At 53.3% G+C, this 57,671-nt stretch carries 51 protein-coding genes (1 of these 51 running past the window's edge); 37 read left to right on the top strand and 14 right to left on the bottom strand.

Going from position 1 to position 57,671, the window contains the following annotated elements:
• Together QEH52_RS06770 and QEH52_RS06765 are read left to right on the top strand one after the other, a co-directional pair.
• Positions 1-506, top strand: partial view of an RluA family pseudouridine synthase gene (locus QEH52_RS06770; protein ID WP_308949339.1) — the 3' portion only. Its footprint begins 424 nt before the window's first position; 506 of the gene's 930 nt are visible here — the last part of the coding sequence; the start codon falls outside the window, past its left edge; it ends in the stop codon at positions 504-506.
• Between the two features lie 75 nt (positions 507-581).
• Positions 582-1,151: a response regulator gene (locus QEH52_RS06765; RefSeq protein ID WP_308949338.1), complete on the top strand. Its 570-nt coding sequence runs from the start codon at positions 582-584 to the stop codon at positions 1,149-1,151.
• A gap of 8 nt (positions 1,152-1,159) precedes the next feature.
• Here QEH52_RS06765 and QEH52_RS06760 read toward each other — a convergent pair whose 3' ends face one another.
• Positions 1,160-1,432: a hypothetical protein gene (locus QEH52_RS06760; protein WP_308949337.1), complete on the bottom strand. Its 273-nt coding sequence runs from the start codon at positions 1,430-1,432 to the stop codon at positions 1,160-1,162.
• A 122-nt stretch (positions 1,433-1,554) separates the two neighbouring features.
• Here QEH52_RS06760 and QEH52_RS06755 point away from each other — a divergent pair, with 122 nt between their 5' ends.
• Both QEH52_RS06755 and QEH52_RS06750 read left to right on the top strand, forming a co-directional pair.
• Positions 1,555-2,556 carry an NAD(P)H-dependent glycerol-3-phosphate dehydrogenase gene (locus QEH52_RS06755; RefSeq protein ID WP_308949336.1) on the top strand — a complete coding sequence of 334 codons (1,002 nt, stop codon included), beginning with the start codon at positions 1,555-1,557 and terminating at the stop codon, positions 2,554-2,556.
• 100 nt (positions 2,557-2,656) lie between these two features.
• Complete coding sequence (locus QEH52_RS06750; protein ID WP_308949335.1) at positions 2,657-3,166, top strand: SET domain-containing protein; 510 nt, start codon at positions 2,657-2,659, stop codon at positions 3,164-3,166.
• 95 nt (positions 3,167-3,261) lie between these two features.
• Here QEH52_RS06750 and QEH52_RS06745 read toward each other — a convergent pair whose 3' ends face one another.
• From QEH52_RS06745 to cmk, 4 genes are all read right to left on the bottom strand, one after another.
• Positions 3,262-4,458, bottom strand: a complete 1,197-nt coding sequence (locus QEH52_RS06745) for an AIR synthase-related protein (protein WP_308949334.1) — start codon at positions 4,456-4,458, stop codon at positions 3,262-3,264.
• Between the two features lie 272 nt (positions 4,459-4,730).
• Positions 4,731-5,111, bottom strand: coding sequence for a GxxExxY protein (locus QEH52_RS06740; RefSeq protein WP_308949333.1), 381 nt, complete (start codon positions 5,109-5,111; stop codon positions 4,731-4,733).
• Between the two features lie 242 nt (positions 5,112-5,353).
• Positions 5,354-6,004 carry a lysophospholipid acyltransferase family protein gene (locus QEH52_RS06735; RefSeq protein WP_308949332.1) on the bottom strand — a complete coding sequence of 217 codons (651 nt, stop codon included), beginning with the start codon at positions 6,002-6,004 and terminating at the stop codon, positions 5,354-5,356.
• Between the two features lie 63 nt (positions 6,005-6,067).
• Positions 6,068-6,730, bottom strand: a complete 663-nt coding sequence (gene cmk, locus QEH52_RS06730; RefSeq protein ID WP_308949331.1) for a (d)CMP kinase — start codon at positions 6,728-6,730, stop codon at positions 6,068-6,070.
• A gap of 301 nt (positions 6,731-7,031) precedes the next feature.
• Here cmk and QEH52_RS06725 point away from each other — a divergent pair, with 301 nt between their 5' ends.
• The 4 genes from QEH52_RS06725 to QEH52_RS06710 all read left to right on the top strand — a co-directional run bounded on the left by QEH52_RS06725 (position 7,032) and on the right by QEH52_RS06710 (position 11,793).
• Positions 7,032-9,065, top strand: coding sequence for a TonB-dependent receptor domain-containing protein (locus QEH52_RS06725; protein WP_308949330.1), 2,034 nt, complete (start codon positions 7,032-7,034; stop codon positions 9,063-9,065).
• Positions 9,066-9,139: 74 nt separating this feature from the next.
• Positions 9,140-10,279, top strand: coding sequence for a PepSY-associated TM helix domain-containing protein (locus QEH52_RS06720; protein WP_308949329.1), 1,140 nt, complete (start codon positions 9,140-9,142; stop codon positions 10,277-10,279).
• 199 nt (positions 10,280-10,478) lie between these two features.
• Positions 10,479-11,378 carry a hypothetical protein gene (locus tag QEH52_RS06715; RefSeq protein ID WP_308949328.1) on the top strand — a complete coding sequence of 300 codons (900 nt, stop codon included), beginning with the start codon at positions 10,479-10,481 and terminating at the stop codon, positions 11,376-11,378.
• Positions 11,379-11,430: 52 nt separating this feature from the next.
• The gene (locus tag QEH52_RS06710; protein WP_308949327.1) at positions 11,431-11,793 is read left to right on the top strand and encodes a hypothetical protein; all 363 of its coding nucleotides are present in this window, start codon (positions 11,431-11,433) and stop codon (positions 11,791-11,793) included.
• Positions 11,794-11,843: 50 nt separating this feature from the next.
• Here QEH52_RS06710 and QEH52_RS06705 read toward each other — a convergent pair whose 3' ends face one another.
• Positions 11,844-12,515 (bottom strand): hypothetical protein, encoded by a 672-nt coding sequence (locus QEH52_RS06705; protein WP_308949326.1) that lies wholly within the window; start codon positions 12,513-12,515, stop codon positions 11,844-11,846.
• Between the two features lie 257 nt (positions 12,516-12,772).
• Between QEH52_RS06705 and QEH52_RS06700 the strand changes: the two genes are divergently transcribed.
• The 9 genes from QEH52_RS06700 (at position 12,773) to QEH52_RS06660 (ending at position 21,757) form a co-directional block, all read left to right on the top strand.
• A complete protein-coding gene (locus QEH52_RS06700) occupies positions 12,773-14,458 on the top strand; it encodes an SUMF1/EgtB/PvdO family nonheme iron enzyme (protein ID WP_308949325.1) in 1,686 nt (561 codons plus the stop codon).
• Between the two features lie 27 nt (positions 14,459-14,485).
• Positions 14,486-15,553, top strand: coding sequence for a PstS family phosphate ABC transporter substrate-binding protein (locus tag QEH52_RS06695; protein WP_308949324.1), 1,068 nt, complete (start codon positions 14,486-14,488; stop codon positions 15,551-15,553).
• Between the two features lie 199 nt (positions 15,554-15,752).
• On the top strand, positions 15,753-16,520 hold the full coding sequence (locus tag QEH52_RS06690; RefSeq protein ID WP_308949323.1) for a DUF3450 family protein: 768 nt from the start codon (positions 15,753-15,755) through the stop codon (positions 16,518-16,520).
• Complete coding sequence (locus QEH52_RS06685; RefSeq protein ID WP_308949322.1) at positions 16,517-17,947, top strand: MotA/TolQ/ExbB proton channel family protein; 1,431 nt, start codon at positions 16,517-16,519, stop codon at positions 17,945-17,947. Before QEH52_RS06690 ends, QEH52_RS06685 begins: the two co-directional genes overlap by 4 nt.
• 11 nt (positions 17,948-17,958) lie before the next feature.
• Positions 17,959-18,660, top strand: a complete 702-nt coding sequence (locus tag QEH52_RS06680) for a MotA/TolQ/ExbB proton channel family protein (protein ID WP_308949321.1) — start codon at positions 17,959-17,961, stop codon at positions 18,658-18,660.
• Positions 18,657-19,061, top strand: a complete 405-nt coding sequence (locus tag QEH52_RS06675; RefSeq protein ID WP_308949320.1) for an ExbD/TolR family protein — start codon at positions 18,657-18,659, stop codon at positions 19,059-19,061. The genes QEH52_RS06680 and QEH52_RS06675 overlap by 4 nt, the downstream gene beginning before the upstream one ends.
• Positions 19,062-19,089: 28 nt before the next feature.
• A complete protein-coding gene (locus QEH52_RS06670; protein ID WP_308949319.1) occupies positions 19,090-19,755 on the top strand; it encodes an energy transducer TonB in 666 nt (221 codons plus the stop codon).
• A 12-nt stretch (positions 19,756-19,767) separates the two neighbouring features.
• Positions 19,768-21,120 carry a tetratricopeptide repeat protein gene (locus QEH52_RS06665; RefSeq protein ID WP_308949318.1) on the top strand — a complete coding sequence of 451 codons (1,353 nt, stop codon included), beginning with the start codon at positions 19,768-19,770 and terminating at the stop codon, positions 21,118-21,120.
• Positions 21,121-21,298: 178 nt separating this feature from the next.
• Positions 21,299-21,757, top strand: a complete 459-nt coding sequence (locus QEH52_RS06660; RefSeq protein WP_308949317.1) for an OST-HTH/LOTUS domain-containing protein — start codon at positions 21,299-21,301, stop codon at positions 21,755-21,757.
• A 143-nt stretch (positions 21,758-21,900) separates the two neighbouring features.
• On the opposite strand, the gene aroA is transcribed toward QEH52_RS06660, so the two are convergent.
• A complete protein-coding gene (gene aroA, locus QEH52_RS06655; protein ID WP_308949316.1) occupies positions 21,901-23,262 on the bottom strand; it encodes a 3-phosphoshikimate 1-carboxyvinyltransferase in 1,362 nt (453 codons plus the stop codon).
• Between the two features lie 70 nt (positions 23,263-23,332).
• Positions 23,333-24,160, bottom strand: coding sequence for a prephenate dehydrogenase (locus QEH52_RS06650; protein WP_308949315.1), 828 nt, complete (start codon positions 24,158-24,160; stop codon positions 23,333-23,335).
• A gap of 131 nt (positions 24,161-24,291) precedes the next feature.
• Here QEH52_RS06650 and QEH52_RS06645 point away from each other — a divergent pair, with 131 nt between their 5' ends.
• From QEH52_RS06645 to QEH52_RS06630, 4 genes are all read left to right on the top strand, one after another.
• Positions 24,292-26,046 carry an SUMF1/EgtB/PvdO family nonheme iron enzyme gene (locus tag QEH52_RS06645; RefSeq protein ID WP_308949314.1) on the top strand — a complete coding sequence of 585 codons (1,755 nt, stop codon included), beginning with the start codon at positions 24,292-24,294 and terminating at the stop codon, positions 26,044-26,046.
• Positions 26,047-26,108: 62 nt separating this feature from the next.
• Entirely contained in the window at positions 26,109-26,261 is a 153-nt protein-coding gene (locus QEH52_RS06640; RefSeq protein ID WP_308949313.1) for a hypothetical protein, read from the top strand.
• Positions 26,262-26,276: 15 nt separating this feature from the next.
• On the top strand, positions 26,277-27,305 hold the full coding sequence (locus tag QEH52_RS06635; protein ID WP_308949312.1) for a PIN/TRAM domain-containing protein: 1,029 nt from the start codon (positions 26,277-26,279) through the stop codon (positions 27,303-27,305).
• Positions 27,306-27,474: 169 nt separating this feature from the next.
• Positions 27,475-27,819 (top strand): prepilin-type N-terminal cleavage/methylation domain-containing protein, encoded by a 345-nt coding sequence (locus QEH52_RS06630; RefSeq protein WP_308949311.1) that lies wholly within the window; start codon positions 27,475-27,477, stop codon positions 27,817-27,819.
• Positions 27,820-28,152: 333 nt separating this feature from the next.
• Here the strand turns inward: QEH52_RS06630 and QEH52_RS06625 are convergent, their stop codons facing one another.
• Complete coding sequence (locus QEH52_RS06625) at positions 28,153-29,982, bottom strand: glycosyltransferase family 39 protein (protein WP_308949310.1); 1,830 nt, start codon at positions 29,980-29,982, stop codon at positions 28,153-28,155.
• A 36-nt stretch (positions 29,983-30,018) separates the two neighbouring features.
• On the bottom strand, positions 30,019-30,846 hold the full coding sequence (locus tag QEH52_RS06620; RefSeq protein WP_345785450.1) for an FkbM family methyltransferase: 828 nt from the start codon (positions 30,844-30,846) through the stop codon (positions 30,019-30,021).
• Between the two features lie 204 nt (positions 30,847-31,050).
• Here QEH52_RS06620 and QEH52_RS06615 point away from each other — a divergent pair, with 204 nt between their 5' ends.
• Positions 31,051-32,490 carry a glycosyltransferase gene (locus QEH52_RS06615; protein ID WP_308949308.1) on the top strand — a complete coding sequence of 480 codons (1,440 nt, stop codon included), beginning with the start codon at positions 31,051-31,053 and terminating at the stop codon, positions 32,488-32,490.
• 27 nt (positions 32,491-32,517) lie between these two features.
• On the opposite strand, the gene QEH52_RS06610 is transcribed toward QEH52_RS06615, so the two are convergent.
• The gene (locus QEH52_RS06610; RefSeq protein ID WP_308949307.1) at positions 32,518-34,209 is read right to left on the bottom strand and encodes a GAF domain-containing protein; all 1,692 of its coding nucleotides are present in this window, start codon (positions 34,207-34,209) and stop codon (positions 32,518-32,520) included.
• Positions 34,210-34,222: 13 nt separating this feature from the next.
• Complete coding sequence (gene glnD / locus QEH52_RS06605) at positions 34,223-37,012, bottom strand: [protein-PII] uridylyltransferase (RefSeq protein ID WP_308949306.1); 2,790 nt, start codon at positions 37,010-37,012, stop codon at positions 34,223-34,225.
• A 174-nt stretch (positions 37,013-37,186) separates the two neighbouring features.
• Between glnD and slyD the strand changes: the two genes are divergently transcribed.
• Positions 37,187-37,774 carry a peptidylprolyl isomerase gene (slyD, locus tag QEH52_RS06600; RefSeq protein WP_308949305.1) on the top strand — a complete coding sequence of 196 codons (588 nt, stop codon included), beginning with the start codon at positions 37,187-37,189 and terminating at the stop codon, positions 37,772-37,774.
• Between the two features lie 63 nt (positions 37,775-37,837).
• On the opposite strand, the gene QEH52_RS06595 is transcribed toward slyD, so the two are convergent.
• Complete coding sequence (locus QEH52_RS06595; RefSeq protein WP_308949304.1) at positions 37,838-38,785, bottom strand: type I phosphomannose isomerase catalytic subunit; 948 nt, start codon at positions 38,783-38,785, stop codon at positions 37,838-37,840.
• A gap of 90 nt (positions 38,786-38,875) precedes the next feature.
• Between QEH52_RS06595 and QEH52_RS06590 the strand changes: the two genes are divergently transcribed.
• Positions 38,876-41,476 carry a DNA translocase FtsK gene (locus QEH52_RS06590; RefSeq protein ID WP_308949303.1) on the top strand — a complete coding sequence of 867 codons (2,601 nt, stop codon included), beginning with the start codon at positions 38,876-38,878 and terminating at the stop codon, positions 41,474-41,476.
• Positions 41,477-41,506: 30 nt separating this feature from the next.
• Here the strand turns inward: QEH52_RS06590 and pyrE are convergent, their stop codons facing one another.
• Complete coding sequence (gene pyrE, locus QEH52_RS06585; RefSeq protein ID WP_308949302.1) at positions 41,507-42,076, bottom strand: orotate phosphoribosyltransferase; 570 nt, start codon at positions 42,074-42,076, stop codon at positions 41,507-41,509.
• Between the two features lie 93 nt (positions 42,077-42,169).
• On the opposite strand from pyrE, the gene QEH52_RS06580 reads away from it, so the two are divergent.
• The 13 genes from QEH52_RS06580 to QEH52_RS06520 all read left to right on the top strand — a co-directional run.
• Entirely contained in the window at positions 42,170-43,318 is a 1,149-nt protein-coding gene (locus tag QEH52_RS06580; protein ID WP_308949301.1) for an LptF/LptG family permease, read from the top strand.
• 7 nt (positions 43,319-43,325) lie between these two features.
• A complete protein-coding gene (pabB, locus tag QEH52_RS06575; protein ID WP_308949300.1) occupies positions 43,326-44,738 on the top strand; it encodes an aminodeoxychorismate synthase component I in 1,413 nt (470 codons plus the stop codon).
• The gene (locus tag QEH52_RS06570; RefSeq protein ID WP_308949299.1) at positions 44,720-45,538 is read left to right on the top strand and encodes an aminotransferase class IV; all 819 of its coding nucleotides are present in this window, start codon (positions 44,720-44,722) and stop codon (positions 45,536-45,538) included. Before pabB ends, QEH52_RS06570 begins: the two co-directional genes overlap by 19 nt.
• A gap of 72 nt (positions 45,539-45,610) precedes the next feature.
• On the top strand, positions 45,611-45,706 hold the full coding sequence (locus QEH52_RS06565; protein ID WP_155417653.1) for an AURKAIP1/COX24 domain-containing protein: 96 nt from the start codon (positions 45,611-45,613) through the stop codon (positions 45,704-45,706).
• A 323-nt stretch (positions 45,707-46,029) separates the two neighbouring features.
• Positions 46,030-47,466: a DUF3375 family protein gene (locus tag QEH52_RS06560; RefSeq protein WP_308949298.1), complete on the top strand. Its 1,437-nt coding sequence runs from the start codon at positions 46,030-46,032 to the stop codon at positions 47,464-47,466.
• Complete coding sequence (locus QEH52_RS06555) at positions 47,463-48,131, top strand: DUF4194 domain-containing protein (protein WP_308949297.1); 669 nt, start codon at positions 47,463-47,465, stop codon at positions 48,129-48,131. Before QEH52_RS06560 ends, QEH52_RS06555 begins: the two co-directional genes overlap by 4 nt.
• Positions 48,132-48,133: 2 nt before the next feature.
• Positions 48,134-51,568: an ATP-binding protein gene (locus QEH52_RS06550; RefSeq protein ID WP_308949296.1), complete on the top strand. Its 3,435-nt coding sequence runs from the start codon at positions 48,134-48,136 to the stop codon at positions 51,566-51,568.
• Positions 51,569-51,662: 94 nt separating this feature from the next.
• A complete protein-coding gene (gene tyrS, locus QEH52_RS06545) occupies positions 51,663-52,844 on the top strand; it encodes a tyrosine--tRNA ligase (protein WP_308949295.1) in 1,182 nt (393 codons plus the stop codon).
• Between the two features lie 112 nt (positions 52,845-52,956).
• Positions 52,957-53,979 (top strand): rod shape-determining protein, encoded by a 1,023-nt coding sequence (locus QEH52_RS06540; RefSeq protein WP_308949294.1) that lies wholly within the window; start codon positions 52,957-52,959, stop codon positions 53,977-53,979.
• Positions 53,980-53,988: 9 nt separating this feature from the next.
• Positions 53,989-54,840, top strand: a complete 852-nt coding sequence (gene mreC, locus QEH52_RS06535) for a rod shape-determining protein MreC (protein ID WP_308949293.1) — start codon at positions 53,989-53,991, stop codon at positions 54,838-54,840.
• On the top strand, positions 54,830-55,360 hold the full coding sequence (gene mreD / locus QEH52_RS06530; protein WP_308949292.1) for a rod shape-determining protein MreD: 531 nt from the start codon (positions 54,830-54,832) through the stop codon (positions 55,358-55,360). Before mreC ends, mreD begins: the two co-directional genes overlap by 11 nt.
• Positions 55,357-57,309, top strand: coding sequence for a penicillin-binding protein 2 (gene mrdA / locus QEH52_RS06525; protein WP_308949291.1), 1,953 nt, complete (start codon positions 55,357-55,359; stop codon positions 57,307-57,309). Before mreD ends, mrdA begins: the two co-directional genes overlap by 4 nt.
• Positions 57,310-57,414: 105 nt before the next feature.
• Positions 57,415-57,671: transposase (locus tag QEH52_RS06520; RefSeq protein ID WP_308949290.1), on the top strand; the 257-nt coding region annotated here is incomplete at its 3' end.

Raw genomic sequence — 57,671 nt, 5'->3', positions numbered from 1 at the left:
ACAAAGAAACCAGCGGACTCATCATCATCGCGAAGAATGACACCGCGCACCATAAGTTGGCCGCTGAATTTAGTGAGCGTCGAACGTATAAACGTTATACTGCCTTAGTTTTCGGGCATCCAAAGGTGAGTCGTGGTACGATCCAAGAACCGATCGGACGGCATCGCGTGGTGCGCACTCGCATGGCAGTGGTGCATAGTGGTAAGCCCGCGCACACCGACTGGAAAGTGGAAGAGCGCTATAAGCAGAAAGCCTCGCGGATCAGTTGTGTGATTCATACGGGGCGCACCCACCAGATACGTGTGCATATGAGCGAAATTCGCTTTCCTTTACTGGGCGACACCACCTATGGCTTCAAGCCCGCCCGTTTGGTGGGCGTTACGGTGCCACGGGTCATGTTGCACTCCACTGAATTGCATATCCAGCATCCCGACCGCGACGAGTTGATGCAGTTTCAAGCGCCCCTGCCTGCGGATTTTGAGACGCTGATCGGGGAGCTGTCTTAACTCGGCGACTGCGTCGATCTTTGACTCTGCCATAATCTTGACCTCTATGGAGGCGCGACTAACGTCGCAGTTATCATGAAAATTCTAGTCGCCGAAGATGATCAAATATCACGCAAGTTATTGAGCACGACGCTCAAGCAGTTTGGTCATGAGGTGCTCGCTTTTGATAATGGTGCCGATGCATGGGACGCGTTTGATGCCTCGCCGGTGCGTGTGATTGTCAGCGACTGGCTGATGCCGAACTTGGATGGCCTTGATTTTTGCCGTAAGGTGCGTAAGCGCTCCGCAACGGAATACACTTATTTCATTTTGCTGACTGCCAATGTGCAGGGTAAGGATACCTATATGGAGGCGATGAATGCCGGCATCGACGACTTTCTGGCCAAGCCGCTTGACCGTGATCAAATTTGGATGCGACTACGAGTGGCTGAGCGTATTTTGAAGTATGCGACCGTGATTCAAGATTTGGAAAGTATGCTCCCGATTTGTTCCTACTGCAAGAAGGTGCGCGATGATAACAACTACTGGCAACAAGTGGAAACCTATCTGTCGAATCGCACCGGCACCAGTTTCAGTCATAGCGTCTGCCCTACCTGCTATACCAATAAGGTGAAGCCAGAGTTGGATAAGATGAAGAAGGGCTAAGCCGAGTATCAGTTTTTTAAGATGGTGAAGGCCGCAATGCTTTCGTAGACGATCCAGCCGAAGAGGCAGGCCAGCAGAATCACGATCAAGATCGCCAGGCCCTTGCGCCGTTTTCGAGGCAGATCGAAGCGATCAAAGGTGCGTCCACGCACCGAAGGTTGCGACATATAGCTACCCAAGTTGACACGACCATTCGAGTAGCCGTTGCGATCCAAGGGCACTTTAAAGGATCCGGCTTTCTGTGCGCGCCGGTAGCGCCAACGATAGATGTAGCGGAGCATGGGTTTCGGTGAAGACTAAGGGTTGTCAAACGAAGTCAAGCTATACAGATTCGACTTTCACGACGCATTTTCAATCGTTAATAAGCGTATTTGCACGTTAATTATTCACAACCCAAACTTGTATGAATTGTTGTATCTTAGGAGCTGGTGCCTGGGGCACTGCTATGGCACTGCACCTCGACCGTTGTGGTCACTCGGTGACACTGGTCCCGCGCCGTATTGAGCACGCGCTCGACATCGCATCGTCGCGAGAAAATGCTGATTATTTGCCCGGATATAAGCTGCCCCACACCGTACAGATTGGTTGCGAGCTAGGGCCCGTGCTGATGGAGGCCGAGGTGATCTTCCTCGCCTGCCCGTCCAAGGCGCTGCGCGCACTTTGTGCATCCATCAAGCCGCATTTGCAGGCGGCGTGGCAGCTCAAGCTTGCTCTAATTATGTGTAAGGGCTTGGAGTTGGACAGTCTGAAGACACCCGCTGAAATTGTCGCCGAAGAATTGCCAGGTCTCGCCTGTGGCGTGCTGTCCGGCCCTACCTTCGCGGGCGAGGTGGCCGCTGGCAAGCCCACCGCAGTGGTGCTGGCTGTGGGCAGCGACTGTGAGCAGCCCGAGCGCTACCAGGAAGCTTTTAGTAATACCGGCCTGCGCGCGTATCTTTCCGATGATGTGCGTGGCACCGAACTAGGCGGCACCTTGAAGAATGTCTATGCTATCGGCTCCGGTCTATGTGACGGCCTGCAAATGGGCGACAATGCTAAGGCAGCCTTACTCACCCGCAGCCTGAATGAAATGGTGCGGCTGGGCGTCGCGCTGGGGGGGCAAAAGGAAACCTACTTTGGACTCAGCGGCTTCGGCGACCTCGTCGCGACTTGCGCGGGGCAGTGGAGTCGAAACCGCACTTTTGGACAACGAGTCGGCGAGGGCGAAGCGCCGCAGGCGATTGTTGATGGTCAAAAATCGGTAGTCGAAGGCTACCTGGCGACCGAGTGTTTATATCGTATCTGTCAGGAGCAAAAAGTCGAAGCACCGATTCTTGCTGTGATTCATGCGATCCTTTACGAAGGCCTAGAGCCACTGACTGCGATGCAGCAGCTGATGACCCGGGATTTGAAATCTGAAAGCTAAGCGTTGGAGTCCCGCCTTTAGGCGGCTTTGGACGCTTTGCCGCCTGAAGGCGGGACTCCAACCCGCTCAATTGAAATTGTATTAAATCGTAGTTCCCAAAATGCCAAAATCACTTTGCAAAGTTAAATCATCCACCATCCACGGGCGCGGGCTGTATGCCACCGCCGACATTGAGGCGGGCACGGATATTATCCAATACATCGGAGAGAAAATCTCCAAGGAAGAGTCGACCAAGCGCGCCTTGGAGTGGGAAGAAAAGGCCCGCGAGACTGGCGAAGGCCTGGTGTATATCTTTGAGCTGGATGATGAGTATGACATCGACGGCCGGCTCGGGGATAACCCTGCGCGCTACATGAATCACTCCTGCGACGGGAATTGTGAAGCGATCAACTACGACGGCGAGATTTGGATCGTAGCGCTCAAGGACATCAAAAAGGGCGACGAGCTGGTCTATGATTACGGCTACGACATGGAGCACTTTCTCGATCACCCCTGCAAATGTGGCTCCGATAACTGCATCGGCTACATCGTGCGTGAAGATCAGCGCGCGAAGGTGAAGAAGCTACTGCGCGGTAAGAAAAAGAAGAAGAGCAAGAAAAGCAAAAAATAGGTGGCTTGGGTAGGGTCTTCAGGTCTTCACTTGTGAAGATTTGAAGTCATGTAGCTCGGTATTGGCGGTCTTCACAAGTGAAGACCCTACGATTTTTAGTGCTCCAGCTCGTAAGTCAGTGTCTTGCCTGCGTGCTTAATGGTAACGTGGTTCTCGCCGTCTGCGCGCTCGGTGGCTTCGGTGTGGCCGATGATTTGGGCGGGGATGCCGAAGGACTCGCTTTGGGCGATGATGGCTTCGGCGGCGTCGGGCTCGCAGAAGATTTCCATCCGGTGGCCCATGTTGTAGACGCGGAACATTTCCTCGTCGCTGGTGCCGCTGGCCTTCTGGATGGCCTTGAAGATTGGAGGAATGGGCAGGAAGTTGTCCTTGATGTGGTGCACCCCGGTGCCGAAGCGAATGCACTTGGTCTGGCCGCCGCCGGAGCAGTGCACCATGCCGTAGATGCTGTCGCGGTTTTCGGTGAGCAGCTTTTTAATGACGGGTGCGTAGGTGCGGGTGGGGCTGAGCAGGGCGTCGCCTACGGTCATGTCGGACTTGGGCAGCGGGTCGTCCATCTTGTAAGGGCCGCAGTAAAGATATTGCTTGTCGGTGGTGAGGTCGACGGTCTCCGGGTACTTCTCTAAATAGTAGGGGCTGAGCAAATCGTGGCGGGCGCTGGTCAGGCCGTTGCTGCCGATGCCGGAGTTTTCGAAAGTCTCGTAGTTGGCTTGGCCGGAAGAGGCGAGGCCGACGATCGCGAGGCCGGGCTTGATCTTGGCGTTGTCGATCACATCGGCACGGTCCATCACCACCACGGCGCAGGAGTCGACGGTGACGGTGCCGGTGAGGTCGCCCACGTCGGCGGTTTCGCCGCCGCCGCTGTGCACCCCGACTCCGTATTCGCGCAGAGTGGCGAGGAAGTCTTCGGTGCCGGAAATGAGTTGGCCCAGTGCTTCGCCGGGAATGGCGCGCGCGTTACGGTTGACGGTGCTGGAGATCAGGATGCCGTCGATCGCGCCCACACAGAGCAGGTCGTCGATGTTCATGACCAGGCTGTCTTGGGCGGTCTTGCGGAAGCCCTTGGGATCGCCGGTTTCCTTGTAGTGCAGGTAAGCGAGCGTGCTCTTGGTGCCGGAGCCGTCGGAGTGAATGATGTTACACTTGTCGGGGCTACCGGTCAGGATGTCGGCGCCGATTTTACAGAAAGCGCCCGGAAAGACGCCACGGTCCAGATTGTCGACCACTGCGTGGACTTCGGATTTCGAGGAAGAGACGCCGCGTTGGGCGTAGCGATCGGAGGATGTGCTCATGGGAATTGAATTTGGGACCGTGGATGGAGGACGTTGATTGGAACCGTTAATTTACGTTAATTGGCGTTAATTTTTATGACTTGGAAATACGTGAGCTGGAAATACGTGGGCTGGAAATGCGTTGGGCTGAAATGCGTGGGCTGGAATGCGTGGGCTGGAAATGCGTGGGCTGGAAATGCGTTGGGCTGAAATGCGTGGGCTGGAATGCGTGGGCTGGAAATGTGTGGGCTGGAAATGTGTGGGATGGGAAGGGGGGAACTGCAATGAGGTGCTTATGATGGGTTTAGAGTGACTTTTCGCCACTGTAAACTTGGATGCTTAAAATTTATGATGAGACCAGTGGTTTTTTGCGTGAATCGCAGATAGGTCAACATCTGTCCGAGTTCGTAGTCGCCGATGTTTTCAATTGTTTTGGTATCTACGATGACTGCGTCTTCGACTTCGAGGTCGGGGATGTATTCGTCGACTTTGACATCGCGGTAGATGACTGGGTAGCTGGATTGTTGACTATATTGAATGCCGAGGTGCTGGAGTTCGACGACTAGAGCGCGTTCGTAGGTCTTTTCTCGGAGGCCATATCCTATCTTCGAGTGAACCGTCATCGCCGCGCCGATGACTTTGTAAATCAGTTTCTCTATCTCGGCTTCGTCCATTTTACCCCTTTTTTTCTAAGGTCATCTCGATTTCACATAGATCCAAGTCACAGCTTGAGCAACCACGCATATTAAAGAGCAATATGAGCAGTCGCATCTATCCAAGTTACAGTGTGAGCAGCCACGCATGTTAAAGTGCAGTTTGATTAGTTACGTATTTCCAAGTCATAAAAATTAACGCCAATTAACGTAAATTAACGGTTCAAAAGCGTCTCCAGCACTGGTTACGGTCCATTCACGGTTCAAACGATAGGTGTGATCGGCGGTTGTAGGGCGGCGATGCGTTGCATGATGCGGCGACTGGCTTCCAGGTAGCGTTCGGGGTGCGCTTTGCCGGGGTCGATTTCGGCGGTGGTCATGGGCGTGCCGTAGGCGATGTGAATGTGGCCACCGAGTTTGGGGGCTTTGGCGTTGCGGCCGTAGGCTTCGTAGGTGCCGAAGAGGCGGGTGGGGATGACGGTTGCTTTGGATTTGCAGGCGATCATCCCAGCGCCGGGTTTGGGCTCAGCCAGTTGGCCGTCGGCGGAACGTGTGCCTTCTGGATAGATGGCGACGGCGCCTTGGGCTTTGAGCGACTTAAAGATCGCTTTGAGCGACTTGATCTCCGCGTTTTCGCGGGCGACGGGAATGGTGCCGATCTCGACCAGTGCCTTGCCGAAGAGGCCCTTAAATAGGGTGTCGCGTGCGAAGTAGTTGATGGCCCGATGGTGACAGGCACCAATGGCGGGTGGATCGTAGAAGCTTACGTGGTTGGCCGCAAAAATGACGGCGCCTTCTTGGGGCACGTTTTCAAGGCCACTTTGCGTGTAGTCGTAGCAAGTGTTGAAGAACCAGTCTGCGGTGACGCGGACGACTTCGTAGAGTTTTGGGTTGGGAATGGAGCTGGTGGACATCACTGGGTGAAGGTTGGAATCAATGTTTGAGAGCTTTAGGTCTTGGGCGGGTGGGCGCAGTGCCTATTTCTCGATTAAAGTGGCGATTTTGTCGATCACCTCCTCTAAGGTGTGCGGGCCGGTGTCGATTTGAGTGGCCCCGTCGGGGCAGACCAGTGGTGCGGTTTTGCGGGAGGAATCCATCTTGTCGCGGGCGGCGATGGAGTCGGTCTGGCCCTCTTTAGCGCGGCGTGCGCTGCGGGTGGCCTCGTCGGCATGGAGGAAAAAGCGGTGTTCGGCATCCGGGAAAATGACGGAGCCGATGTCGCGGCCTTCCATGATCAGGCCGGCATACTTGTGCTCGCGGGCGAGTTCGGCCAGTGAGCGCTGGTAATCGAAGAGCTTCTGGCGCACGGCGGGCACGGCGGCGAATTTGGAGACGTTGGCGTTGACCTCGGGGGAGCGAATTTCGGCATCCGCCGGCACTTGACCGTTGATGCCGAGGCGTGCGCTGCGGCCTTCGATTTCGGTGCTGAGGCGGAGTGTGTCCAGCACTTGCGGGATCGTTTCCGGCTGTCCGGCATCCGCGCCGGCGGCGAGTAGAGCGTAGGTGAGCGTGCGGTAGTGCGAGCCAGTGTCCACGTGCATAAGGCCCAGTCGCGTGGCGAGACCCTTAGATGTGGAGGACTTTCCGACGGCTGCGCCGCCGTCCATTGCGATGATTTTAAACTGTGTGGAAACTGACATCGTCTCCAAGAAAACCGATAGTGGCTAAAGCTAAAGGCTAAAAGCGGTGGATTTACCGTCCAGCTCATTGCAGCTTGGTTTTGTGGGCTTGCTGCTTGTGCTACTCGTTGCCTTGAGCAGACGTGTAGCAGAGCTGCTTAACCTTTTCACTGATGATGCTAACTGGAATTATTGTCGATACTGAGTCTCATTAGTGTTGACGGGTGAGTTGATCTTATTTTTCAAGATTAGTTTTACGCAGCTTCGATGGAACCAGGTATTTTCTGCGCTTGGAGATTATGTCGCTGTTTCGTACAAAATTATGAAAAATCAACACCTATACACTAACTTACCCACTCACCGCAGCTTAGCGAAGCGGGCGCTTGGGGCATCCTGTATCGCTGCATCGCTTTCAATCAGTACCCTGCAAGCCGCAGAAAAAGTGGAAGAGCAGCTGAATACAGAGGAGCCAGAGCATTCGTTTGTGATTCCAGCTTATACGCTCACATCTGATGAGACGCATAACACCTTGAATGTGACCGAGCGCGACCTGAACTTACGTCAAGCAAATGACTTGGAGGATACGCTCTCGATTGACCCTAGTGTAACAGTGGGTGGTTCGAATCCTAAGGCACAGAAGATCTATGTGCGCAACTTGGGCGAGGGTTTGCTGAATATTAAAGTCGATGGTGCGACACAGTCGGGCGCTCTTTTTCACCACACGGGCCGAATCGCCATTGAACCGGAGCTTCTCAAGCAGGTTGAAATTCAGCCTGGCGTCGGGAGTTCGACTCAGGGCCCTGGAGCGCTTGGGGGAAGTGTTAATTTCGTCACCAAAGACCCAGAAGATTTTCTTAGTCCAGACCAACAAGTCGGTGCATTGATCAAAAATAGCTATTTTAGCAACACGGATGGCTACAAGGGCAGTGCCACGGTTTTTGGTCGTATCAGCGAAAACTGGACCAGCCTAGTGAGCTATGTCTATTCCGATCAAGGCGACCTTGAAGACGCGGATGGTGATTCGATTGAAGGTTCAGAAACGAAGCAAGAAGTGATCTTAGGCAAAGTGGTGGGTTATTTTGGCAATGGGCATACGCTTCGTATGAGCTTTGAAAATCTCGACGAAGAGGGTATGAAAACACAGAAGCCTGAGTGGGCGCCTGGTCCAGGAAACAGTTTGTATCCGATGGAAAGCACGCGGCAAACTGCGAGCCTTAATCATGAATTTGAACCGATTGACCTAGAATGGTTACATTTGAAGACACACTTGAGCTATACTACGGCTGACATCACTCAAGATGGTCCTTGGGGCGCTTACATTGGTGAGATCGAAAGCTATCAGTTCGACATTCGTAATATTCAGGCGATCCAGGAGCACAGTCTAGAGTATGGCGTTGATTATCGTAAGGATGAGGTCTACTTGGGGCCCTCAAGTGATCCGCATCTCGACAGCGAAGACGCCAGTGTCACAGGTCTGTTCTTGCAGGGGGACTTTCAAGTTTCCGACCCATTGAGTGTGAGTGCGGGAGCTCGTGCTGATTTCTATCAGTTAGAAGATCGCTTGGGGCAAGAGTTCGACCATGAGGGTATCAGCCCGAATATCGGATTTACTTACGAGTTTACACCCGAGTGGAGTTTGAGCGCCAGTTATGCGACGGCTTATCGCGGTCCGGACATCAATGATGCCTTTAAGCTTGAAGGTGCTACCAACGCGGCCGACATCGAAGCAGAAAGTGCTGAAAACTATGAATTCCGCCTGAAATATGCAAAAGATGGATTTAGTGCAGAAGCCGGCGCTTACTGGCATCACGTCGATGATCTTATTTCAACGTCACCAGATCCTTGGTCGAAAACGTATGACAATGTCGGCGAGCTCAAAACAGAAGGTTTTTTCGCTCGTGTATCGTATGGCACCGAAAGTTACAATGTGAGCTTACAGTATAATCAAGCGGACACCACTATCGATGGTAATACAGCGACACGTTACCAATATGGTTCGATTGTATCCAGTATTGGTAATACTTGGGTGTTGGATGCCTTTTGGACTCCAATCGATCAACTCGATGTGGGCTGGAACATCCGTCTTGTGGAAGAGATTAATGACATCGATTATCCCATGGAACCCGGTGCTGATATCGATAAACCTGGTTATGTCACTAATGACTTCTACCTACGCTGGCGACCAGAGTTCCTCGAAAATGTAACTGTGAACTTCACGGTGAAGAATGTTTTCGACGAGGACTATGTCAGTCATGGCAGTATGGAGGACATGCGCAGCATTCCAGGTTACGGTGCCGTCTATAGTGCTTCCGAGCCTGGCCGTGACTTCCGCATCTCGGTCTCGATGCTATTTTAGCATAAACGATTGTTATTTTTTCTGGGCTGGCTCATCAAGGTGAGCCAGCCCTTTTTTTAGATAATTAGACGACAATGAAATTTAGACGTATCATTTTTTGGCTACACCTGATCGCTGGAATCTTCACCGGAGTTCTTGTCGCTATCATGTCCTTTACGGGCATTGCGATCGCCTTTGAGGAGGAGATTCTGCAATGGGTGGATCGTGATCTGATTGGGCACGAGAGCGACGTGAGTGAAGTGCTCGAATTGGAAAGCCTGATTCAAACCGCCAAGGAGGCGCATCCAGAATTGGCCATCGACTTGATCCAAATTCCCAGTGATCCGCACGCTAATTACCAAGCTTTTGTGCGGTGGGAGGGGCCACTCTATATTAATCCGCATACTGGCGAAACCTTTGAAACCAAAAGTCACACAGCGCACGAAATTCTTCATACTTTAGAGGCGCTTCATCGCTGGCTCGCCTTCAGCGGTGATTGGCTTCAGGGCGGGCGTGTGGTGATGGGCACGGCTAACATTATTTTCGTCTTTCTATGTGTGAGCGGACTGTATCTGTGGTTTCCGCGTAAATGGAATTGGCGACAGATCAAACCAAGACTCCTTTGGAAGCGCAGGCTGAAGGGGAAGGCTCGAGACTATCGTTGGCACAATGTGATCGGCTTCTGGAGTCTGCCAGTTCTGGTGCTGCTCGCTGTGACGGCGATCGCGATCTCTTTTCGTTGGGGGCACGATCTGGTTTTTCAACTGTATGGCGAAACACCGCCAGAAGCTCGAAACTTTGGCATGATGGCTGTCGAACCTGCCAGTTTCCCGGCTCCAGATACATCGGCAGATCGACTGCCTTTAGAGGCTTATGTCAACACATTGGCCGATGCTTATCCGAACTGGGAAGCGCTCGGCATTCATTTGCCGAGTGAGGAAGCGCTCGAATCCAGAGATGTTTCCCTGAAGACCTTTGTCATCTTTCCTGACTCTATGCCAAGCCGGGCTTACATGCCTGTGGAGCTCGATCCCTTTACTGGTAATATTCTTCAAGCAACGCATTTCAATGACCGTAGCGCAGGTTTGCGTGCGCGCATTTGGGTGCGTTTCTTGCACACTGGCGAAGCCTTTGGGCTCATCAGTAAAGTGATCGCCTCGATCGCATGTTTTGGGGCACTGCTTTTAGTCTACACCGGTTTCAGTCTCTCTTGGCGGCGATTCTTTAAGAATTAACTGGTTTCTCGGACTTAATATTCCTCAGTCTTTGAATGTACTTTGAACAGCTTAGAGCGTTTAGAATGTGTAAATAGAGAAGCATAGGCTTGCAATTGCGACTGGATCGCATTTGCTACTCATATTGTCAATATTGAGACTCAGTATCATGCATGACTGCGGTCAGCATTGGGTCACATCTGTCATCCCAAACGCTTCCATGGACGAATATAATCGAGCACAAACTTACAACAATCGCAGCGGGTTCACTTTCCCTGAGGCACCTTATTCGCGCTTACGGTATTGCTTTGAAACGACTCGCGAGGGCTACATTCCCTTGATGGATCATTGGGACTACGTTTTGAACTGCCTCAGTCGCCTGCCTGAGTTATTTGTGCAGTTGGATCAAGCCTGTGGACGTATGACTGTACGGCTGCAACGTGATGATTTACTCGCTTCGATCGCGGGGCAATTTTCTAGCAGTGCTTTGATTCCTGCGCCTGATTATGAGGGCTGGGAGCGTGCTACTGCGAAATTAGAGGCCTGTGCCTGCTGCGGTTCCCCAGGGGGCGTACAGCTTTTAAATGAATATGGGGCTCAATTTTTACAGCTGAGTGCCTCGAATGATTTGGCGCCGTCGGGCTGGGCGTCTGTGCTGGGGGACATCGCGCTGGATGCGCCCCTTCCGGAGCGCGGGGCGACGGTTCCGAGTCGCGACTGGGGGCGTCTGCTCTGTCCGGATGCGGCCATCGAGCAGAGCTACTGTGGGGGTAATTGCTTTCCGCCTCTGGCGGCGGCTAATAAAGTTGGTCTACCTTTAGAGGTAACAGCGCGGCGCTACGAAGTGAGCTTAGTGCACACTTACGTGTTCGAACGTTTTGAACGCGAAGGCTATTGGGCGCATTGCTATGGATCCTATGGAGGTTTCAGCTTAGACCTTTATGCAGTGAAGCGAACGGTTTTGCATGATGATGGTGGTCGTCTTGCTTGGCTTCTATTGGGCGATGGAGATGCTGTACTTTACGAATTGCGCGCAGCACGAGAAGTCGCTGCAGAAACTGCTTGGCAACAAATTATGCAGACTCGTTTGAAATCAGAAGGAGGGCAAAGTGAGAGCTAACTTAAGTATTTATCACAATTGCAATGAGGGTGAGGCGTGGGCATCGGCATTTATGCTTTATCGGCATGCTCAAGATTGTGGCGTGCAGGCAGAAATGTGCGAACTGTCGAGTCTGGGGGAGGAGCGCTTGAGAAATGGCGGCTATTCAGTGTTTATTTTGACACACTCGGGACTGCGTTCGCTGCAGAAGCGTATGCAGGCGGCCAATCTGTGGTTGGATCGACTAATCTATTCCATTCTCGTTTTAGGCGATCCCCTTGGTGCTCACTCCGCCGCTGGACTTGATGCCTGCCTTAGCGAAAAGGGTGCTGTATCTGTGTTGGATTCGCTGGAAGTGGATTTCTTTAAAGCACGAGTCATTGCGGATTGGGAAGACTGTGTGCTGCAATTGGCGACCGACCTGCAAGCGAGTTAAGCTGAGCGTTGTCTGAGGTCTGGCGCGTTTGTTAGGAGAGCAGCTGTTAATTAGCGGAGAGCACGCGTCGTGTCGGGAAGCTCTGGGGCACCCTTGTCTTTGGTCGCCAGGGCTAAGTGGCGTTCGCGTGCAAACATATCTTCTTCCCACTGCTCGAGTTCGGCTTCTTTTTGGATGAGTTGATTCATGCGATCCAACAGATCTTCTTCCATTTTGAGTAAATCAGCTTCGCGCATGTCGATTTGGTTCTGTAGGCTGGCTTGCTCGATTTGCTGCTGATCGAGCTGCCGCTTGAGTTGCTCTAAGGTCGTGCGGTCTGCCGTGACTATTTCGACTGTTTTGAGAGCTTGGTCGAGTTTGAGATGTAAGCGCTTTTTTTCCTTACGTAATTCGGAAATCAGACTTTCAAGTTGTTCAATCTGGCCCGCTGCGCGCGAGAGGAATCGCGGCCCTTTATTGAGCGTTCCTTTTTGAGTGCTCACGTAAGCGCTGGGTTCCAGATCATCGATTTTGAGCCCAAAGGTGGCAGTTAAATCGGGGTACTCTAAATTCGGTCCTACTGTGAGTAGATTTCGTCGTTTCCGATCCGGTGACTCCAGTAATACTACATAGTCTACATCGCGATCCGTAAATAGGGCTTCGACAGCTTTTCGCTTAGAGCGATCTACGCTCTTGAGCAAAGTTTCCCGGCTGATTTCTCTAATTGTATGATCTGTGCTCATTCGCTCTGCTTTCCATTCTGGCTAAAAGTCTACTGCAGTAGGGGAAGAGTTTGATAACATCAACCTCCGACCTGCTAAGAGTAGTTATTTAACGTATTTGACACTTAGTATTCGATATATGAATACGGTATGGGATGTGAAAAAGTTACGATTATGTCCGTTAGATGTCGATTGAGTGAAGTTTTTATTCACTCACCTATGTTCGCTCGACACCTTGATTTCTTTGAATCAGCAACTTGATGTCTAGGGAATATTAGATGAGTAATTCGAATAAAAAAAGCGTGCTGATGGATCTGTCTGATGCAGGTGGGTCAAATGAAAATCAGCGAACAATATCCGTTGTTTGGCTGTGCCTGGGCGCGTTGTTACTTTTTGCAGCCGGTTTGTATGCCTTTTTATCTATTTCAGGTCAGGGCGAGATTGCGGAGACTTCTTTGGAGCAGTCGAAGGGGGCGCAGCCTGTGGAGCCTGCTGTCTCTCTGGCGTCAGAGGTCGTTGCAGTCCCTCTGAGTGTTGAGACTGAGGTGGCGGAAGCTCAGGCAGAGTCGTCCGATTTGTCGGAGTCCCTCGAGTCGAAAAGTGTAAACGATGCCTCTGAGATGGTTCCTTTGATGCAAGTTGGCCAAGCCCATGAGCGGCATGTCGCAGAAGTGGATGCTGCAACACATTTGAGTGAGATCGAAGCGATCACAGAGCAAATTGCCGCGGAACTCGCGAGCACTACTAGCGATCATGCCATCGAGGCGCTTGCTTTTCAGTTGGAAGAAGCGCGTGCTTTGAATTCGGATCAGTCATCGATTCTTATGTTGGAGACGGCGTATGCTCAGGCTTTGTCAAAGCAAGGGATCGCGAGCATTCGTCGTGATTTTGCGCGGCTTGATAAGCTTGCTCAAGAGCAAGCTATGCAGAATTACGCGACTCTAGAGTGGCAGCAATACTTGGAACAAGTAGAACATGCTGAAGGCCTTGCGACTGAGGCAGGGCCCTACGCGATGCTTAAAGCATATCAGCAGGCCTATGAATCGGGAAAGCAATTTGAGCAGGTGAGCTTAAAGAATTTATCAGCTCTGGCTCAGCGTGCGATGAGCCAGTCGGAGCCTGCCCGTGCGGTGGAACTGTATCAGAAATTACGCTTACTGGATTCCGATAACGCCGAGGCGCTTTCGTATTTACACCAGCATGCTTATGCGGCTGGTGAGCGGGTGCATGTTGCCCCATTTGGAATTAGAATGCGAATGGTGCCGGCGGGGAACTATACGATCGGAACGCCTGAGTTGGAGTTTCAGCGTGATGCGGATGAGCACTTGCATTCGGTTACACTGACTCGCGCCTATTATATTGCCGAGACCGAACTGACTCAGGGGCAGTGGATGGCAGTCATGGGGGAGTTGCCACAACAAATGCGCAATGATGCTTCAGCTAGAGGTGATACGCTTCCTGTGCATTCAGTCACATGGACTGAAGCCGTCAATTTTTGTGAGCAGCTATCCGCGCATTCGGATTCGATGCAATACCGGCTTCCGAGCGAGGCGGAGTGGGAAATTGCCTGTCGTGCGAATCAACAAGCTGCCTACAATACTGGATCGAATCAATTGAGCTTGCAACAGGCGAACGTGTTTGATCCCAAGTCGCCTCGTAATCATGATCAAGCGCTCCCTGTCGCTAGTTATCAGCCGAACGATTGGGGCTTGTATGACATGCATGGCAATGTCTGGGAATGGTGTCATGATTGGCTCGCTGATTACTCCCAACTAGGTCCTGTCGATCCGATGAACGTTGAAGGTGGGAATGCGGCCGATGAAAATCTGCGCACCAAAGTCCTGCGCGGTGGTTCCTACTATGACGAGGCCCCACTCAGCCGTTCCGGGAACCGTTGGAGTTATGCGCCGAGTGTAGCCACCCAATACATCGGCTTCCGTATCGCATCTACGGCTCAGTTTTAATTTTTCAATTACTTACGTAAACTTGCTATGAAACATACCTACACAAGTCTGGGCTCCGCCTTTTTGCTGGCGATTGCACTTTTATCCGGATGCCAAGAAGGCAATCGAAAGCAGGCGGCCACTCCGCTGGGCCAATCAGCTACAAGCCGCCAATCGGTCGCAGTCACTGCAAGTCCCGCGGTGATGACGCCGCAGCCGGTGCCTGCGATCCACGCAGTGAGTGCTCCGTACCCTGCCTATTCGGTGCAGGTGCCATTGCAGGGGTATTTGAGGAGTATTGGCTCGGATACGATGGATGAACTGTTGGCGGAGTGGGAGGCCGAGTTAGGTCGATTTCAAACCGGGCTTCGTTTTCGACATGAGGGGAAGGGGTCTTCGACCGCGATCCCTGCTCTGTTGGAGCAGCGTTCCGACATTGGCCCGATGAGCCGTGTGATGAAGGGCGATGAGAGCGCACGCTTTGAGCAAGCTTTTGGTTACAAAGCAACACAGTTAGCAGTCGCAGTGGATACGCTGGCTGTGTATGTCCACCCAGATAATCCAATACTAGAGACGGGGCTATCGCTGGAGCAAATCGCGGCTATATTTAGCGAATCAGACTCTCCGATTCAGCGTTGGGGGCAACTTGGTTTAACAGGACCGTGGAGCAATGCGCCGATCCGACTCCATGGTCGCAATCCAGCCTCCGGTACCCACGCCTTCTTTAAGTCACATGCACTGAACGGAGGCACCTTTCGCGAGAGTTTAACAGAGCATGCGGGGAGTGCCGAGGTGGTGCGCCATGTGGGCATGGATCCTTATAGTATCGGGTATTCCGGGATTGCATATAAAACGGCAAACGTGGCGACGCTTCCCCTGCAGGCAGCGGATGGCAATTTTGTAAACGCCAATAAGCGCAATGCGGCTCGCGGTATTTATCCCCTGACACGTAGTTTATATGTGATTCTCAATATCAATCCTGAGCAAGGGCCTACCGATCTACAGAAAGAGTTCCTACGCTTCGTTTACAGTCGTGAAGGGCAGCAGATTGTAGAGCAAGTTGGCTACTTTCCCATTGATCCAGCCATTGCGCAGCAAGTATTGCAGCAGTATTAGTTTAGCTGGGCCCATGCATTCATGGGCACTGAAATGAGTCGTGCATTGCAATTCTCAATTGCAATGCTGGTAGTGAGACTCAGTATCATGCTTGACCTGTTTGAGGCGAGCTCGCATTTTGCGGGCGGATTATTCAAACGCAGGCCGTTTTTCGAGGAGCTCCCTCGAGGATCGCGATGCTGGAACCACTCACTTTATTATGAAACGACTAACACTTGCGCTGATGAGCGCATATATATCCGTAGCCAGTGCCTCGCCCGAGGCGCTCGACGACGTGCGTACGACGATCGGCGAGTGGGCCACTGCTGAGAAGGCGATCTCGCGCGAATCTCTGCAATGGCAGGAGGAACGAGTGTTACTGGAAGATCTTTTAATTGTCGCGGACAAGCGGGTGGCCAAATTGGAAGCCATCATTGAAGAGCACGAAGGCTTTGTTTCGACTGCAGATGCCAAGCGTCTGGAGCTCTTGGACCAAAGTGAGCGAGTCGCCGCGGATGTGCAGCAGATCGAAAGTTTTCTGGTTAAAATGGAGCGCGGGCTGCGCGAGTTGAAGCCGCGCTTGCCAGAGCCCTTGCAGGAAGAGTTGGAGCCGGTTTATCAGCGCCTCCCTCTGCAGGCGGACGAAACGACTCTCGGTTTGGGCGAGCGCATGCAGTCTGTGGTGAACCTGCTGGGCAAGATTCGTGAGTTTGACGCCAAGATTTCCTTGAGTGAAAGCATCCGCGCGCTGCCGGGCAGTGAGGTGGAAGTTTCCTTCCGCACGCTGTGGGTTGGTCTGGGGCAGGCTTACTACCTGGCGCCAAACGATGCGGGCTATGGCAAATTAGGCACGGCGGGCTGGGAGTGGCACTCGCAGCCGGAATTGGCCGCCAAGATTCAGGAGTGCATCGCACTGGTGGAAGGCCGCAGCACCGAGCCGAAGTTAATTGAGCTGCCAGTTGCACTGAAAGAAGGGGCTGTGAAATGAATGGGTCTATCAACACTTTTAAACGCGGGCTAAAGCACCGCGCTACTTTTCCGGTCATTGCGCTCGCACTCTTACTCGGCTCTTTGAGCGCGTCCGCGCAAACGCTGGAACAAATCACCCAGGCACGCGAAGCGAAGCTCGAGGCCTCTTTGCAAGAGTTGCACGCTTTACGCGAATCGATCCAAGCTGAGCGCTTGCCGCTGACGCGTGACTTGAATGCGACCCATGCCAAAGCGGATGAACTGGAGGACGAAGTCGCACGTGTGCGTCGCCTCAAGGACAGTCAAAGCGTGGAGCTGGAGACCCTGCGCGAGCGGGTGACCGGGCGTCAGCGCGAAGTCGACTATGTGACACGCACCTTGATGCCTAGCTATTTGGCCAATTACGAGGCCGCGCTCTCGGTAGGCGAGCTGGAGACGGTGGGCGAGAGCATCCGTGAGTATAATCTATATCTTGAAAATGCCGATGCCAGTGAGGCGGACAAGCTGGCCGCTGGTTTGACGCTGATGGCGGATTCGCTGCAGCAGCTGGAGTCACTGCTGGGCGGGCAAATCTATGCCGGTAATGCGCTCACGCCAGAGGGCACCTTGCTCGCTGGGGATTTCGTGCAGGTGGGCCCCTTGCTCTACTTTGGAGCCAGTGATCAATCCACCGCCGGCTTCGCACTCGCCTCACGCTCCGAGCGTGCAGATTTGCACCCTCTGGAGGACGAGGCGGCCGGAGAGATCTTTACCGTGCTGTCCTCCGGCTCTGGCCAGCTGCCGGTCGATCCCACCTTGGGCGACGCGCTCGCAGTCGAGCAAGCCAAGGACAGCATTCCCGAGCACCTGGTCAAGGGCGGTGTCTGGGTCTATCCAATCCTCGCCTTCGCCCTCGTGGCCACGGTCGTGTCGATTTTCAAAGCACTGCAAGTCTTCTCGGTGCGTCATCCGCAGCCACTGGTCATCCACGATATTATCAAGCACTTACGCGCAGGCGAGAAGCCAGCCGCCCTAGAGCTTGCGAAGGCGCAGCCGCAGCCCACGCGTGAAATGCTGGTCATGGCCGTCGAACATGCCGACGAATCGACCGAGATGGTCGAGGAGGTGATGTATGAGGCCATGCTCACCACACAGCCGAAGCTGGAGCGCTTTCTCAATGTGATCGCAGTCACCGCCGCGGCGGCACCCTTGCTGGGGCTGCTGGGCACAGTGACGGGGATTATTAAAACCTTCCGCCTGATGACCGTCTTCGGTGCGGGCGATCCCAAGCCCCTGATTTCTGGTATCTCGGAAGCGCTGATCACCACCGAGCTCGGTCTGATTCTCGCGATCCCTGCCTTGGTGATGCATGCGATGCTCTCACGCAAGGTGGCTGGTATCATGGCACGCCTGGAGAAGACGGCTGTGACTTTCGTCAATGGCCTCTCCCGCAGCAAGCCTGAGTAAGATTGTTCGCTATGTTTGGAATACTCGCAGTTCTCGAATCGAATGCACCGGAGAAAATTCCGGTGGATTTGCTCGATTACGCCCTCGGCATTTGGTCCAGCGGGGGCTGGCTGATGCTGCCGCTACTGCTCTTGACCATTTTTATCTATGCCACCGCGTTGAATCTATTTTGCCGCGTGCACTTTCACTTTCTGCTTAAGGGGCGTATTCATAACTTGGATGCGAGCACCCTTGCCCGCTCACAGGAAGAGTCGGTGGTCTTAGCGCGCAAGCTGGTCAACTACGGGGCGCTGAGTGCTGAGGAGGTGCGGCGTCATTTTGAAGCTGTGCGCAACGAGTATCTACCCTTCGTGGATCGCCGGATACGTTTTCTAGGCATCATTATCACAGCCGGTCCGCTACTGGGCCTGCTCGGCACGGTGACAGGTATGCTGTCGACCTTTGACGGTATGCTGGTGGTCGCGGGCAACCGCTTCGATAGCATTGTGACAGGTATTTCAGAGGCATTAATCACCACCCAGACCGGTCTCATTATCTCGATCCCCGCCATCGTCATCCTTTCGCTGATTGTGCAGCGCCGCAACGCCCTGGTGCTCGCGATCGCCCGCTTGGAGCGCTATAATACACGGCTGGCCCTGCGCGCCGACTGTCCCGTGCCGGCGCAACTCGAACGCTTTAAGGCCGCCATCGGAAAATCAAAAAGTAAATCATGAAACGTCGCCGCTTACTCTATGCTTCTGAAACGAAGAGTGAAGAGATCAATGTCTCTCCACTGATCGATATCGTTTTCATTTTGCTGATTTTCTTCATTGTGACGACCGTCTTCGTGGAAGAGACCGGCGTGGAGGTCAGCCGTCCGCAGGCCGCCTCGGCCAGCATGTTGGAAAAAAACTCAATCCTCATCGCCATCACATCCGAGGGCAACGTCGTATATGGCGGCCGCGAGATCGGGCTCAGTGGCGTGCGTGGCACGGTGCAGCGATTACTGAAAAGCGATGAGATGCCCGTGATCGTGCAAGTGGACAAGGCCGTCTCGATCGAGCTCTACACCAAGGTACACGATGCCGCGCTGCTAGCCGGTGCCAAGCGTATCAGCATGGCCACGACGCACTAAGACTGGAGCGCTGAAAACTGAATTTATAATGTCACAAGAATTTCCCAGGCAAAATTGGAAGTGGGCGCCCTATCTCGCGATCGGGGGCGCCTGTCTCTTGGCGGTGCTACTGTTCTTGTTGATCCCTCTTACGCAAATGTTGAATTCGCCCAAGCCACCACATCTGATGGTGCGCGAGATGCAGTTGAGCGCCCTGCCGCCGCCTCCAGCGACACCTCCACTACCCGAAGAAACACCTCCGCCCGAGCCACAACAGGTGGTGCAGGATATGCCGAGTGAGCCCACGCCGATTGATTTGCCCCTGTTGGATGTGGACTTGAGCCCCGGTAATGCCGATGCCATCGCAATGGGCGCGCCGATGCCCAGCTTGCAGATGCAGACCGATACCATTGCTGACATTCAAAAGATGTTCAGCTTCGACGACCTGCCCGAAGTGCCGCGCCTCGTCAATACACCCAACTTCCGTTTTCCTCCCAATTTGGCGCGTAGAGGTGTGGACAAGGGCAAGGTGATCGTCGAGATCGACATCCTACCCAACGGCTCCGCCAAGTTGCGGCGCATTGTGTCCTCGACTCATGTCGAGCTGGAGGAGGTTGCCAGAAAGATCATCGCCCGTGCCCGCTTTACCAAACCGATGGTCGGTGGCGTGCCGCAAACCGTGCGCGGCTTGTTCCCACTTGTGCTGCAAAATTAAGAATCAATCCTTATGAAACGCTTCTCTACATTATATCTTGTATCTTCGCTACTCACTCTGTCCTTGAGTCATGCGGCCGTCCCTTTTCAGCTGACCGATTCCAGTCCCGGCAGCGCCGAGTTTCGTGAGCGCTTTTTAGGCAATTACGGCATGCTCTCCGAGCTCGAGCCTAGCGTGAGCGTTCAGGACAAGCCGCTGTTTGTACGGGTGGAGCCCTTTCTACGCAATAACCCCCAGCAGGCGATTCAAGTGCTGGAGTCGGCCTTGAATAATGAGTCGAGCCCCGCCTTTCGCTTTCTGTTGGGCAGCTTGTATTACCAGACCAGCCGCTATGGACAGGCCGAGCAAAATTTGCGCATGGCAGTCAAAGCTTTTCCTGATTTTCGCCGTGCCTATCGCACGCTCGGCTTGATCTATGTGCAGAACAACCGCTACCCCGAAGCCATCACCGCTTGGCTGAAAGTCATCTCACTGGGCGGGGGCGATGCGCAGAGCTATGGTTTGTTAGGCTATGCTTACCTGACCGAAGGCAAATATCAGAGCGCGCTCAGTGCCTATCAAATGGCGCGTATGTTTAAGCCCGACAGCGTCGACTTCCGTCGCGGCGAAGCCCAATCGCTGCTTGAGACCGGGCAATATCGCCAAGCCGCCGCGCTCTTCGAAGAGTTGATCGCCGAGCAACCCACCGTGCCCGACACATGGTTACTGCAGGCCAATACCTTTTTACAATTAGAGCGCTACGACGAGGCGATTGCGAATCTCGAAGTCGTGCACAGCATGGGCGCCGGCTCCCGCGACAGTCGCTTTCTGCTCGGTAACTTGTATCTACGCGCGGAGAACTATCGGCCCGCGCTGCAGGCCTATCAGGCCGGCTTAGCTCAGCCCGGCGAGCTCAATGTCACCTCCGCGCTCAAGCCACTTGATTATTTGATCGGTCGCGGCCTCATCGCCGAGTCGCGGGTCTATTTGCAAGATTTGCAACAACGCTTGCCCGCGACACTCACGCCGGAGCAACAAGATCAGCTCGCCCTCGCCGAGGCGCAAATCGAGCGTCGCAGTGACGATTCCGCCGCAGCCATGGCCGTCTTAAAGCCATTGGTGGAACGCAACCCCTTACAAGGCGAGGCCTTATTGTTGATTGCCGAGCTCGAACTCGAAGCCGAGCATTACGAAGAAGCCGTATTTTATTTGCAGCGTGCCCAATCCTTGCCCGAGCACAAGGTCGATGCCTTAGTCGCCCTTGGTCGCCTCGAAGTGGCCCGCGACGACTTTGCCGCGGCGCTCAAGCATCTGCGCGCCGCGCAGGAAATAGAAGCCCGCACAGGCGTCGCCCGCTACATCCGCTCGATCGAGCAAGCGTTGTAAGGCATCGTGGACTTAGGCCTTCTTCTCGAATTGCTAGACTCTGGTTCTGTGGTATAGCCAGCGATCGCTGGCTTCGTGTTGCGCCGCCGTCAGGTATAAATAGTCTCGTTTTGGGGACGTTCGTGCCTCAATCTGCAGCCTATGGATACCCCACATAATTAGATTCACCCCGCTGGCCATGCGCTTGCGAGAAGAGAGCAAACAAGTCTTCGGCTTCGGCGGCAAGAACACGCCCGGGCCCTTTATTTCAAGCTGCACGAAGTTCTTCTATTTAGAAGAGGCTGAGGCGGGAGCCGCTCAAGCTCAACTGAAGGCGGACTCCGTTGAGCAATTGAAGCAGAATACCAAGCTTATGAATATTCTGCGTTCTGCGGTGAAGGCGGCTGAGAATGACGAGGGCTGGGCGCGCTTAGGACCGGTGGGCTCGTATATCACCAATCAAGGGCCCTTTGATCATAGAACCTATGGCTTTAAGAAGCTGAGCGATCTGTTTCGAGCAATCGACCTCTTTCAGGTGCGCGAGAATAAGACCGCGAATCAAGTCGTGGTCGAAGTCAAATTAGGCAAAGGCGCGCCTAAAAAGAAGGCGGCCAAGAAAAAGGTCGCGAAGAAATACGCGAAAAAGGCGGGTGCCTGATTGTTGAGTCTGCCTGCGAAGGCTCTGGGCCGTCAATAAGCGACGCATGGGTGAACACCGCGTCTGAGAAGTGGCTCGGCAGCTAGGTTCTATGCTCTATGAGCATAGGCATTGATGGAGAATGGCTGCTCTAGATTGTTCGTTTAACTGCTGGCTGCACGCATCGTCTCCAGGGCCTCGAAGAAATTGGGGAAGGTTTTACCGCAGCAGGCGGGATCGTTGATCGCCAGCCAGGGCTGGCCGTCTTCGAGTAGGTCGAAACTGCCGAGGATGCCGAAACTCATCGCGAAGCGGTGGTCCTCGTAGGTGTCTATGGTCAGCAGTTTGCCCTCGTTGCGGGCCTTGAGTGCGCGGGCGCGTAGTTCGTTGGGCTTGATCGATACGGTGAGGGCCTCGGGCTCTTCTTTGACGAGTTGCCCCAGCTTGGAGAGCTCCGCAGCCATGCCGGCGATGCGGTCGGTCTCTTGTAGGCGGGTGTGCCCAATGCCGCAGATGCGCACGGAGCCGCCGAGTAGGGGAGCGATCGCCGCGTAGGTCAGAAAAGTGTCGGAGATGGTGTTGAAGTCGATCTCGCGGTGGCCGCGCTGGATGTCGCGCGGATCGGTGCAGGCAACGGTCCATTCGTTGTTCTCGGCATCCACGCGCAAGCCGTGATGACTGAGCACGTCCACGAAGTGGGCATCGCCTTGCAGCGGATCGTTGCCGACCTTGGGGATTTTGAGTGTGCCGCCTTGGATCAGGGTGAGTGCCAGAAAGTAGCTGGCTGCGGAGAGATCGGGCTCGATGGCGTAGCTGCCGGGGCTGCTGTATTGAGTGGGCTCCAGGGTGTAGCTGCCGGTGTCGTCGGCTTCGAGAGCTTGGGCGCCGAAGGCTTCGCGCAGTTTGAGTGTGATCGCGACATAGAAGGGGCGCACGTTGGGGCAGCTGAGCGTGGTGGGGGCGCTGCCAGCGGGGGCGGAGAGGAGCAGTGCGGATAGGATTTGACTGCTGCTGCTGGCGTCGACCTCGACCGAGCCACCGCGATAGCCCTTGGCTTTGAGGGTGAAAGGGAAATGGCCCGCTTCACCGTGAAATTCAAATTCTGCAGCGTCGAGCGCGACTAGTGCGTCGAGCAGGCCCGCCATGGGGCGCTCGCGCATGGCGGGGTCGCCGTCGAGCTTGTAGCTGCCGCCTTCGGCGAGTGCGAGAAAGGCAGTGAGAAAGCGTGCCGCCGTGCCAGCGTTGCCAATGTGGAGCTCCGCTTCTTTGACGGGGATGGAGCCGCCTTCGCCGCGTACGGTAATGGTGTGGGCCGCTTCGTCGGCGCTGACTTGGAAGCCGAGTGTCTCCAGCGCGGCTAGCATGATACGGGTATCGCGGCTGAAGAGTGCGCCTTCGAGACGGGTGGTGCCGTTTGCCAGTGCGGCGAGGATCAGTGCACGGTTGGTGATGCTCTTGGAGCCGGGCAGCTCAATGCTGGAATCGACGGCTTGTGTGAAAGGCTGGATTGGTAGTGGGTCGGACATGTCGTTGAGCTGCGGAATATAAGATGCGCGGTGCGGTGATAAGCTTGTGTGCCAAGTTCGGGGCGATGAGCTAGAGTTGATCGCGGTATTGTTTGCCGCGTTCTAATTGTTTGATGAGGGCAGGGCTGTCTTGGTTGAGTAGGGCCGCTTTGAGGGAGTGGAGTTCGTTTTCGAAGCCATCGATGGCGCGTAAGACTTCTTCACGGTTTTGTTCGAGGATTTGTTTCCACAAGGTGGGATCGCCCGCGGCCACACGTGTGCTATCTCGTAGGCCTCCGCCAGCTAGTTGCTTCCAGTCAGGATCTTTTCCCGCTAGGTAGCTGCAGAGGCTGGAGGCGAGCAGGTGGGGCAGGTGGCTAATGTGGGCTACGATTTCGTCGTGCTGTTCTGGGCTGCAAATGGTGACTTGCATGCCAATGGCTTGCCAGAGTTGTTGCAGACCTGTGATGTCTGAGGCTGGATCGACTGGGGTCAGGATGCAGGCGGCGCCTTCAAAGAGGTCTGCGCGGGCGTGTGCCATACCAGTGCGTTCCGAGCCAGCCATTGGGTGGGAGCCGATGAAATTCACCTCGGTGGCGCGGGCCTCGCGGCAAATCAGACTTTTGGTGCTGCCTACATCGGTCACGAGGCAGTTTGGTGGGAGGGCAGGCGCGACTTTTTCTAGTAGAGGGACGATGGTTTCAACGGGGGTGCAAATTACGACCAGTTCACTCTCGGCACAGGCCAGTTCAGCTTGCTCAAATACAGCGTCGCACCACTGCGTGTCGAGTGCTTGAGCGCGCGTTTCAGCTCGACGGGACCATGCATGTATGCGCTGGCAGAGCCCACGCTCTTTAAGTGCCAGTGCGAGGGATGCGCCCAAAAGGCCAGGTCCAAGTATGGTAATTTGTTGAAACATGGATGAAGATGACAAAATAATTCTGCAGCTGGATGATCAAGAGTGCGTCTCTGTGCCTTTAGCCTTGCGGCGTCGGTAGCTGCGAGTCATTTAAGGCAGGCAATTTTTACAGCGCCAGCCCCAATTTACTTATGGCAAAATTTAAGAAGTCTTCTAAGCGACACCTTCCTCATCAATCGAATGGCATTAAAAAGTTCGTTTTCGGGCTGTTAATCGTCGTGCTCGCACTCGCGGTTTTAGGTGGTTTTTGGTTCTTGAGCCAACTCGGGCCTAAGGATGTTGATTATCGTAATTTTGATTACAGCTTGGAAGTGCCGGAATCGGTCAAGGCTTTGCAAGCGGAGAGCTTGGCCTTAGAGTCTCAGTTTGAGGATGCGCTTGCGCTGCGGGCTCCGGAAGCTGAGGACATCTTACTTTTAAAGGGGGCACTTGATAAGCAGGAGTCGTATCTGTCGCAGATCTCGGGAGTCGACTCTGAAGCGCAAAAGAGGCTGGTTAATTTGAGGGAGCGTTATCATAATTTGGCCGCAGAGCCGCTGCGCTTAGAGAGTCTGGATCTCGAAGGGGAAGCAGTGGCCTTGGTGGCAGAGAAGGATTATGAGAATGCGCGGATTAAGTTCCGTGAAGCTTATCAAAAGCAGCGACAGGTAAATGAGAGCTTTCCTGAGAGTTCTGCCTACGATGTGGGACGTGCCACCCGTTTGGAACGACAGGCGCGTTATTTGATGGCGGTGCCTCTGCTGCAGCGAAGTCTTGAGCTGGAAGAAGAAGCCGATGTCTTTATTGAGGCTAAGGAGTGGGGGGCGGCAGAAGAGCGCTTGCAGCAAGCGATGGCGCTGCAGGATCAGTTGAACCGTGAATACCGCGGCACCAATCAGTCCAGCGTAGCTCGATTAGAGCGTTTGCGCGTGAAGTTGGTCGGGATTCGGTCAGGACAGAGTTACGTGGAAGTGCAGCGAGTTGTGCAGTTGGCGGATGAGCGACGTGCGGCGAATGAGAATTTGGAAGCGGCCGCACTCTACTTAGAAGCCTCTCGACTGCAGCGTCAGTTGAATGAGGCCTATCGTGACAGTCCGTATGCTTCCTCGGAGCGTGTCTCAGAGTATCAGCGTAAGAGTCAGACGGCCGAAAGTTTCGAGCTCGGGCTCGAGATTGAGCGCAATCATGATTTGATGAAAAAGTTGCTGGCTGAGCGTCGCACATACGAGGCTGCAGAAGTTATTGCGGCGCTGCGACGTGACATTAAGCAGATGGAGGAGGCCTTCCCGCGGAGTTCGCTTAATGACGAGGATCTTCAGTTGAAGGTTCGTTATTTGAATCTCGTTCAAAATGACTTAGGCTTTATTCAGGACCGTATTTATGACGCTCTGCTTCCGATCCCTGAAGTCGATGGTTGGCGTATGCTGCGGACGGAGGTGCCACAGGCGCTGTACTCGCTCATTATGGGGACCAACCCTAGCCGTAATAAGGGAGATGTGCGTCCAGTGGATTCTGTAAGCTGGGTGGAGGCCAAGAACTTCTGCGAACGGCTGACTTGGATCTTGGGGGATTCGGTACGGTTGCCGACGGAGCATGAGTTTCGACAGGCATTGGGGCCTTTACGCTACGTCGTATTAGAAGACCTGGTTTGGAGTGTTTCGAATGCAGAAAGTGTGCCGCAAGCAGTGGCGACTAAGAAGCCTTTTGCTAGTGGTTTCTATGATCTATTGGGAAATGTGAGTGAGTGGCTGGAGTCGATTGATCGCTTCGATACTGAAGACGCGCGCCACATTGGGGGGCATGCCCAGGATCGGCTTGAGTCTATCTTTAGCGTGCCCATTCGCGAGGCGCCGCGCGGTGAGCGTAATCGTCTGACGGGCTTTCGCGTTGTTGTAAAAGTTGATTAAAAACCGAGTTTTCCTGTTAACTTCTCGTTGCTAAGCTTGCTTAGATGTCTTCTCTATAGCAGATGGAATCGAACGATCCAGCCCCGAGACATCGCGAGCTGCCGCCTCAGGCGCGGCGCGCTGTGCGCTTTATTTATATCGCGATGGCGGTCCTGATGCTGCTGCCTTTCTTACTACTTTGGCTGACGGGGGTGATCAGTTTTGATGGCTCCTAGCCCCTTGTTTGTGATATGAATAAAACAATCATAATTGTTAGAATTTTCTTCCTGATCGTCAGTGTGTTGGGGTGTGTACTGTTGAGTTACGTCACTGACGGTTGGACTTTGATGCCGGTGCTTTTTGTTGGTATCAGTTTGGCTGTTCTTGTCATTTTGACCGATGTTATGCTGGAGGGCTTTTCACTGCGTGGGCTATCAGCGATTACTTTCGGTTTAGCCGTGGGGGGCTTGATTGCCTATTTGATCTCTAGCTCGCCTTTGTTTGAGCCGCTTGAAGCTGATCCTGATTTGGCCGAAACTTTGTTTTTATCACGTCTAGCGCTTTATGTGATTTCGATGTATTTGGCGACCGTGGTGGCTCTACGCGGTCGAGACGAGTTCAACCTTGTCATTCCATATGTCCGTTTTAGTGCGCAAAATGTAGAGTCTTCGATCGTTGTGGTGGATACGAGTGCATTGATTGACGGACGCATTGCTGCGATTTGTGAAAGCCGGTGGTTTGGCTATGCGATGGTGGTTCCCCGTTTCGTGCTGGATGAATTGCAGGTTGTGGCTGATTCGAGTGAAACGGCACGTAAGGAAAAAGGGCGTAAAGGCCTGGATGTGCTCAATCGCATTCGTAAGATGAAGCATGTCGATTTACGTATCCATGAGAGCTCCGTGCCTGATCGTAAAGCAGTGGACTCTAAGTTGGTTTATATTGCGGAGTCGATGAACGCTAAATTGCTGACTACAGATTACAATTTAGCCAAAATGGCGGAGTTTCATGGTGTGGATTGGTTAAATATCACCTCTTTAGTCAAAGCTCTCAACCAGGAGGTCTCTGTCGGTACGCGGGTCAATGTGGAGCTTGTTCGGCCAGGTAAGGATTCGGGCCAAGCGATTGGTTACCTGCCAGATGGCTCGATGCTGGTGGTCAATAACGCGCGTAAGTGGATCGGACATGAGGTCCGGGTTGAAGTGGACTCGGTGGTACCTTCCTCGGGCGGGAAGATGGTATTTGCGACGCATTATCCCGATGTCGAACCTTCTGATCGTTAATCTCGGGGGGAGGGCTTCGGTAGGCTATTCTTCTTTGTTAAAAACTTTGTTAAACCTTTGGGCTGCATCGTTTTTACTTGGGTATTTCGTACTTTTGTCTTTTGTTTGTGATGCTCGGGGAATTCTTCCCGACAGAATATATAATACATTATACTAAACTAATATCATTATGAGCACACAAAACAAAAAAGGGTTCACACTCGTCGAAATCATGATCGTTGTTGTTATCATCGGTCTTCTCGCTGCTATGGCGATTCCTGCTTTCCAAAAAGTTCGTGAAACTTCACAAACTAAGGCCATCACAAATAACCTTCGCCAACTTGCTTCTGCTGCAGACCAATACTTCATCGAGAACGGTCTGACTGAAGTGCAAACTGCTGAGCTTGTTGGTCAAGACAAGTATGTTAAGACTCTGAACCCAGTTGCTGGCGAAACATACGACGCTACCATTTCTAGCGGCACCGACATCAGTGCAACAGGTGGTGCTCCTGGCGACGTTTCAGTTGAATTCTAATCAACTTACTTAGTTATTTTTTTAACTTTCTAGCCGCCTGATTTCAGGCGGCTTTTTTTGTGTCTAGCTGCAGGGAATACCAGTGATGCCGATTCGAAAAAAAAGTGGTATGATTCATACCACTTCTAAGAATATATGATCTATCAGCTTGGGCTTTGCGTAGCCTCGAAACTTTGTTTCGGGGGGGCGATCGGTATCGCCCCGGTTCCCCTTTCGACGAGCTTAGGACAGGCGAGAACCGAGGTTACAAAAGACATATCTATTAGGACCAAACTTTTTTCGATTGGGTAGCACAAGTCTTTAGGTGTTGAAGGGGGCCGAGATTGCCTCGTATTATTGGGGAAGCGGGAGTGAATGATACAAGTAAGCTTCCTGCTCAAGTGGCGATGCATTCGGATCTGGCGAGGCAGCGGGTAGGTTTTTCAAGGAGTTTGCTGGTGCTGCTAGAGATGGGCTCACCTCTAGTATTCTTACGATTCGTAGTCGCAGATTAATATCAATCAATTCTTCGTGGACCGTCTGTGTGATGAATCGTGAGCTGAGGGCACGCTCAGTGCTTGGATAAGAATTATTTCCATCGTTGTATAGTAGCTCAGCCGCGTAGACCTGCTTGTATATTGAAGCTTCACTTGTCCAGATGACTCTTTCAGGCATTGAGTTGGCCAATTCAATGGGTATGGATGCATTGCCGTAGAGGGCGAGCGCTATTGAATGGCTACTAATATATAGGTTGGCTTCGTCTGCAGGCTGACTTTGCACCCATTCAATTAATTGAGTGAGAGTGTTCATACTCACCAAATCCTTCTGTCGATTCAGCGCTGCGGAATGTGGGCTAGTGATACTGACGATAAAAAATAGTACGGCGACTGTCATCCATGCCGGCGGAGATGTGCGTTTAAAATCGTATTTTAATACCAGCGGTATGCTAAATACTAGGAAGAGTTGGAAGGGGAGCGAGAAGCGTGATGTTGTCGGATCGGTCCACTTGCCCCAATAACAACAAAGGGCGAGTGTTGTGTTGACTGCAACGACTAGCGAAATGCACAACAGAACCGTTAAGCCCGTATCCTGCTGGATGAAAAACTTGCAGCGGCGAACGACTTGGAGTGCGAGAAAAAGGCTCGCGATTATACCGCTCGTACTGAGTAGGATAGAGTTGGATTCAGTGGCATTTGTTTCAAATAGGTAGGCGATAGCATGTGCCAAGTTTTCTGCTAAGTGCCGCAAGCTGAAGAAGTTTTCGCTGCTAGTCTGAATGAATGTGGGATTGCTTTGAAAGACATCGTATGACGATAGGGGGACGATGAGTAGCAAGGGGCTAAATATACTGAACCAAGTGAGCGATAGAGACTTTTCGCGATAAGTTTTTATTAGGAAAAGCATCGCTGGGACTGTTACGTATAGAATCGATTCGTAGCGATTGTTGGCCAACAGGATGGAGGTAATGATCAGTAGGTTGAGTCCTTCGGTGTCGGGTTTGCGTAAATAGTTGAGCCCTGAAAGCGCTAGCCCACTAATGAGGCAGAGATTCATGAGTTCGTAACCGCCGCCGTTGGTATTCTGAGCGAGTAGAGGTAAGCTGCTCAGGAGCAATACGCTGAGTATGCCGTATTGCTTTCCGACGCTGCGATTCACTATTAAATAGACTAGAGCTAGCAGCAGGCAGGTGAGGGCTGAGTTGAGCCAAAAAACGTTTTCAGGACGGTAAGCTGTTAAGCTATGTACGATTGAGAGTGCAAAAGGAAAGAATCCAGGTCGCTTGTCGACGAAGCCTATCTTGGTAATCTCGCGGCCGCTGACCACATGCGTGACCACTGGCACGTAAGAGATGTGGTCGGTATACATGTTCTTAGCGGTTGAGCTAATTACGGGTTCATCATTTAGAATCTTAAATCCTCGATCTACATGCAGGTGTAGATACGCGGTCGCCGCAAAAATAACCAGTATCCCGAGCGTATGCTTTTTGGTTTTTAGTTTTAACTCGTCCCAAGAGCTGATGGGGCGCGATTGAACCAAAAAACACAAGAAAAGAAGACTGGTGGCTGCCAGTGCCCAGTAGCTGTAATTTTTTACGAAAAGAACGTTTTGCGATTCTGTGGCAATCTGAAGAGGGATCAGCAATGCGACAGCCGAAGCGGTGATCGCCAGTATGAGCTGAAGCATTGATTTACGTGTAAGAGACATGCCGGTCTGGGGTATTTACAGATATTGTATGCTTCTTGAAGCGTTCGGAAGGGCGACCACGTTGCGACTGCTACCAGGAGGGATCGTCGCGGCGAGAGCTTGGGGCTTAGTTGGTAAGGCTTTGCCCTTAAAATCGTAGAAGGTATAGTTCAGATCAGTCAGGAAGCGATGAATGCTTTTGAAGCCACGGGCATGCTCCGATTCATTATAATCGGTCGCGAGCTCCATCAAAATCACGGGACGTAGTTGTTGGAATGTGGAAGCGCCCCCTGAAAGCACATCCCACTCGTGGCCGTCGACGTCGATTTTCACTAGGTCCAACTGTGTGATTTGTTCCCTTTCTACGAGCTGATCCAAGGTAGAGCGATCGGCGATGCCGAGTGATTTCAGCACTCCATGGTGAGATGGATGGCGCTCGTCCGTAGATTGGAAGGGCCAGCTGGAGTGGATGGCGTTACCGATGTCGGGTAAATCACTCGCGTCTGCCGTGTTGGCTTGTAGGACGCAATGGATGGCTGTGATTTGCGGCGCGATTTTAGGGTTTAGCGAGACGTTGGTATTTAGTTTTTGGTAAGCGTAGTCAGTCGCTTCGACTGCATAAGCACGCCCCTTAGAACCGACGCTTTGTCCCATCGTGAGCGTATGGGCTCCTATGTTGGCACCGATATCCATCACCACATCTCCCTCACGGACATTTAGTCGAATGAAGCGACTCAGGTAGCTTTCAAAGCCGCCGGAGATATAAATCATAAAGTCGATGACCTCTCTTAAGTCGAGTTGCCAGTTGAAGGTGTTGCGTTTAAATGTGCCCTGCATGGGCTTGCCCAATAAGTTCCGAGTCATCTGGACTAGGCGGAATGCGAAGGATGCGAGCAAGATTTTATGTTTAGTCTTAAGAGGCATTGGTACGATTATTTTATCCTACAGCTAGAACGCTAAGTAGTGTATTTTTGGCAAGTCATTGACCTGATGGGGCAAGGCGAGCTTTGAGCTTAAGGGAAAGTATTGCACTGCATGTGGATCATAGACTTTGTTTCGAGTCACCATATGCGACAAGTAGATTTAACAGACCATTTTGACTGGATTTCGGATAATGATGCCAAGGCTCGAAGACGTCAGCGTGGGTTTTATTCGCAGTTGAGTGGCTATTTTCAATTTCACGTCGAGCCTGGGCTGCGGGTGATAGAGTTTGGCTGTGGGCATGGAGATCTGTTAGCTGCTCTCAAGCCATCTCGCGGGTTGGGCGTGGATTTGAGCCCAAAAATGATTGAGCGGGCAAAGATCAAGAATCCCGCCAGTAACCTTGAGTTCGTGGTCGGCGATCTGCATTCGACTGATTTAGGCGAGAAGTTCGACGTCGTGATTCTGGATTATCTAGTGGGTTATCTACCAGATGTGCACGCCTGCATTGCTCAATTACGAAAGCATTGTCATTCGCGGACTCGTATATACATAACTTCATTAAACCACTCTTGGCAGCCTCTGTTGTCGATCGCCCAGAGGGTGGGCTGGGCGACTCGTCAGCCGCTGAGTAATTGGCTCAGTTCTGTGGACTTGCAGAATATTTTGGAATTGAATGACTTCGAGGTCATTAATTCTGGCACCGAACAATTACTGCCGTTCCGGATACCACTATTCTCTGCATTTTGTAATAGCTTTCTGGTGCGCCTGCCTATCTTTCGGAATTTCGGAATGACCCTAGCGATTCGTGCTCGACTGAATGTGAAGCCCACAATCGAAGGTGAGATCAGTTGCTCGGTGGTCGTGCCAGCGCGTAATGAATCCGGCAATATTCGGGCCGCCTTGGAGCGTATTCCGATTCTAGGGAAGCAGACGGAAATTATTTTTGTCGAAGGCAACAGTGTGGACGACACCTGGGAGGTGATTCAGCGCGAAGTGGACGCCTATAAGGGCCCCCATCGTGTGCAATATTTACAACAGCCTGGTAAGGGGAAGTGGGATGCCGTATTTGCAGGTTTCGCGGTGGCCAAGGGGGATGTATTGGTGATTCAAGACGGGGACTTGACGGCGCCGCCTGAAGATCTGCCCAAATTTTACGATGCGATCGCATCCGGTGCGTGTGAGTTTGCTAATGGTTGCCGCTTAGTGTATCCGATGGAATCACAGGCGATGCGTTTTCTTAATTTGCTAGGTAATCAATTCTTCGCGGCTTCGTTAAGCTTTGTGTTGGGGCAGCCGATTAAAGACAGTCTATGTGGTACCAAAATGATGCTGCGTAGCGATTACGAACGCTTACTTGAGCGCATTGAAGTTTTGGGAGATTTTGATCCTTTTGGAGATTTTAATCTGCTTTTTGGCAGCTCAATGTTAGACTTACGTATTCGTGATATTCTGGTGCGTTACCGGGATCGCACCTATGGTGATACCAATATTTCTCGCTTTCGACACGGATGGATTCTGTTGCGCATGACTTGGTTTGGCCTGCGCAAGATTCGCTTCTTTAGTTTGAAGCCGCGTCGAGTTTGATGGGCTGAGCTTGAGTTCGGGCAGTGACTAAGCGAGTGGGAGTTGCAGGCGAAAAGTCGTGCCCTCGGAAGAGGAGTGGGCGAGCTCGATGTTGCCGCGGTGGTCGCGGAGGATGCGTTTGCTAATAGAGAGACCGAGACCCGTGCCATCGGGGCGGTCGGTCAGAAAAGATTCGAAGATGTCAGCTTGAATGGCTTCCGGAATGCCGCCGCCATTATCGGCGATCGTTAGGTGCGCATTGGATTCGTCGGCCGAAGCTTCAATTTGGATGCGCCCGCCTTCGGGCATGGCTTGGGTGGCATTCAGCACTAAATTGAGCAAAACCTGCAAAATTTGGCCCTTGTTGACCGCAACTAGTATTTTCTTCGCGGGTGGGTTAAACTGTAGATAGATCTTTTGTTGATGCAACTTGAGGCGGACCAGCTTGAGGGTGTCGTTGATTAGACCGCTGAGATCTTGGCGTGTGTGCATGCCTTCGCGTGTGCGGCCAAAGCTGAGCACACGCTCGACGATTTCTTCCAGTTGGTTGAGCTTTTCGCCGATGACTTGCACGTCGGTGCGACGAGGGTCCTCTTTAGTGAATTGTAAATCGAGTGAGTCGAAGAGCAGTTTGATTACGGTTAAGGGATTCCGGATCTCATGTGCGATCTCTGCGGCCAGCATGCCAAGTGTAGTCAATTTCTCATTGCGCCGCATGGATTCTTCGCTGGCAAAGATGCGGGAGTAGTGACGTGCATTTTGGATCGCGATTGCGCCCACGCCTGCGAGGGTCGTGAAGGCATTTTTCTCGTCGTTATTGAAACGGTGTGGATGGTCCGTATAGGCAATAATGACTCCGATCACCTCATCGCCAAAGATGATGGGAGAGGCGAGCATCGAAATGAGCCCTTCACGCTGAATTGTGCGCAAGAAGTCATTTTCCTCGGTGAATGCTAGGTCGTGTACCTCAATTTGTTTGCGGCGGTGTATGGTCGCCCCGAGTGCACTATCCTCCAGGGGGAGCACGAGTTCTTCAGCGACTGCGCCTGAAGCGTTGATGAAGCTGTGTAGGTGTAACTCGTCATTGTCATGGTTGAGCAAAAATAGGGCGCTACTGTGGCAGTCCATCAGTTGGCGCGTTTGGCGCGTGAGTGCTTCCATGAGCTCGTCGCTGTCGAGCTCGCCGACTAGTTGTTGGCTCATGTCGACCAAAGATTCCAGCTGGTTGGCCTTGGTGCGGAGCTGTTTAATCATCCATAACCGTGACACCACGCGTGTGGCTTCGTTGGTCAGTAAGGTGAGAATCTTAAGTGCAGAGTCGCCGAAGGCGTGCATTTGCTCGCTGTCGACATTGACGACGCCAATCACCATGCCTTGGTCTTCCATGGGGACGGCCATCTCAGAGCGCACGCTGGAGCGCACGGAGATGTAACGAGGTTCTTCTCGTACATCGCCTACGATGAGTGCACGGCCATGGAGTGCAGTCCAGCCGGTGATCCCTTGTCCGAGGGCCAACTCCATGTTGCTCCAGTCTTCTGGTAGCCCATAAGACGCTTCAAGCTCCAGACATTTGGTGTCTGGATTAATTAAGGAAATAGACGCGCTACTGGGCTTAAGTACTTTGACGATTTCGTCTAGAATCAGACGCAGCGCAACCTTAGGTTCTTCTGTATCGGATACTAAACTACTGATGCGATAGAGTGAATCGATCGCGGTTTGCTCGTTTGCTGGCTCGTCCATGTAGGAGACGATTCTATTCTTTGACTATTTTGTCGAGCTCTTCGCGCAGTTCTAGTAGTGAGGTTGTGTAGCTGTCTTTTTCGCTCTGGTCGTTTTTGATATAGAAAGTATCCATCGCGACGCCACGTTCGGTGGCAATGCGTGCGAAGCCGATGTCGAAGCCCTTCTTCGTGATCAAGCGAGAGAGTTGATAGAGTAGGCCGATCCGGTCACTGGCTTGCACCTCAATAATTGTCTGCTTAAGCGAGAGCTCATGATAGACGTCCACGCTTGGTGGGAAGGGAGCGGGGAGCATATCTTTGGTCTTAGTCTTGGCTAATATCTTGCTTTCCAGCTCGTTGATTTCTGGCATCAGCTCTTTTTCTTCGATCAGAGCTTCGTGGAGGTGGCGTTCAAATACTTCACGGGCCTTTTTATTGGAAACAACGCCCCCGTCGGGATCCATTACATAAAAAGTGTCGATGGTGATATGGTCCTTACGGGTGATTGCCTTGGTGCTGACGATGTTAACCCCCGCGAGTGTCAGTGCCCCCGCGAGCTTGTAAAAGAGGCCCGCGCGGTCCCAGGTGACGACGTCGATTACCGACATACTCAGGTCGATATCATCGTGCCAGTCGATGATCGGAGCGAGCGAGGCCATGGATTCTGCAGACTGAATCTGGTCTAGCAGGCGGTGGACCATGCGTAAGTGCAGTTCGATATCGTCTTGGTGCGTGTTGATAAAGTAGCGCTCCGGTAGTAAGTTGAAGTGGGCTTCAATTTCTTCCTCTGAAATGCCTTCAAGTTTCTTCTGGAGTAGTTGTTGGTGTAGCATGTTAATTTGGTTCTTCCGCTTTTGTTCAATAATTGCGTCGTCCTCAAACTGCTCAAGTGTTCTAACGTAAAGTGTGCGGTGCATGGCATCCTTGTAACTGTTCCACAAGGTGGGGGCAGTTCCGCGGGCGTCGCAGTAGGTATGTACGTATAGAAATCTGAGTTTTTGCGGGTCTTCGATGAATTCAGCAAAGGAGGCCGCTGTCTTGGGATCGTCTAGGTCAAACCGTTGCCAGAATCGTGCCATTTCTAGGTGGCTGCGGATAATAAATAGAATTTGTTCCTGTTGATCTTGACCGATGTCAAAACGGTTTAAGATGGGCTGCGCGATTCTTACGCCATTAACATCATGATCTTTAACGCCTTCGGCTTTTCCGATGTCGTGTAGCAGTAGGATTAGGTAAAGTAGCAGTGGGTCGTCATTTTTTCGTAATTCTTTTTCGTAGCGACTGTATTCATCGTTGTGCTTGCTAAATACACGATCGAGGTGGCGGATCGTGCGTAGTACGTGTGCATCGGCGGTGTAGCGGTGGTAGTATTCGTGCTGCACCATACAGGTGAGCTCGCCAAATTCAGGTAGATAGCGTCCTAGTACGCCCATTTCATGCATTTGCATGAGGATGGGGTAGACTTCGCCGGGGCTACGTAGAATAGAGCAGAAGCTTTTTGCCGCTGATTTGCTGTTGATGATATTATGATCGATCAGTGGGATTGATCGCGTGATGAGATAGCGTAGGTCTGGGTCCAGGCGTGCACCAAATTGCTGTGCTAAGCGAAAGATCCGAATCAGGCGTACGGGATCATCTTTAAAAACATTGGGGCTGTCGACTGACAGTACTTTTTCGTGCAGTTGAAAGCCTTCGACTTTCTTGATGGGGAGGTGCTGGTGCGCGCGCAGAGCTTCGCGGAAGCTGATGCGTGTCTTTTCGCCTGTCGCCGCCTCTAAGGCCATGCGTTCCTTTAGCATCTCGCTGGTCTGGTAAATGGTGCGGGCAGCTGTGTAGTAGTCCTTCATAAAGGACTCAACGCGTTCAAAAATGTTTTTTTGAGGATAGTCTAATTTTTCTGCAATATTGGGCTGCTGTTCTAGGTCCAGCTTATCTGTGGGGCGGCGATTTTGCAGGTGTAGTTCGGTGCGAGCACGCAGTAAGAAGTCGTAGGAATCCACCATGGCTTTGCGCTCGTCGTCGCGGAGTAGCTTGGCTTTTACCAGATCGCGAAAGGAGCGAAAGCCGTACTTAATGTGTGCCATCCAAAGGATGTTTTGATAATCGCGCAGACCACCGACTCCGTTTTTGATGTCTGGCTCTTGCAAATAGATGGTATTGCCCGATTTCGCGTGGCGCTCCAGCTCGTCTTGCAAGCGTTGTTGAATGTAGACTTTAGAGTTCTCTTTTTTGACGAATTCTTCGAAGCGGCTGCGCATACTTTTATAGAGAGGCTCAGAGCCGCAAATAATGCGTGATTCCAGAATCGCATTTTTTGATTGTACCTCTTTACGGCACTCTTCGATGACTTCTTTTGAGTTACGCGAGGCGTGCCCGACTTTAAGCCCGAGGTCCCAGAGGGGGTAGAGCACTTCTTCGGTCACGACTTCTTGGAATTTCTGATAATCTTGCCCCGCCGCTTTGAGGGGATAGAGAAACATGATATCGATGTCGCTATGGGGGTTGAGCTCGCGTCTTCCGTAGCCACCAGTGGCTAAAATCGCCATTTTACAGGGCAGTGCGCCGTGCTCGGTGGCATAGAGGTCCAGCGCGGCGAGAAATAAGTTCTCGATCACCACGTCGATCATGGCGGCACGCGCCTGGCAGACCTTGCGTCCCGATTCGCCCTTGTGGTGCATGCGTTCCAGCATGACATTCTCAAGCTGCATGTAGCGCTTATAAGCGGGCAGTTGCTTGCTGCGAGAGACACCAGGATCGAATACCAGCCGCTTTTGAGCGTGTTGGTGGAGACGGCGGAAGAGCGGATTATCTTGTATGGGCATGTGCCGGACTGTGGTTAGTTTTCCCAAAGAAACCCTGTTTATGCGCCCTGCGTCAAGTGAGTTCGCCCCGCCAAGCCCATGCATATAAATAAATCGCTTTCGCTTTTGACCCCACGCCGCTTTCTGCTATCGCTACCCGTTCTCCACTAATTAGAAACACCAATACCAAATATTATGCAAATCGCAGAAGGAACAGTCGTCGCTATGGACTACGCGCTTAAAGACGACGAAGGAACATTACTCGATCAATCTCAGCCTGGACAACCTCTGACATATCTCCATGGGCACAAAAACATCATCCCGGGTCTCGAAGCTGCGCTTGTAGGTAAGGCTGCGGGGGACACCGTCGAAGTGCGCGTGGCTCCGGAAGATGGCTATGGTGCACCCAATCCCGCACTAGAGCAAGTCGTGCCTCGCGACCGCTTCCAAGGTGTTGAGACGCTGGAAGTCGGCATGCAATTTCAAGCTAGCACAGATCAAGGCCCCGTGTCGGTCCGTGTGGTTAAGGTCGAAGAAGACAATGTGACTGTCGACGGCAATCACCCACTCGCTGGCAAGCACCTCAACTTCAATGTGACTGTGCAAGACGTGCGCGAGGCGACTGAAGAAGAGTTGGCACATGGCCACATCCACCAAGGCGGCGGTTGCTGCGGCGGCGGAGGTAGCGAAGGCGAATGCTGCAGCTCAGAAGAGGGCAAAGGCGAAGGCGAATGCTGCAACGACGACAAAGAAGAGCAAGGCGGCTGTGGCTGCTCGCACTAATTTCTTTGCATCGGTTTTTTAATAAGAGCGCCTCACCGAATCTTCGGTGAGGCGCTTTTTTTGTTAAAATTGATCTGTTACGAGTAGCGTGGTGGGCTCCTCTGCGCTTAGGCTGACACCCGTCACATAGGGCTGCAGGTAATTGCTGCCTTTACTCAGTATGGCGCCGCTGTGGCGGTCGCTCAGCTTGCCGCTGACGACGTGGATTAAACGTGCACCTTCACCCGCGGGCAGTTCGAGTGCTTCGTCACCCGCTTGAAGTTCGAATTTACGAATGCGGAATTCCTTGCAGTCAGCTAAGGTTTGCGTGCCAGGCACGATCTTGAGTGTTTCTGGTTCGTAGTCATCAAAATCGATCGATTTGAGTGATTCTTCGATGTGCAATTGGCGCGGTGCGCCGTCCAGACCTACGCGGCCCCAGTCATAGACGCGGTAAGTGGTGTCGGAGTTTTGTTGGATCTCTAGGATCAGATTACCAGCGTCGATCGCGTGCATGCGGCCGCTTTCGACTAAGATGGAGTCACCCGCTTTGACGGGGAAGCGGTGCACGCAGTCTTCTGCTTGGTTATCTGCCAGCGCTTGAGTGAATTGCTCGCGAGTCACGCCATTTTTGAGGCCGACGATCAAGGAGGCCCCTTCGTCGCACTCCGCGATGTACCAGTTCTCGGTCTTGGGCTCGCCACCTAGTGAGGGGGCGATTTCGGCGGGCGGGTGAACTTGTAGCGAGAGTCGATCTTGGCAATCCAGCCATTTGATCAAAATGGGGAAGGGCTGCGAGCCGTCGCGTCCTGGGCCTAGGATTTCGGAGGCCGAGCTTTCGAGTAGTTCGCGAATGCTTTTGCCGGCTTGCGTTCCTGAGGCGACGACGGATTGTTCACCTTTGCGGTCGACTAGTTCCCAGCTCTCGCCAATTACCTTACCTTCGGGGAGTGTGCGGCCGAGTTTGGCTTCGAGGCCGCGACCGCCCCAAACGCGTTCCATATACAGTGGAGTAAATGTCAGTAATTCCATAACACTGTTTCTTGCTGGATTTCCCAGAGAATGCGATACTCAATCGAATCTTGTTATTCACGCATCTGCGTTTAATTTCCCTCCCCTTACATGGCACGAAAAGCAAAGAAAAAAGTCGTAAAGAAAAAAGTGGTTTCTCAGCCACGTAAAGCACGCTCACGCCCAGTGCTGGGATTGTTGCTATTTACTATTGCCGCACTGGTCGCTGTTTCGGTCTTTGACTATAACACCGAGCAATATAATGCGACTAATCCGACCGACCCGAACTTAGTCGGTCTGTTTGGGAGCTATGTCGGCTTCTTTGGTTTTCATTTCCTTGGTGTCGCGGTGCTCTTAGTGCCACTTTTCTTACTCTGGTTTGGCGTGCGTCTGCTGGTGCAGCAAGAGCATGGCAAGCGTTTGCTGACTGGAATCGCCTCGCCATTGGCTGTCTTTTGCGTGTCTGGACTGATTGCGATGATGCGCCCCGCTAGCAGCACTGCGGGCAGTTTGTTTGAGAACCAACTCTCGAATGGCTTTGGTGGAGTTGTGGGTGAATTTATTGGGCCCGTGGTCTTGGAACCCTACATTGGCCCCTTTGGCGCGTTTTTGATCTTATTGATGGGCTTCATCATTGGCTCCTTGTTGGTGTTTACGGACAATCTCGGCCATTTTTTCGAGTATTTGCAAACGCGCTACCGCGAATTTTTAGAGAACCGTGCCGTGTCCAAAGAGGTGCGCAAAGCGCGTAAAGCAGAGCGTGCTGAGGCCAAACGTGTCGCCAAGGAGGAAGCCGCACAGGCCAAAGCCCAAGCTAAAGAAGAGGCCGCGGCGGCTAAAGCACGGGCGAAAGAGGACGCAGCGGCCGCCAAAAAAGAAAAAAAATCGGCCAAGCCTGCCAAGCAGGCGGCGAAGGCAGTTGTTGATACGGACGACGATGACGACGAAGAAGAGCTTCCCGATGATGGGCGTAAACCTTCCTTGCTCAGCAGCGCGCCGACTCCTTTGGCGGCGAGCAGTGTGGCAGCTGCGGCACCTAAGAAGAAAAAACTCATGCCTAAGCCGCCCGAGCCTGAGCCAGAGCCCGAGCCCAAGAAGCCAGCACTCGACCCTGCCACGATTAAGATCATCAGCGGCGAGAAAACCGAGAAAGCTGTGGCCAGTATTCCTGAGCGCCGCGGGGACTATGTATTCCCTCCGTTGAGCCTGCTCTCCGAGGCCCCCGATGCGAGCACGATCGCACCCGAAGACCACGCGGGCACCATGAGTGCCCTCGTGCGCACACTCGACGAGTTCGGTGTGAAGGTCATACCCGGGGAGATTCATACCGGGCCGGTGATCACTCGCTATGAAGTCACACCTGCGCCTGGCGTGCGTGTGGAAAAGATTGTGAATCTTGATAAGAACATCGCGCTTGGCCTCAAGGCCATGTCGGTGCGTATCCTTGCACCCGTCCCAGGCAAGGGCACCGTCGGCATCGAGGTGCCCAATCGCATCTCGCTGGCGGTGTGCATGCGCGACATCGTGGAGTCCAAGGCTTGGGCGGATGCCGATGCCGAGATTCCGGTCGTGCTTGGTAAGGATGTCACTGGTAAGCCCATGGTCACCGATTTGACTAAGATGCCGCACGTCCTGATTGCCGGTTCGACTGGTTCGGGTAAGACGGTGTGCATTAACGCCATTATCGCATCGCTACTCTATCACTCGGGCCCCGAAGATCTGCGCTTTATCATGGTCGATCCAAAAGTGGTGGAAATGCAGATGTATAATGCGCTGCCTCATATGTTGATCCCAGTCGTCACCGAGGCGAAGAAGGTGCCGGGCGCACTCAAATGGTTGATCGCCGAGATGGAGCACCGTTACCAGATCTTCGCTAAGACCAATGTGCGCAACATCGCTGGCTTCAATGCCAAGATTGCCAAGGATAAGGAAGAGCAAGCTAAGGCCGAGGCCATGGATGCAGACATGAGCCCCGAAGAGCGCGCGGCCCTGCAAAACATGGAGGTGCCCCGCGATGACGACGCTTTCGAGATCCCTCGTAAGAAGTTGCCCTATATCGTTTGCGTGATCGACGAGCTTGCTGACCTGATGATGGTCGCCCCTGCCGATATCGAGACCTGCATCGCCCGTATCGCACAGCTGGCTCGTGCCGCTGGGATTCACTTGATCCTTGCGACCCAACGTCCTTCGGTGAACGTGATTACCGGTGTGATTAAGGCCAACTTGCCGAGCCGCATTTCCTTCAAGGTCGCCTCTAAGATCGACAGTCGCACCATCCTCGATGGCGGCGGAGCCGAAGCCCTGATTGGTAAGGGGGACATGCTCTTCATTCCTCCAGGCACTTCCAACCTGGTGCGTGCCCAAGGTGCTTTCGTTTCCGACGACGAGATCAACGCCATCGTCGAGTTCCTCCAAGAGAAGAACGATCCGCCTCAGTTTGCGGAAGATGTGCAGAAGCAAATCGACGCCGGCGGCGACGATGGTGCTGGTGGCGACGACGGCGGCCCGACTGATGGCGACGAGCTTTTGCCCGACGCCATCGATGTGCTGCGTAGCACCAAACGTGCGTCCACCTCCATGTTGCAACGCCGCTTAAGGATCGGTTATAACCGCGCTGCCCGCTTGATGGAAGAGCTGGAAGAGCGCGGCATCGTCGGTCCAGAGAACGGCTCCAGCCCCCGCGAGATTATGGTCGATCTGGACGCGATGTAAGTCGCGATCCGCGGAGATGTTACGCGGTGCTTAACTGCCTGGCTTGATGGCTTCGCTGTCTTGCAGCTCCGGAGGAAGCTTATCGGCTTCGTAGGTGGGGAAGCTGAGCTCGGCCAGACTGTGGTGGGGCACGTCAAAGCGGGTCTTGCCTTGGCTGCGGTCTACGATCACGCCGACCGCGACGGGCTCGGCTCCGTGCGCGCGGCATTGTTCCAGTGCTTCGACCACGCGGCCACCGCGGGTGATCACGTCTTCGACGATCAAAACCTTTTCGCCCGGCTCAAATTTGAAATTGCGGCGTAGTGCCAGTTTGTCGTCCACTTTTTCGAGGAAGACAAAGCGCAGGCCCAGTTGGCGTGCCACTTCTTGTCCGATCACCAGGCCGCCCATCGCGGGGCCCACCACGGTGGTGGCGCCGTATTCTTTGAGCATCGGCACCATAATTTCGGCCAGACGAGTGACTTTATCCATATATTGGCAGACTTGGGCGCACTGAAAGAAGTGTGCGCTATGTAGCCCCGAGCGGAGGAGGAAGTGGCCTTCAAGTAGGGCGCCGCTGTCTTTAAAAATCTGGATAACTTCGTCGTTTTGAGTACTCATGCGGCGCAGTGTGCGCTTGATGGGCGTAGTGACAAGCTTCCAGCTTGTCGAATTTTGTTGGACGACCCGCTGGAAGCTTGTCACTACGTTGATATGCTTAATTTGCTACATCGCCATATACTTAAAGAGATCCTGGTCGCCACTGGCTTGGCTATGGGGCTCTTTATTTTTGTGCTGCTGGTGGGGAATGCGCTGCGCGATGTGGCTGAATTGGTGGTCGCAGGGAAGTTAGACTTCTGGGTCTTTCTTAAAGTTCTGGGCCTACTGATCCCTTATGTGGCCTCCTTTGCGCTGCCGCTGGGGATGTTGACCGGCACTTTGATTGCATTGGGGCGCTTGTCGTCGCAGCGGGAAATTACCGCGATGAAGTCGGCGGGGCTGAGTTTATACCAGATTGCGGCCCCGGTTTTTTTGATCGCTTGCCTGGGCATGGTGGTCGCGGTGGTGGTGAATTTACATTATGCGCCACAGTCACGTGTCGAGCGGAAGGCGCTGATGGCGAGTGCGCTCACGGACAATCCTGTCGGCTTCATCGAGGAGCGCCGCTTTATTCACGAGTTTCCTGGTTACGTGATCTATATGGGAGGGCGCGATGGCTCGATCATGAAGGATTTTTGGATTTGGGAGCTGGATAGCCAGCAGCGTGTCACCTTATTCCTGCGCGCAGCGGAGGGGGAGTTGCAGTACGATGAGGTGAATAAAGATCTGATTCTTACGCTTAAAAATGGCACCGCCGAACAGCGGGATGTAGATAATCCCGAAGCCTTCGGCGGAGAAATGCCGGACTCTTTATTTTTCGGTGAACTGCCGATCGCTCTGCCATTGGATCAATTGTTTGGTGAGAGTGATCGTAAGCGCAAGGTGCGCACTAAGGAGATGACTTTTGCCCAGCTGATGGAACGGCGGCAGGCCGAGCTGGACAAGGAAGCCGAGACCGGGGAGGGGATGACGGAGGAACGGCTGAAGGTACAGATGCACATTCAGAAAAATTTTGCTTTGGCATTTTCAGTCTTTTCCTTGGCGGTTTTTGGAGTGCCACTGGCGATTCAAGTGGGGCGTAAGGAAACGTATGCCAACCTTGGTATCGCGCTGGTGATCGCCATGAGCTACTACTTTTTGATCATCATGGTCAGTTGGTTGGAAGACCTGCCCGCATTGCGTCCGGATCTATTGATCTGGTTGCCAAATATAATTTTTCAAAGCATTGGCTTTTGGATGATCCGTCGGGCGAGCCGCCACTAATTTAAGGATGAAAGTCCTCGAAATCCAGAATCCACCCTCGGTGGAAGCGCTCGTGGAGTGCTTCGGACGGCAGCCGCTGTCCTTTGTCTTGGATAGTGCGCAGTCCAATGATGGCTTGGGGGCCTGGAGTTTTTTTGGCTCAGATCCCTTTCAAACGGTTACCGGAGATCTGGAGGATTTGCGTCAGGCGATGCAGGCCTATCCATTGGAATCGCATCCAGAGATTCCATTCACCGGGGGAGCGGTCGGTTACCTGAGTTACGATTATGGCCGGCGCTTAGAGCGCGTGCCCTGCCTCGCACAAGATGACCGCTCGATTCCCGATATGTCCTTTGCCCTCTACGATGGTGTGGCGGCACTCAATCACCAGAGCGGAATGCTGTATTTGATCGGGCATGATGTTCACATGGCTGCGGACGCGGTGATTGAGCGCCTGCGGTCAATCGTAGGGGCGCGACTTGTCACGCCCGCATCAGAGTCAGCTCGCGTCAGCTCCGAGTCGCTTCCGTTTTGCCAAACTGCGGCGGGCGTCACCAGTGAAGCCCCTACCACGGGCGCCTCGGCGGCCATGCCTGCCCGCCGAGGCGCTTGGCAATGGAACTTTTCAAAGGCCGATTTCTGCACTGCGGTGCAGCGTGTGCGTGACTATATTGCCAGCGGCGACGTGTATCAGGTGAATCTCTCCCAGCGCGCCCGTTGCACCTTCGAGGGTGACAGCATTGCACTGTATCAAGCGCTCCGCCGCGGCAATCCCGCTCCTTACGGGGCCTATCTGGACCTGGGTGACTGGCAGCTCATTTCCACTTCGCCGGAGCAGTTTTTGCAAAAGCGCGGTCGTGCGCTGGAGACGCGGCCGATTAAGGGCACCCGCCCGCGTGGTGCGAGCGCAGAAGAGGACTTGCAGCAAGCGGCCGCTCTGCGTGCTTCAGAAAAGGACCGAGCGGAGTTGTTAATGATCGTCGATCTCGAGCGTAATGATCTGGGGCGTATCGCGGAATTCGGGTCGGTGCAGGTTGAAGGATTGTATCAGTTGGAGCATTATGCGCGTGTCATTCATCAGACTGCGCGCGTCAAGGCCAGGCTCAGAGAGGGCAAGGATGTCTACGATGCCTTGGCGGCGCTTTTCCCCGGTGGCTCTATCACCGGCGCGCCCAAAGTGCGTGCGATGGAGATTATCGAAGCGCTCGAGCCCACTCGACGTGGCGCCTATTGCGGCTCCATCGGCTACATCGGCTTCGATGGCGATGCCGAGTTTAATATCGCCATCCGCAGTTTGCACCTGAAAGCGGGGCAACTCGATTATCAAGTGGGCGGCGGGATCGTATGGGACTCACAGCCAGAGGCCGAATACCAAGAAACCTTAGATAAAGCCCGCGCCATTCGCGAGGCGATCGATCAATTATGCCAGACATCGTCATAATTCCGCCCACTGAGTGTGTGATGCTCGCGCCAACTGCGCCCGGCTTTGCACATGGCTTCGGGCTTTTCGAAACCATGCGTTACGACGCGGGCCGTCTCTATTTTTGGCAGGACCACTGGGCTCGCCTGGCACGCTCTGCGCGGCATTTCGCGCTCAAGCTTCCGCCCGAGATTGCGGTGCAGGATGCCTTGCGCGAGCTTGTCACCAGCACAGCCATCGAGAGCGGCACCCTGAAGCTCTCACTGCTCAAAGCTGCCTCGGGCACATGTCTCTATGTCTACGCGCGTCCCCCGTTGCCTACGCCGAAAGGGCGGCGCCTGCAGCTCGATACCACTTGCCCGATCTTTTCGCGTTCACTTTTGGCAGGACATAAAACGCACAATTACATGGAGGCGATGCACCTGCTTGCCCGTGCGCGTGCACAGGGCTATTACGATGTGCTGCGCACGGATGACGCCGGTCAGATCGCCGAAACCACTACAGCGAACTTCTTTTTCGTCAAAGACGGCCGTCTATACACCCCTTCGCTGGTGTCTGGTATTTTGCCCGGTGTGACCCGGGCTGCCCTGCTGCGTGCTCCCGAGCTCGCGGTGGTTGAGGGCCACGTCGCCCCGGAGGTCTTGCTGGGAGCCGAGGCTGCCTTCGTGACCAACGCCAGTAATGGCATCGAAGTGATGGACGGTATCGATGGTCTGGCTTTAGGGCAAACTGTGGATTGCATAGCTGATTGTGCGGAGCTGGAAGCGGCCAAGTCAGTGCTGGTACGGGCTCAAGACGAATGCGCGCATCAACTCATTTGAAAAAACGCTTTACACTAGGCAGCTTTTCTGGCTCTTTTGCTCGTTTCCACTAATTTCAACAGCAATTTACACATGGGTAACCTCAAGAAAAAACGCCGTCTCAAGATGAACAACCACAAACGTCGCAAGCGTTTGAAGTCCAATCGCCACAAGAAGCGCACTTGGTAATTTGGTAATTTGGTAATTTGGTAATTTGGTAATTACTTGCTAATCAATTTCTACAAACGGCTCTCCCTTTAAGGAGAGTCGTTTTTTTGTGCGTCGAGCTGGCGTGAGTAACCGGAAATCAGACGTGACTGGCGTCACATCGCTACGTGCGAGGTTTAGTTTTAAATGGGGTAGCGAACTCGCGCTAGCGAGGTCTTGTGCGTTGCGTGGGCACGTCGAGCTGGTGTGACCAACCGACAGTCTATCGACATGGCTACTGGAGATCGTTTATCTTCGCATCGCTACAGATTGACAGCTTAGCGACTCTTCAACTTTCTGATGCGATGTCTTCGATTTTCGATCCCTATTTTGCCAAGAGCCCGACGCTGAAATTGCTGCGGAGCCCGAGCGCTTGCTTTGTTTTGGGCTTTTTCTACGTAAGTTTTAAGGAAGAAGGGCTGACGCAAATCCCGGAAGAAGACTTGGAGGCGCTCTTGGATCGGCATTTGCAGGACGCGCGTGCAGCGGACCCGGATGCTATGCCGCGTGATGCGAGGTTTTATTTAAATCAGTGGTGCGAGGAGAGTCATCGTCTCTTACAGAAGCGTTTCGTGGAGGCGCAAAATAGCTATGTGTACCAACTCACGCAGTTCAGCGAAAAGGCACTGGCCTGGGTGGAGGACTTGCGGCGGGTGGATCGCCGTGGCTATACCACCTCGGATTCACGTTTTACCCGCATCGTCTCGGAGTTGCGCCGCATCGAGCGCGAGACCAATTCAAACCCAGAGGCCCGGCGCAAGGAGTTGCTGAAGCAGCGTGCTGAAATTGATGCCGAGCTGCAGCAGATCCAGGAAACGGGAAAAGTCGAAACTCTCGATTCAACGGCCGTCAAAGATGCGCTGCACGATCTGGAAAGCGACATTGACGAATTCTTGAGCGACTTTCGCTCGATTGAAGAAACCTTTCGCGAGCAGGCGCGTGATATTCAGAATTTGTATTTGGAGCAGCAACTTTCTAAGGGCGACTTGGTGGCCCACGTGTTGGACGCCGACGAGGCGCTGCGCAATCGGGATCAGGGGCGCAGCTACTTCGGCTTTCGCGAGTCGATCACCTCGGTCGAAAACCGCGAGGAGTTGCTGGCCTTGGCTAAACGCGCCGCCGACCTGGCGCAAGCGCACGACTTAGATGCGCATGTGTTTCAACAATTGCCGAAGCGTCTCTATGATGAGGTCTCGAGTGTGTCTGGTATTTACCGTCGTATCTCGGGCCAGTTGCGGCGTGTGGTGGAGGAGCAGACTTCGCAGCAAACACGCTATTTGATGGAATTGTTGGGGGAGGTGCGCTCTTTGGCCAATGCTTGTGGCGATTTGCCCGCTGAGCAAGCGCTACATCATTGGGAAGACCCCGTCCGCTTTAATAACTTTATGGAGGTCGGCACCTGGGAAGCGCCGGAGTCCACGCGGTTCGACGGGATCGATCCCGACGATGCGACGAGTGTGGATTCGCTGAAAGATGCGCTGGGCCGCATTGGCAAACCGTTGAATTTACCGAAATACCGCAAGCGGCTGAGCGAAGTCTTAGAAGCGCAAGCACAGGTGAGCCTGCGTGAGTTGGTGGAGCGCTATCCGGTGGAATCAGGCATTGTGGATGTGGTCGCCTATGTCGCGGTCGCGGGCGAAGCGCCGCAGAACGTCTTTTATCCCGAAACCATTCAGATCGATCTAAAGCGCGAGGTCCAACCGCGCTATGCCGAACTTGAGAAAATCGTCTTTATAAAATGAATCCGTCCGTCATCACTATCCGCCACGTCATCGTTCAATTGGTTCGTGGGCCCATCTATCAAGAAGAGACTGAGTCGTGGACTCGTTTGCTGCGCGATCGTCAGCAAGTAGAATCGCATTTCCAGCTGATGGGCCTGGACCTCGTCGTGGATGAGGACGCGGGCTACGCCTTTCTGCGCAATGAAGATAGCAATGAGGAGGAGGAGCTGCCGGAGGGCCACGAGGGTGAAGCGCCGCTACCACGTCTGATGCGTCGCACACCTTTGTCTTTTCTGCCCACTGTGCTGTTGACGGAGTTACGGGAGCGTCTGTTGCGGCACGATCAATCGACCGATGGCACGGACTATCTTTACCTTGAGTTCAAAGATATTCTGGAGTTCATGCGCCCCTATTGTGGCGAAAGTGGCAATGAGCAAAAGATTGAGAAAAAGATTAAAGCGGCGGTCTCACGATTGCTTGAGTTGTCAGCTTTGCGCTATGTTTCTAACCGCAATGAGGTCATTTATCGAGTGGAGCCTATTCTGCGCGCCAAACTGCCCGTCGATCAGATCGAGGCGATTCGCAATCGTTTAAAAGCGCACTTGGAGCAAGAGGATGCCTCCGAGGATCGGGACGAAGCTACCCCCGCCGAAAGCGAGATTGAAGAAACAGAGGAGGACGCATAGGTATGAATCACGAACCACAAGCTACACTAGAATTCGCACCCGACCGTTCCACGGCCGGCTTTCGTTTACATCAATTCTCAGTTCTGAACTGGGGGACCTTTCATGGGCGCGTGCACAGCTTCGCCCCCGATGGTCGTACCAGTCTCTTGAGTGGCGGTAATGGTGCGGGTAAATCGACCCTGGCCGATGCGGTGCTCACGATCCTAATTGATAGCCGCAAGCGAAACTATAATCAGGCCTCTGCCGGTGGTGGTGAGCGTAAGCAAAAGAAAGAGCGTAACGAAAAAGACTACGTGCTCGGCACCTATTCGGAAGAGCATGATCAGGACCGCGGCTACGGACGGCCCAAACAGTTGCGCAAGGCCGGCGAATCTGTCACTGTCCTATTGGCTCATTTTTATAACGAAACTTATCAGCAGGATGTGACACTGGCGCAAGTGCTGTGGCTCACCCCGGCGAAGAAGTTGGAGCGCGCCTATGTGGTGGCGAAAAAGAAATTGACGATCGAGGGCGATTTTAAGGATTTGGGCAGCCCTTCGGAGGTGCGCCAAAAACTTAAAGAGCGGGCCTTGGAGCCCTTGGACACCTTTACGCTCTACTCGCAACGCTTTCATGAAGCGCTCTACTTGTCGGCGGATAAGAATCCGATGGATATATTTAATCAGGCGGTGTGCATTAAGGACATCAGTAACCTGACCAGTTTCATTCGCGAATACATGCTGGATGACGGCGGCGTACCCAAAAAGCTGGAAGAATTACGCAACAACTTCGAGGAGCTACGTCGCACTTACGAACGCATCGAACGTGAGAAGAAACGCCTCGATCGCCTCAACGAAATTCACCGCCTCAACAGCATGGTACAGGCTCAAGAGGAGCAGGTCGACCATTGGACCGGTTGCATTGAGGCGGCACCGCTCTTTTTTGCGGAGACTGAAATGAAATTTCGCGTCGCCGATGCTGAAGGGATCGAGCGCGAGCTCGTGAAGACGCGTGCTGAGGAAACCTCCGAAAGCTTAAAGGTCGAGGCTCAACAAGAGCGTATCCAGCAGCTCACCATTGCGATTGAGTCCAGTGAGACCGGCCGTCGCTTGCAGCAAATTAAGGCCGAACTCACACAGTTAGAACAACAAATTAAGCCGCTCCAAGCTCGTTATAAACAGTTCATCGCACGCGCTGAAAAGTGGCGCACGGGCATCGTCTGCCAGGCGGAAACCGACTTTGTTGAGCTTCTGACGGACGCTGATAAGGATGCGGAAAGATTGGCCAAGCTCGCCAAAAAACTGGGGAAGCAATTTGACCAGCAGAGTGCGACTCTAAAAGAACTCACCTTGCAGCAAAAGCAGATTAGCGAAGAAATTCGTGGTTTGCAGGAGCGGGAAGGCAACATCGACAGTAAGTTTATACGGCTGCGTGATGGCATCGCCAAAGCGCTCAAGGTTAGCTCGAAGGAACTTCCGTTTGTGGGAGAGCTGGTGCAAATCAAAGAGAGCGAAGTGATTTGGACCGGCGCGATCGAGCGCTTGGTGCACGGCTTTGCCCTCTGTGTGTTGGTGCCGGGGCGCTTGCGCAAAAAGATGGACGCTTATGTGCACCGCACCAACCTGCGAGGCTTGTTGGTGTATCACGTGGTGGAGGGCGAAGCACGCTCTGTAAATCCGCATCTGCAGCCGGGCGCCGTGGCGACTAAGCTAGAGATTCATACGGATGCTGGAGAGTTTGATCGCTGGCTATCTTCTGAACTTAGTTATCGTTACGACCACCTTTGCTGTGAAGCAGCGGATGAGTTGTTCAATCGCGCCAAGACGGCCATCACACTCGGTGGTTTGACGAAGCAACGTGGCTCCGAGCGCCGGAAGGACGATCGTCACGATATCACTGACCGTAGCCGCGATGTCTTGGGTTGGGATAATTCGACCAAGATTAAAGCACTGCAAGCGCGTCATGCCGAGCAAGCGCTCAAGCATAGTGAGCTGGCTGAGAGTGTGCGTAAGCTAGGCAACGAAAAATCGGGAGTCGATAACGCCTTACAGGCTGCCAAATCCTTGCCGGATATTGCGAGTGATTGGGCTGCCGTGGATCACTTTAGTCTGGTTCTCATGCAGGATGAGCTGAAGCATGAACAGCAGCGGCTCGAATCCAGTTCGGATGAGCAGAGCAGTTTACAAGCTCAAGTCGAAGAGGCGAAGGTGGCCAAGCTCAGTGCAATGGAGAGAAGTCAAAATGCGCGCGAACGCCTGGGCGGGTTGAAGGCGCGTCAGGAGCAAAACGAGCATGCTCTACAAGTCTGCCAGAGCATTATTGATCTGGCGAACGAGAGTCCGGAGCAAATGCAGATCATGCAAGAGCGCTTGCCCGCGGTAAAGAAGTTACTCGAAATCCCGCCCACCAGTGTGGCGGCCTTGCAAACTGCGAAGTCGCAAGTTAATAGTGAGCTAGAGCGCAAGCGCAATGAGGCGAATCGCAAGCGCAATGATGCGGGCAATACCGCGAAGCTGGAAATTCAACGCTTCCTCGATGAGGTGAAAAACGAAGAGCCCAAGCTACACGACGAGCTCTATACCGATGGGCTCGCGGTCCCCGGTTATAGCCAGACCTTGTTTGCTCCATTTGAGTCCTTACGACTTCGGATCGAAGGGGAGGACCTTCCGAAAAACCAGAAGCGTTTCAATCGATTGCTCCAGACTAATTTGATCGAAGATGTTTCGAGCTTTGATGGTCTGCTCAGTCAGCATGCGGAAAGTATCAAGAATCGCATACAGGATCTGAATCTGCACCTGAAAGAAGTCGACTTTGATCGCAACAAGCGCACTTACATCCAGTTGGTGCCCGAGCGGACAGATGACGATAAGCAGAAGCGCTTCCGCGCCTTGCGGCAGTACGCTTTAGAGAATATCACTCAAGGGGAGAACTCCGACCAGGAGCGCTCCGAACGATTCAAACGGGTGCGTCACTTGCTCGATGAATTAAGTAAAGATGAGAAATGGACCCAGCAAGTGATCGATGTTCGCAATTGGTTTAACTTTCGGGCCGACGAATTCTATCGCGAGACCGATGTCAGCTTTCAGTGCTATTCCGGCGCATCGGGTAAGTCGGGCGGTGAAAAGAACCGCCTAGCTTCCACCATTCTCGCCACCGCGATCGCCTATCAATACGGCATTTCATTGAACAACGAGCAACAGACCGAAACCTTCCGTTTGGTTGTGGTGGATGAAATGTTCAGTAAGACCGACGATGAGTTTTCGACCTATTTGCTAGAGTTGTTTAAGCAGTTTAGCCTGCAGCTCATCATCGTGCAGCCCTTGGACTCCAAGGTGCACCTCGTGCAAAAATATGTCGAACGCTACCACATCGTCACTCGGCCCAATGTGCATTCAGAAATCCATAATCTCAATGTCCACGAATACAAACAGTTGATGGACGAAGTCGAGGATTCATGACCTTCGTTGAATCCGTCTAAGTCCGTGTATACCCGCTTTTATCCTTTACGGGAGCGGGGATGCGCTCAGTTTAAGGTATTCTTCCTAAATTCTTATGAGCTTAATTGATATTATCCGTAGCAACACCGACACGATTATCGGCGCAACAGAACTCGAAGACCGCCTGCATGGTAGCAAGCCCTTACGCGTTAAGTTAGGCGTGGACCCGACGCGCCCGGATCTGACTTTTGGCCACCTCGTGGTCTTCAATAAGCTCCGCCAGTTTCAAGACTTAGGGCACGAGGCGCTGCTGATCATTGGTGACTTTACCACTTTGATTGGTGACCCTTCCGGACGCTCCAGCACACGCCCTGTTTTGACGAAGGAAGAAATTATTGAAAACGCACAAAGCTATTTGGACCAGGCTTTTAAGATTCTGGACGAGGAGAAAACGACAGTTTTTTACAACAGCGAGTGGTTCGACAAAATGAGCTTTGAGGACAGCCTGAAGCTCTCTCGTAAAATGACGGTCGCTCGCATGCTGGAACGCGACGACTTCGCAAAACGTTACGCCAGCCAAGCGCCGATCTCGATCATCGAGTTCCTCTACCCGCTCATTCAGGGCTACGATTCGCTTGTGCTCAATGCCGACGTTGAACTCGGCGGTACCGACCAGTTGTTTAACATGTTGGTCGGTCGCGCCCTGCAGAAGGATGCCGGCAAGCAAGAACAAGCGGTCATCACCATGCCACTATTGGTCGGGCTCGACGGAACGAAGAAGATGTCGAAGAGCGCGGATAATTACATCGCGTTCACCGACAGCCCCAAGGAGATGTTCGGTAAGATCATGTCGATCCCCGACGATACGATGTGGACCTACTACCAATTGCTCTTAGAATTGCCCGAAGATAAAATTGCCAACCTCAAGAAGGGACACCCCATGGATGCTAAAAAGCACTTGGCTTCCTCGCTGGTCGGGCAATTTCACTCGATGCAGGCTGGCAAGCACGAGTTGGAGCAATTTGAGCAGGTCTTTTCCAAGAATAAATTACCCGATGACATGCCCACCTTTACCTGGAGCGATTTACTCGGCGATGCCACCAGCGCCCCGCTTTTCGAGGTGATGGCGCAGTCTGAGCTCTTCGAGAGTAAGGGCGCGATCCGACGTCTGGTGAAGCAGGGCGGTGTCAAAATTGACGGCGAAAAACAAAGCGATCCCAATCGCGAAGTGACCCCTCCTAGCGGTGAGCAGATCTTCCAAGCTGGCAAGCGCATCTTTTTCAAGCTCATCGGGTAGGGGGAAACATCTGCTTCGCTCGCGGTAATCAGTTGACTTTCAAATGCTTTCATAGAAAAAGGGGTTTATTCTCTGATCAGTCAGCGCAGCGCTATTTAACATCCATCTTATTGTGTTAGGATTCCTCTCCAACGATATCGGCATCGACCTTGGCACCGCCAATACTCTAGTTTTCGCTAAAGAAAAAGGTATTGTTCTACGCGAACCCAGCGTGGTGGCCATCTACTCGTCCACCAAGAAGGTATGCGCCGTGGGTGCGGAAGCCAAAAAAATGCTGGGCCGCACCCCAGGTAATATTACCGCAATTCGTCCCATGAAGGACGGTGTGATTGCCGATTTTGAGATTACCGAGGCCATGCTGCGGTATTTTATCAATAAGGTAAATAAGAAGAAGACTTTCGTCGCGCCCCGCATCGTGGTGGCCGTGCCCTCCGGGATTACAGAAGTGGAACGCCGTGCGGTTAAAGATTCAGCCATTCGGGCAGGTGCGCGCGATGTCGTGCTGCTCGAAGAGCCGATGGCAGCGGCCATTGGCGTCGGCTTACCCATCGATGAGCCCGCGGCCAACATGATTGTCGATATCGGCGGGGGCACCACCGAGGTGGCCATTATTTCACTCGCAGGTGTGGTCTATACCAAGAGTATCCGTGTCGGCGGCGATGAGATTGACAGCGCGATTGTTAACTACATGAAGCGCGCGTATAATTTGATGATTGGTGAGCGCACTGCCGAAGAGATTAAGATTAAGGTCGGCTCTGCATTCCCCTTAGAGGAAGAAATTTCGATGGAAGTGCGCGGTCGCGACTCCGTGGCCGGCCTGCCCAAGACCATTACCATCACTTCTCAGGAAATTCGCGACGCCTTGTCCGATACCATTTCCGCGATCGTGGACCTCGTGCGTAATGCACTCGAGCGCTGCCCCCCAGAGCTTTCTGCCGACTTGGTGGACCGTGGCTTCTTCCTCGCTGGTGGCGGTGCCATGATTAAGGGACTCGATCAGCAGCTCAGCGATGCCACGGGCTTGCCGGTGGTGATTGCCGAAGACCCACTCAGTGCGGTTGCCAATGGCACTGGTTTGGTCCTGGACGAACTGGCCTTTCTTCTGAAAGACCTCACGGGAGCCCCCAAAAACTAGCGCGGCGCCGTGGCGAATCACCGCCTCGATAAGATCAAGCCGTTGGTCGCCTTAGGCGTCTTTCTTGTTGCTTGGTGGGTCATACCAACCGCGTTTAAGTCCTTTCTACGCGTCAGTTTTTCTGAGTTTCAAGCGCCCGCCTGGGTGGCGACCTCCTACCTCGATGACCTCGAAGGCTTCTGGGCCCGTCGCAGTCACTCCAAGGTAGAATTGATCGAAGCAGGCAGAGAGGTTGCGCGCGCGAAATCGCTCTACCAGTTCAATGCCCAGCGCAACGAAACCCTCGAAAATGAAATCCAACGCTTGGAAGCTATTTTAAAGCTGCCCAGTCGACGGGAATTTCGCTACGAGGTCGCGCGCGTCATCCGTCGTGACCTAAACGCTTGGTGGCAACAGATCATAATTCGCAAGGGACAAGACTATCAGATTCCCGTCGGGGCAGCAGTCGTCTTTTATGGAGGCGTGGTTGGGCGTGTAGTGGAGGTGAACGCCTTTACCAGTCGCGTTGAGTTAATTAGTAGTCCCAATTTTCGCATGGCGGCGAACTTCGAGGGCGACGAGCGCCCCGTCGTTTATCAAGGCGTTGCCCAAACCGGCTTCGGCTCTCCGACCGGTGTTGTGCGTGATGCACCGCAAGACATGGTCGCCAGCACCCAAATGCCACTTAAACTCGTCTCCACTCGCTTGGGGGGCACCTTCCCCCCAGGTCTATTGATCGGGCGAGTGAATTGGCTTCAACCTGGCAGCACGGGCATCTTTCAAACTGGCACCGTGGAATTGCACTCGAGCTTACTCAGCTTGCATGAGGTCGCCGTGTTGATCCCGCTTTATCCCATCGATCTAGATTCTGATGCTCCTTGATCCGCGTGCCATACTCATGTTCGGGGCGAATGCGCTTTTGCTCTATTTGACCATGCTGGTTAACTCGGCACTGGCGAGTTGGTCGATCTATCTGCTGATCCTAGGGCCGATGCTCGTCTTTCCAGCCCTATATTTGCGCCATCAGTCCTATTTTATCTGCACTTTGTTCACCGGACTGTGGGTCGATGCGGCATTGCCATCAAGCTTTGGGTTATTCACCGTCGGCTTTCTCTTCGCGGGCGCCTTTGTTTTTCAAATGAGGATACGTTTTCGAGCAGAGCATAACTACCATCCCATTATGCTGGCACATGGATTGAACCTTTTTGCGCTACTACTGGTCACAGTGGCTATGGGGTATACTCACTTTTCCAGTCTAGGCTTTTGGGTGCATGTGCTTGTGACCAGTCTCTGTTCTCATTTAGCGCTCTTGTTGGTAGCTCCGTGGTTTTTCAATTTTGAGCGTATGCTCTTCGCGCTCTGTCGTCTCGATACGGAACCTGAGGATTTTCCCACCCTATGAGCGGCTACGATTTTCATCGCGGCGAAAATCCGCGTATTCTCTTTTTCTTTTGGATCGTCATGGCAGCCGGTGTGACGCTCCTGGTCGGCTTAGGCTGGCGGCAACTTGTCGCCTATCAGAAATATGAGGAAATCGAGAAACGCCAAACCGAGCGCCGTATTTTGAAGCCCGGGCCCCGCGGCGATATCTACGATCGCAAGGGCAATCTCCTCGTCGGCAATCGTCCGCAGTATTCGGCCGTCGTCTACCTGGATGACCTGCGGCGCGAATTTCGTAGCGAGTATTCCAAAATAATTCGAGCCGAGCGCGAAGCACTCCGTGAGGCCTACGAGCAGACACCTGAATCGGAGCGAGAAGACTCTCAACTAACCCCGAACTACAACGATCTGCAGTGGCGTGCGCGCCAAAATGTAATTCAGCGCTATATCGATCAGATCAACCACATCACCGGTCGCGACGATACTCTCTCTCTGCGTAAGATCATTCGTCATTTTAACGAACAGCTCCTGCTGCCCCTGCCCCTCGTCGAAGATCTCAATGCCGATCAATACGCCCGCCTGATTGAGCAAGTGCCCGTTAAATCAGCCATTCAAATTCATACCGATACCGCACGCTATTATCCCTACGGCGTTGCTGCAGCCCATACACTCGGCTATGTGCAAAACGTGAATCCCGATCCCGAAGAGATTCCCGACGATGGGATCAAAACATTCACTTTTAAAACCAAGCGGGGGAAGACCGGCCTCGAACGCCATTTCAATGACCTTCTGTCCGGGGAAACCGGCACTGAAATCTGGCGTGTTGATCCACTCGGCTTTCAAGACTCCAGATTAGAGATGAAGGCGCCGCAACAAGGAGAGGACCTGATCACCAGCATTGATATCGATCTTCAGCTCGCGGCCGAAGTGGCCCTCGGCGAACGCCGTGGCGCGGCCGTCGCGCTCGATATCCATTCCGGCGAGGTGCTGGCCATCGCCAGCCACCCCAGCTATGACCTCAACGACCTCAGCCCATTCATTCCACGCAGCACATTTGACGAAATCAACGAACGTGGTGCATGGCTCAATCGCGCCGTTCAACTTTCCTATCCTCCAGGCTCCACCTTCAAGTTAATCACCTCCATCGCTGGCATGCGCCATGGCAGCATCACAGCCGATACTCAGCACGACTGCCAAGGTCTCTATCGCTTAGGCAATCGAATCTTTCGCTGCAATGCGCGCTACGGGCACGGCATCGTTGACCTCGCCGCCGCCGTCGAGGCCAGTTGCAACGTGTATTATTATGCCGAAGGCCTCGATATGGGCATCGACGTATTAAGCGCCGAAGCCAAGCGCTTCGGACTCGATCAAAAGACAAACATCGAGATCCCCTTCGAGACCAGCCGCCTCGTCGTGCCCAGTAAAGAGTGGAAACGTGAGCAAATTGGCTCCGGTTGGGTGCCCGGAGATACCGCCAACACCGCGATCGGGCAAGGCTTTCTACTCGTGACTCCCCTACAAATGGCGACAGTGATTGCATCGATTGCTCGCGACGAAACCCGCACGCGACCCACCCTGCGTGCCTTAACCAACGAAGAGGCTCAGCAGGTGGACCATGGCGGCGAGCCGATCGGTCTCACGCCGCAGCAACACGACGCCCTATGGGAAGGTATGGAACGCGTCGTCGGCAAGGACGGCACCGGGCGCCTCGTGCAAATTGACGGACTCCGGATTGCGGGCAAGACTGGCACCGCCGATTTCCGTGCCCATGGCAAAGGCGTCAACCTCGCATGGTTTGTCGGCTTCGCTCCCGTGGAGAATCCACAGATCGCGGTCGCCGTCATGGTCGAAGGCACCAATGACAGCGAGCGCTACCACGGCGGATCCACCGCCGGCCCCGTCGCCAAAGACATCTTCCTAGAATTCATCGAGCACTACCCCGAGCGCGCAGGTTTCGCCAGCGCCCGCTAGCCCCAAACACACTCCCTCTACTACGCACAAACACCCACAATAAATTAACCAGGCTATAAGAAATAGGTTGAGTTTATGTGAGAAGAGGTTCATCTTGAGGGGAGAATGAAGGTTCGTCGTAAAAAGGTTCATGGGCAGGATGCGGTTTATCATTGCATGACGCGAGTGGTGAATGGGGAGCGCTTGTTCCAGGATCGTGAGAAGGAGATGCTGCGTAAGATGATCTGGCAGGTGGCGGATTTTTGCGGGGTGCAGGTGCTGACCTACTGTGTGATGTCGAATCACTTTCACGTGCTCTTGCGTGTGCCGGATCGTCAGCAGGTGGATGATGCTGAATTGATGCGCCGCTATCAGGTGCTGTA

Source organism: Thalassobacterium maritimum, assembly GCF_031127805.1.
GTDB classification, from domain to species: domain Bacteria; phylum Verrucomicrobiota; class Verrucomicrobiia; order Opitutales; family Coraliomargaritaceae; genus Thalassobacterium; species Thalassobacterium maritimum.
The sequence above is the reverse complement of the archived record's forward strand: the minus strand, read 5'-3'. Positions and strand labels throughout refer to the sequence as shown.

What these genes read in the sequence shown, in the direction of transcription:
- QEH52_RS06745 (WP_308949334.1), bottom strand. Translation starts at nt 4,458, where the DNA reads ATGAGCACATCCTCCGATCGCTACGCCCAACGCGGCGTCTCTTCCTCG.
- QEH52_RS06710 (WP_308949327.1), top strand. Translation starts at nt 11,431, where the DNA reads ATGCTTTATCGGCATGCTCAAGATTGTGGCGTGCAGGCAGAAATGTGC.
- QEH52_RS06685 (WP_308949322.1), top strand. Translation starts at nt 16,517, where the DNA reads ATGAATGGGTCTATCAACACTTTTAAACGCGGGCTAAAGCACCGCGCT.
- slyD (WP_308949305.1), top strand. Translation starts at nt 37,187, where the DNA reads ATGCAAATCGCAGAAGGAACAGTCGTCGCTATGGACTACGCGCTTAAA.
- QEH52_RS06635 (WP_308949312.1), top strand. Translation starts at nt 26,277, where the DNA reads ATGAATAAAACAATCATAATTGTTAGAATTTTCTTCCTGATCGTCAGT.
- QEH52_RS06560 (WP_308949298.1), top strand. Translation starts at nt 46,030, where the DNA reads ATGTCTTCGATTTTCGATCCCTATTTTGCCAAGAGCCCGACGCTGAAA.
- QEH52_RS06625 (WP_308949310.1), bottom strand. Translation starts at nt 29,982, where the DNA reads ATGCTTCAGCTCATACTGGCGATCACCGCTTCGGCTGTCGCATTGCTG.
- QEH52_RS06565 (WP_155417653.1), top strand. Translation starts at nt 45,611, where the DNA reads ATGGGTAACCTCAAGAAAAAACGCCGTCTCAAGATGAACAACCACAAA.
- QEH52_RS06590 (WP_308949303.1), top strand. Translation starts at nt 38,876, where the DNA reads ATGGCACGAAAAGCAAAGAAAAAAGTCGTAAAGAAAAAAGTGGTTTCT.
- QEH52_RS06670 (WP_308949319.1), top strand. Translation starts at nt 19,090, where the DNA reads ATGTCACAAGAATTTCCCAGGCAAAATTGGAAGTGGGCGCCCTATCTC.
- QEH52_RS06580 (WP_308949301.1), top strand. Translation starts at nt 42,170, where the DNA reads ATGCTTAATTTGCTACATCGCCATATACTTAAAGAGATCCTGGTCGCC.
- QEH52_RS06650 (WP_308949315.1), bottom strand. Translation starts at nt 24,160, where the DNA reads ATGTTTCAACAAATTACCATACTTGGACCTGGCCTTTTGGGCGCATCC.
- mreD (WP_308949292.1), top strand. Translation starts at nt 54,830, where the DNA reads ATGCTCCTTGATCCGCGTGCCATACTCATGTTCGGGGCGAATGCGCTT.
- tyrS (WP_308949295.1), top strand. Translation starts at nt 51,663, where the DNA reads ATGAGCTTAATTGATATTATCCGTAGCAACACCGACACGATTATCGGC.
- QEH52_RS06690 (WP_308949323.1), top strand. Translation starts at nt 15,753, where the DNA reads ATGAAACGACTAACACTTGCGCTGATGAGCGCATATATATCCGTAGCC.
- QEH52_RS06555 (WP_308949297.1), top strand. Translation starts at nt 47,463, where the DNA reads ATGAATCCGTCCGTCATCACTATCCGCCACGTCATCGTTCAATTGGTT.
- QEH52_RS06570 (WP_308949299.1), top strand. Translation starts at nt 44,720, where the DNA reads ATGCCAGACATCGTCATAATTCCGCCCACTGAGTGTGTGATGCTCGCG.
- QEH52_RS06720 (WP_308949329.1), top strand. Translation starts at nt 9,140, where the DNA reads ATGAAATTTAGACGTATCATTTTTTGGCTACACCTGATCGCTGGAATC.
- QEH52_RS06760 (WP_308949337.1), bottom strand. Translation starts at nt 1,432, where the DNA reads ATGCTCCGCTACATCTATCGTTGGCGCTACCGGCGCGCACAGAAAGCC.
- QEH52_RS06645 (WP_308949314.1), top strand. Translation starts at nt 24,292, where the DNA reads ATGGCAAAATTTAAGAAGTCTTCTAAGCGACACCTTCCTCATCAATCG.
- QEH52_RS06595 (WP_308949304.1), bottom strand. Translation starts at nt 38,785, where the DNA reads ATGGAATTACTGACATTTACTCCACTGTATATGGAACGCGTTTGGGGC.
- QEH52_RS06715 (WP_308949328.1), top strand. Translation starts at nt 10,479, where the DNA reads ATGGACGAATATAATCGAGCACAAACTTACAACAATCGCAGCGGGTTC.
- QEH52_RS06725 (WP_308949330.1), top strand. Translation starts at nt 7,032, where the DNA reads ATGAAAAATCAACACCTATACACTAACTTACCCACTCACCGCAGCTTA.
- glnD (WP_308949306.1), bottom strand. Translation starts at nt 37,012, where the DNA reads ATGCCCATACAAGATAATCCGCTCTTCCGCCGTCTCCACCAACACGCT.
- QEH52_RS06750 (WP_308949335.1), top strand. Translation starts at nt 2,657, where the DNA reads ATGCCAAAATCACTTTGCAAAGTTAAATCATCCACCATCCACGGGCGC.
- QEH52_RS06660 (WP_308949317.1), top strand. Translation starts at nt 21,299, where the DNA reads ATGCGCTTGCGAGAAGAGAGCAAACAAGTCTTCGGCTTCGGCGGCAAG.
- QEH52_RS06630 (WP_308949311.1), top strand. Translation starts at nt 27,475, where the DNA reads ATGAGCACACAAAACAAAAAAGGGTTCACACTCGTCGAAATCATGATC.
- aroA (WP_308949316.1), bottom strand. Translation starts at nt 23,262, where the DNA reads ATGTCCGACCCACTACCAATCCAGCCTTTCACACAAGCCGTCGATTCC.
- QEH52_RS06665 (WP_308949318.1), top strand. Translation starts at nt 19,768, where the DNA reads ATGAAACGCTTCTCTACATTATATCTTGTATCTTCGCTACTCACTCTG.
- QEH52_RS06700 (WP_308949325.1), top strand. Translation starts at nt 12,773, where the DNA reads ATGAGTAATTCGAATAAAAAAAGCGTGCTGATGGATCTGTCTGATGCA.
- QEH52_RS06705 (WP_308949326.1), bottom strand. Translation starts at nt 12,515, where the DNA reads ATGAGCACAGATCATACAATTAGAGAAATCAGCCGGGAAACTTTGCTC.
- QEH52_RS06610 (WP_308949307.1), bottom strand. Translation starts at nt 34,209, where the DNA reads ATGGACGAGCCAGCAAACGAGCAAACCGCGATCGATTCACTCTATCGC.
- QEH52_RS06675 (WP_308949320.1), top strand. Translation starts at nt 18,657, where the DNA reads ATGAAACGTCGCCGCTTACTCTATGCTTCTGAAACGAAGAGTGAAGAG.
- QEH52_RS06755 (WP_308949336.1), top strand. Translation starts at nt 1,555, where the DNA reads ATGAATTGTTGTATCTTAGGAGCTGGTGCCTGGGGCACTGCTATGGCA.
- mrdA (WP_308949291.1), top strand. Translation starts at nt 55,357, where the DNA reads ATGAGCGGCTACGATTTTCATCGCGGCGAAAATCCGCGTATTCTCTTT.
- QEH52_RS06740 (WP_308949333.1), bottom strand. Translation starts at nt 5,111, where the DNA reads ATGGACGAAGCCGAGATAGAGAAACTGATTTACAAAGTCATCGGCGCG.
- QEH52_RS06695 (WP_308949324.1), top strand. Translation starts at nt 14,486, where the DNA reads ATGAAACATACCTACACAAGTCTGGGCTCCGCCTTTTTGCTGGCGATT.
- QEH52_RS06615 (WP_308949308.1), top strand. Translation starts at nt 31,051, where the DNA reads ATGCGACAAGTAGATTTAACAGACCATTTTGACTGGATTTCGGATAAT.
- cmk (WP_308949331.1), bottom strand. Translation starts at nt 6,730, where the DNA reads ATGTCAGTTTCCACACAGTTTAAAATCATCGCAATGGACGGCGGCGCA.
- QEH52_RS06620 (WP_345785450.1), bottom strand. Translation starts at nt 30,846, where the DNA reads ATGACTCGGAACTTATTGGGCAAGCCCATGCAGGGCACATTTAAACGC.
- QEH52_RS06680 (WP_308949321.1), top strand. Translation starts at nt 17,959, where the DNA reads ATGTTTGGAATACTCGCAGTTCTCGAATCGAATGCACCGGAGAAAATT.
- pabB (WP_308949300.1), top strand. Translation starts at nt 43,326, where the DNA reads ATGAAAGTCCTCGAAATCCAGAATCCACCCTCGGTGGAAGCGCTCGTG.
- QEH52_RS06765 (WP_308949338.1), top strand. Translation starts at nt 582, where the DNA reads ATGAAAATTCTAGTCGCCGAAGATGATCAAATATCACGCAAGTTATTG.
- pyrE (WP_308949302.1), bottom strand. Translation starts at nt 42,076, where the DNA reads ATGAGTACTCAAAACGACGAAGTTATCCAGATTTTTAAAGACAGCGGC.
- QEH52_RS06550 (WP_308949296.1), top strand. Translation starts at nt 48,134, where the DNA reads ATGAATCACGAACCACAAGCTACACTAGAATTCGCACCCGACCGTTCC.
- QEH52_RS06640 (WP_308949313.1), top strand. Translation starts at nt 26,109, where the DNA reads ATGGAATCGAACGATCCAGCCCCGAGACATCGCGAGCTGCCGCCTCAG.
- QEH52_RS06735 (WP_308949332.1), bottom strand. Translation starts at nt 6,004, where the DNA reads ATGTCCACCAGCTCCATTCCCAACCCAAAACTCTACGAAGTCGTCCGC.